The 54,196-nt window shown below is 73.9% G+C and carries 49 protein-coding genes and 2 pseudogenes (1 of these 51 only partly in view); 30 read left to right on the plus strand and 21 right to left on the minus strand.

The features are described 5' to 3' along the window. Window positions 1–209, plus strand: partial view of a TetR/AcrR family transcriptional regulator gene (locus tag ABT026_RS21400; RefSeq protein WP_351116407.1) — the 3' portion only. Its footprint begins 496 nt before the window's first position; only the last 209 of its 705 coding nucleotides appear in the window; its start codon lies beyond the left edge, outside the window; the stop codon is at window positions 207–209. Window positions 210–265: 56 nt separating this feature from the next. Here the strand turns inward: ABT026_RS21400 and ABT026_RS21405 are convergent, their stop codons facing one another. The 5 genes from ABT026_RS21405 to ABT026_RS21425 form a co-directional block, all read right to left on the minus strand. Further along, entirely contained in the window at window positions 266–1,879 is a 1,614-nt protein-coding gene (locus ABT026_RS21405; RefSeq protein WP_351116409.1) for an FAD-dependent oxidoreductase, read from the minus strand. A 98-nt stretch (window positions 1,880–1,977) separates the two neighbouring features. Continuing rightward, window positions 1,978–2,946 (minus strand): AurF N-oxygenase family protein, encoded by a 969-nt coding sequence (locus tag ABT026_RS21410; protein WP_351116411.1) that lies wholly within the window; start codon window positions 2,944–2,946, stop codon window positions 1,978–1,980. Window positions 2,947–3,127: 181 nt separating this feature from the next. Next, the gene (locus ABT026_RS21415; protein WP_351116412.1) at window positions 3,128–4,618 is read right to left on the minus strand and encodes a flavin-containing monooxygenase; all 1,491 of its coding nucleotides are present in this window, start codon (window positions 4,616–4,618) and stop codon (window positions 3,128–3,130) included. Window positions 4,619–4,850: 232 nt separating this feature from the next. After that, complete coding sequence (locus tag ABT026_RS21420) at window positions 4,851–5,726, minus strand: RNA polymerase sigma-70 factor (RefSeq protein WP_351116414.1); 876 nt, start codon at window positions 5,724–5,726, stop codon at window positions 4,851–4,853. Further along, a complete protein-coding gene (locus ABT026_RS21425; protein ID WP_351116416.1) occupies window positions 5,723–6,280 on the minus strand; it encodes a carboxymuconolactone decarboxylase family protein in 558 nt (185 codons plus the stop codon). Before ABT026_RS21425 ends, ABT026_RS21420 begins: the two co-directional genes overlap by 4 nt. A gap of 221 nt (window positions 6,281–6,501) precedes the next feature. Between ABT026_RS21425 and ABT026_RS21430 the strand changes: the two genes are divergently transcribed. Next, window positions 6,502–7,182, plus strand: coding sequence for a DUF429 domain-containing protein (locus tag ABT026_RS21430; RefSeq protein ID WP_351116417.1), 681 nt, complete (start codon window positions 6,502–6,504; stop codon window positions 7,180–7,182). A 44-nt stretch (window positions 7,183–7,226) separates the two neighbouring features. Here ABT026_RS21430 and ABT026_RS21435 read toward each other — a convergent pair whose 3' ends face one another. Continuing rightward, entirely contained in the window at window positions 7,227–8,027 is an 801-nt protein-coding gene (locus tag ABT026_RS21435; RefSeq protein WP_351116419.1) for a phosphotransferase, read from the minus strand. Window positions 8,028–8,597: 570 nt separating this feature from the next. Here ABT026_RS21435 and ABT026_RS21440 point away from each other — a divergent pair. Both ABT026_RS21440 and ABT026_RS21445 read left to right on the plus strand, forming a co-directional pair. Further along, window positions 8,598–9,344: a dienelactone hydrolase family protein gene (locus ABT026_RS21440; protein WP_351116420.1), complete on the plus strand. Its 747-nt coding sequence runs from the start codon at window positions 8,598–8,600 to the stop codon at window positions 9,342–9,344. A gap of 161 nt (window positions 9,345–9,505) precedes the next feature. Further along, window positions 9,506–10,282: an EF-hand domain-containing protein gene (locus ABT026_RS21445; protein ID WP_351116422.1), complete on the plus strand. Its 777-nt coding sequence runs from the start codon at window positions 9,506–9,508 to the stop codon at window positions 10,280–10,282. Window positions 10,283–10,366: 84 nt separating this feature from the next. Here the strand turns inward: ABT026_RS21445 and ABT026_RS21450 are convergent, their stop codons facing one another. From ABT026_RS21450 to ABT026_RS21465, 4 genes are all read right to left on the minus strand, one after another. Then, on the minus strand, window positions 10,367–11,425 hold the full coding sequence (locus ABT026_RS21450) for a polysaccharide deacetylase family protein (RefSeq protein ID WP_351116424.1): 1,059 nt from the start codon (window positions 11,423–11,425) through the stop codon (window positions 10,367–10,369). A 335-nt stretch (window positions 11,426–11,760) separates the two neighbouring features. Beyond that, window positions 11,761–12,627: a sugar phosphate isomerase/epimerase family protein gene (locus ABT026_RS21455; protein WP_351116425.1), complete on the minus strand. Its 867-nt coding sequence runs from the start codon at window positions 12,625–12,627 to the stop codon at window positions 11,761–11,763. Then, a complete protein-coding gene (locus ABT026_RS21460) occupies window positions 12,624–13,799 on the minus strand; it encodes a dihydrodipicolinate synthase family protein (protein ID WP_351116427.1) in 1,176 nt (391 codons plus the stop codon). The genes ABT026_RS21455 and ABT026_RS21460 overlap by 4 nt, the downstream gene beginning before the upstream one ends. After that, a complete protein-coding gene (locus ABT026_RS21465; RefSeq protein WP_351116428.1) occupies window positions 13,796–14,959 on the minus strand; it encodes a Gfo/Idh/MocA family protein in 1,164 nt (387 codons plus the stop codon). The genes ABT026_RS21460 and ABT026_RS21465 overlap by 4 nt, the downstream gene beginning before the upstream one ends. Window positions 14,960–15,526: 567 nt before the next feature. Between ABT026_RS21465 and ABT026_RS21470 the strand changes: the two genes are divergently transcribed. Then, on the plus strand, window positions 15,527–16,606 hold the full coding sequence (locus ABT026_RS21470) for a LacI family DNA-binding transcriptional regulator (protein ID WP_351116430.1): 1,080 nt from the start codon (window positions 15,527–15,529) through the stop codon (window positions 16,604–16,606). 81 nt (window positions 16,607–16,687) lie between these two features. Here ABT026_RS21470 and ABT026_RS21475 read toward each other — a convergent pair whose 3' ends face one another. Beyond that, on the minus strand, window positions 16,688–17,506 hold the full coding sequence (locus ABT026_RS21475) for an NAD-dependent epimerase/dehydratase family protein (protein WP_351116431.1): 819 nt from the start codon (window positions 17,504–17,506) through the stop codon (window positions 16,688–16,690). A gap of 270 nt (window positions 17,507–17,776) precedes the next feature. On the opposite strand from ABT026_RS21475, the gene ABT026_RS21480 reads away from it, so the two are divergent. Then, on the plus strand, window positions 17,777–18,724 hold the full coding sequence (locus tag ABT026_RS21480) for a 5-dehydro-4-deoxyglucarate dehydratase (RefSeq protein ID WP_351116433.1): 948 nt from the start codon (window positions 17,777–17,779) through the stop codon (window positions 18,722–18,724). Continuing rightward, on the plus strand, window positions 18,721–19,923 hold the full coding sequence (locus ABT026_RS21485; protein WP_351116434.1) for a hypothetical protein: 1,203 nt from the start codon (window positions 18,721–18,723) through the stop codon (window positions 19,921–19,923). The genes ABT026_RS21480 and ABT026_RS21485 overlap by 4 nt, the downstream gene beginning before the upstream one ends. A 360-nt stretch (window positions 19,924–20,283) precedes the next feature. On the opposite strand, the gene ABT026_RS21490 is transcribed toward ABT026_RS21485, so the two are convergent. Beyond that, window positions 20,284–20,589 carry a hypothetical protein gene (locus ABT026_RS21490; RefSeq protein WP_351116435.1) on the minus strand — a complete coding sequence of 102 codons (306 nt, stop codon included), beginning with the start codon at window positions 20,587–20,589 and terminating at the stop codon, window positions 20,284–20,286. 161 nt (window positions 20,590–20,750) lie between these two features. On the opposite strand from ABT026_RS21490, the gene ABT026_RS21495 reads away from it, so the two are divergent. The 10 genes from ABT026_RS21495 (at window position 20,751) to ABT026_RS21540 (ending at window position 33,083) form a co-directional block, all read left to right on the plus strand. Then, window positions 20,751–21,401, plus strand: coding sequence for a GntR family transcriptional regulator (locus ABT026_RS21495; RefSeq protein ID WP_351116437.1), 651 nt, complete (start codon window positions 20,751–20,753; stop codon window positions 21,399–21,401). A 68-nt stretch (window positions 21,402–21,469) separates the two neighbouring features. Continuing rightward, on the plus strand, window positions 21,470–22,381 hold the full coding sequence (locus tag ABT026_RS21500) for a dihydrodipicolinate synthase family protein (RefSeq protein ID WP_351116438.1): 912 nt from the start codon (window positions 21,470–21,472) through the stop codon (window positions 22,379–22,381). Then, entirely contained in the window at window positions 22,378–24,207 is a 1,830-nt protein-coding gene (gene araD, locus ABT026_RS21505; RefSeq protein ID WP_351116439.1) for an L-arabinonate dehydratase, read from the plus strand. Before ABT026_RS21500 ends, araD begins: the two co-directional genes overlap by 4 nt. A gap of 212 nt (window positions 24,208–24,419) precedes the next feature. Beyond that, window positions 24,420–25,385 (plus strand): carbohydrate ABC transporter permease, encoded by a 966-nt coding sequence (locus ABT026_RS21510; RefSeq protein WP_351116441.1) that lies wholly within the window; start codon window positions 24,420–24,422, stop codon window positions 25,383–25,385. Beyond that, on the plus strand, window positions 25,382–26,293 hold the full coding sequence (locus tag ABT026_RS21515; RefSeq protein WP_351116442.1) for a carbohydrate ABC transporter permease: 912 nt from the start codon (window positions 25,382–25,384) through the stop codon (window positions 26,291–26,293). Before ABT026_RS21510 ends, ABT026_RS21515 begins: the two co-directional genes overlap by 4 nt. A 102-nt stretch (window positions 26,294–26,395) precedes the next feature. Continuing rightward, window positions 26,396–27,583, plus strand: a complete 1,188-nt coding sequence (locus ABT026_RS21520) for a Gfo/Idh/MocA family protein (protein WP_351116444.1) — start codon at window positions 26,396–26,398, stop codon at window positions 27,581–27,583. Further along, window positions 27,580–28,452 carry a DUF6807 domain-containing protein gene (locus ABT026_RS21525; RefSeq protein WP_351116445.1) on the plus strand — a complete coding sequence of 291 codons (873 nt, stop codon included), beginning with the start codon at window positions 27,580–27,582 and terminating at the stop codon, window positions 28,450–28,452. Before ABT026_RS21520 ends, ABT026_RS21525 begins: the two co-directional genes overlap by 4 nt. After that, window positions 28,449–30,041, plus strand: a complete 1,593-nt coding sequence (locus ABT026_RS21530) for a glycoside hydrolase family 43 protein (RefSeq protein ID WP_351116447.1) — start codon at window positions 28,449–28,451, stop codon at window positions 30,039–30,041. The genes ABT026_RS21525 and ABT026_RS21530 overlap by 4 nt, the downstream gene beginning before the upstream one ends. A 143-nt stretch (window positions 30,042–30,184) precedes the next feature. Continuing rightward, entirely contained in the window at window positions 30,185–31,519 is a 1,335-nt protein-coding gene (locus tag ABT026_RS21535) for an ABC transporter substrate-binding protein (RefSeq protein ID WP_351116449.1), read from the plus strand. Between the two features lie 187 nt (window positions 31,520–31,706). Next, the gene (locus ABT026_RS21540) at window positions 31,707–33,083 is read left to right on the plus strand and encodes a pectate lyase family protein (protein ID WP_502968024.1); all 1,377 of its coding nucleotides are present in this window, start codon (window positions 31,707–31,709) and stop codon (window positions 33,081–33,083) included. A gap of 198 nt (window positions 33,084–33,281) precedes the next feature. Here ABT026_RS21540 and ABT026_RS21545 read toward each other — a convergent pair whose 3' ends face one another. Beyond that, window positions 33,282–34,052, minus strand: coding sequence for an IclR family transcriptional regulator (locus tag ABT026_RS21545; RefSeq protein WP_351116452.1), 771 nt, complete (start codon window positions 34,050–34,052; stop codon window positions 33,282–33,284). 143 nt (window positions 34,053–34,195) lie between these two features. Between ABT026_RS21545 and ABT026_RS21550 the strand changes: the two are divergent. After that, a pseudogene (locus tag ABT026_RS21550) lies at window positions 34,196–35,719 on the plus strand (aldehyde dehydrogenase (NADP(+))); the annotation flags it as partial. Window positions 35,720–35,985: 266 nt separating this feature from the next. Here the strand turns inward: ABT026_RS21550 and ABT026_RS21555 are convergent. Next, window positions 35,986–37,548, minus strand: coding sequence for a sodium:solute symporter family protein (locus ABT026_RS21555; protein ID WP_351116454.1), 1,563 nt, complete (start codon window positions 37,546–37,548; stop codon window positions 35,986–35,988). A gap of 268 nt (window positions 37,549–37,816) precedes the next feature. On the opposite strand from ABT026_RS21555, the gene ABT026_RS21560 reads away from it, so the two are divergent. The 4 genes and pseudogenes from ABT026_RS21560 to ABT026_RS21575 all read left to right on the plus strand — a co-directional run bounded on the left by ABT026_RS21560 (window position 37,817) and on the right by ABT026_RS21575 (window position 40,987). Next, window positions 37,817–38,356: a barstar family protein gene (locus ABT026_RS21560; RefSeq protein ID WP_351116455.1), complete on the plus strand. Its 540-nt coding sequence runs from the start codon at window positions 37,817–37,819 to the stop codon at window positions 38,354–38,356. A gap of 95 nt (window positions 38,357–38,451) precedes the next feature. Beyond that, window positions 38,452–38,955: a pyridoxamine 5'-phosphate oxidase family protein gene (locus tag ABT026_RS21565; protein ID WP_351116456.1), complete on the plus strand. Its 504-nt coding sequence runs from the start codon at window positions 38,452–38,454 to the stop codon at window positions 38,953–38,955. 5 nt (window positions 38,956–38,960) lie between these two features. Continuing rightward, complete coding sequence (locus ABT026_RS21570; protein WP_351116458.1) at window positions 38,961–39,893, plus strand: alpha/beta hydrolase; 933 nt, start codon at window positions 38,961–38,963, stop codon at window positions 39,891–39,893. A gap of 51 nt (window positions 39,894–39,944) precedes the next feature. Further along, window positions 39,945–40,987 (plus strand): annotated as a pseudogene (locus tag ABT026_RS21575) (SDR family NAD(P)-dependent oxidoreductase). Here the strand turns inward: ABT026_RS21575 and ABT026_RS21580 are convergent. Both ABT026_RS21580 and ABT026_RS21585 read right to left on the minus strand, forming a co-directional pair. After that, window positions 40,963–41,748, minus strand: coding sequence for an aminoglycoside adenylyltransferase domain-containing protein (locus tag ABT026_RS21580; RefSeq protein WP_351116459.1), 786 nt, complete (start codon window positions 41,746–41,748; stop codon window positions 40,963–40,965). The pseudogene ABT026_RS21575 and the gene ABT026_RS21580 sit on opposite strands and share 25 nt — an antisense overlap. Window positions 41,749–41,936: 188 nt before the next feature. Continuing rightward, window positions 41,937–42,188: a hypothetical protein gene (locus ABT026_RS21585; RefSeq protein WP_351116462.1), complete on the minus strand. Its 252-nt coding sequence runs from the start codon at window positions 42,186–42,188 to the stop codon at window positions 41,937–41,939. Between the two features lie 118 nt (window positions 42,189–42,306). Here ABT026_RS21585 and ABT026_RS21590 point away from each other — a divergent pair, with 118 nt between their 5' ends. Genes ABT026_RS21590 through ABT026_RS21610 form a run of 5 tightly spaced genes read left to right on the plus strand, consistent with a single transcriptional unit; the run spans window position 42,307 to window position 45,414 of the window. Next, on the plus strand, window positions 42,307–42,561 hold the full coding sequence (locus ABT026_RS21590) for a DUF6332 family protein (RefSeq protein ID WP_351116463.1): 255 nt from the start codon (window positions 42,307–42,309) through the stop codon (window positions 42,559–42,561). Between the two features lie 53 nt (window positions 42,562–42,614). After that, the gene (locus ABT026_RS21595) at window positions 42,615–43,172 is read left to right on the plus strand and encodes a dihydrofolate reductase family protein (protein ID WP_351116465.1); all 558 of its coding nucleotides are present in this window, start codon (window positions 42,615–42,617) and stop codon (window positions 43,170–43,172) included. A 52-nt stretch (window positions 43,173–43,224) separates the two neighbouring features. Further along, on the plus strand, window positions 43,225–43,743 hold the full coding sequence (locus ABT026_RS21600; RefSeq protein ID WP_351116466.1) for an SRPBCC family protein: 519 nt from the start codon (window positions 43,225–43,227) through the stop codon (window positions 43,741–43,743). Between the two features lie 55 nt (window positions 43,744–43,798). Beyond that, window positions 43,799–44,743: an aldo/keto reductase gene (locus ABT026_RS21605; protein ID WP_351116468.1), complete on the plus strand. Its 945-nt coding sequence runs from the start codon at window positions 43,799–43,801 to the stop codon at window positions 44,741–44,743. After that, window positions 44,740–45,414, plus strand: coding sequence for an acetoacetate decarboxylase family protein (locus ABT026_RS21610; RefSeq protein ID WP_351116469.1), 675 nt, complete (start codon window positions 44,740–44,742; stop codon window positions 45,412–45,414). The genes ABT026_RS21605 and ABT026_RS21610 overlap by 4 nt, the downstream gene beginning before the upstream one ends. On the opposite strand, the gene ABT026_RS21615 is transcribed toward ABT026_RS21610, so the two are convergent. Continuing rightward, the gene (locus ABT026_RS21615; protein WP_351116471.1) at window positions 45,368–46,354 is read right to left on the minus strand and encodes a helix-turn-helix transcriptional regulator; all 987 of its coding nucleotides are present in this window, start codon (window positions 46,352–46,354) and stop codon (window positions 45,368–45,370) included. The two genes, ABT026_RS21610 and ABT026_RS21615, sit on opposite strands and share 47 nt — an antisense overlap. 150 nt (window positions 46,355–46,504) lie before the next feature. On the opposite strand from ABT026_RS21615, the gene ABT026_RS21620 reads away from it, so the two are divergent. Next, a complete protein-coding gene (locus tag ABT026_RS21620) occupies window positions 46,505–47,059 on the plus strand; it encodes a DinB family protein (RefSeq protein ID WP_351116473.1) in 555 nt (184 codons plus the stop codon). A gap of 29 nt (window positions 47,060–47,088) precedes the next feature. Here ABT026_RS21620 and ABT026_RS21625 read toward each other — a convergent pair whose 3' ends face one another. Next, a complete protein-coding gene (locus ABT026_RS21625) occupies window positions 47,089–47,703 on the minus strand; it encodes an RBBP9/YdeN family alpha/beta hydrolase (RefSeq protein WP_351116474.1) in 615 nt (204 codons plus the stop codon). A gap of 226 nt (window positions 47,704–47,929) precedes the next feature. Here ABT026_RS21625 and ABT026_RS21630 point away from each other — a divergent pair, with 226 nt between their 5' ends. Next, window positions 47,930–48,550: a DinB family protein gene (locus ABT026_RS21630; RefSeq protein ID WP_351116475.1), complete on the plus strand. Its 621-nt coding sequence runs from the start codon at window positions 47,930–47,932 to the stop codon at window positions 48,548–48,550. Here ABT026_RS21630 and ABT026_RS21635 read toward each other — a convergent pair. From ABT026_RS21635 to ABT026_RS21645, 3 genes are all read right to left on the minus strand, one after another. Beyond that, window positions 48,522–48,914 carry a VOC family protein gene (locus ABT026_RS21635; RefSeq protein WP_351116477.1) on the minus strand — a complete coding sequence of 131 codons (393 nt, stop codon included), beginning with the start codon at window positions 48,912–48,914 and terminating at the stop codon, window positions 48,522–48,524. The two genes, ABT026_RS21630 and ABT026_RS21635, sit on opposite strands and share 29 nt — an antisense overlap. A gap of 149 nt (window positions 48,915–49,063) precedes the next feature. Next, window positions 49,064–50,479 (minus strand): FAD-dependent monooxygenase, encoded by a 1,416-nt coding sequence (locus ABT026_RS21640; RefSeq protein WP_351116478.1) that lies wholly within the window; start codon window positions 50,477–50,479, stop codon window positions 49,064–49,066. Window positions 50,480–50,518: 39 nt separating this feature from the next. Then, on the minus strand, window positions 50,519–51,508 hold the full coding sequence (locus tag ABT026_RS21645; protein ID WP_351116479.1) for a polyprenyl synthetase family protein: 990 nt from the start codon (window positions 51,506–51,508) through the stop codon (window positions 50,519–50,521). Window positions 51,509–51,746: 238 nt separating this feature from the next. Between ABT026_RS21645 and cyc2 the strand changes: the two genes are divergently transcribed. Further along, window positions 51,747–54,080, plus strand: coding sequence for a germacradienol/geosmin synthase Cyc2 (cyc2, locus tag ABT026_RS21650; protein WP_351116481.1), 2,334 nt, complete (start codon window positions 51,747–51,749; stop codon window positions 54,078–54,080). The last annotated feature ends 116 nt before the right edge of the window (window positions 54,081–54,196 follow it).

Consider the following 54,196-nt stretch of genomic DNA (forward strand, 5'->3'; position numbering starts at 1 on the left):
TCGCGGTCGGGATCGTGGGCTTCGTGGACTCCGCGGTCAACCATTGGAAGCGCGACCCCGAGCCCGAGCAGTCGGAGGACGAGCTGCGCGCGATGCTCTGCCGGTCGGTCTGGGCGATCCTGGACTCGACGCTGCGGAGCCTGGGCGTGGAGCTGTCGCCGCAGCAGCGTGTGTCGGACCTCGAGCGGCTCCCGGCCACCCACGGCTGACCGGGCCGACTCCGCCGGCCGGGGCCGGCCGGCGGAGAAGGAACGGCCGCGTGCAGTCAGGCGGTCATGGTCACGGCCGCGACGCCCGTCGCCGCGCGCCGCAGGGACGCGGTGTCGGTGAACTTCACCCGGGGCCGGCCCTGGGCCTCCCCCTCCGCGCGCTCCGCGCGGTCGATCGCCCGCCAGGCCGCCAGGTCCAGGGCGTCCGGCGGCACGGGCGCGCCCGGCGCCGGCGGGGTGAGGCGGCCCGCGGCGAAGTCGTCGAGGAGCGACTCGACCGTCTCGTGGGCGCAGGTCTTGTTCGTGCCGATGAAGCCGGTCGGGCCGCGCTTGATCCAGCCCGCGACGTAGACCCCGAGCTCGACCCGGCCCGCCCGGTGCGGGACGGTCGCGCTGTCCTCGTCGAACGGCAGACCGGGGACGGGCCTGGCGCGGTAGCCGACGGCGCGCAGGACCAGGCCGGTCTCCAGGGTCTCGGTCTCCCCGGTGGGCCGGGCCCGGACGGTGCCGTCGTCGTCGGTGTGCAGCGTCGTCGAGGTGATCTCCAGGGCCCGCACCCGGCCCTCGCCGGTGATCCGCACCGGGCCGGCCAGGAAGCGCAGCACGATGCGGCGGCGGCCCTCGACCGGTGTGCGGGCGGCCAGCTCGGACAGCAGACGGGTCTTCTCGTCGGTGTCGGGCGCCAGATCGTCGGGCCAGCCCTCGACGCTCACGTCGACATCCTCGAGGGCGGACAGCGCGATGAGTTCGGGCACGGTGAACGCGGCCTGGGCGGGCCCGCGCCGGCCGAGGAGGACGACCTCGCGGATCCTGCTGTCCCGGAGCGCCGCGAGCGCGTGGTCGGAGATGTCGGTCCGGGCCAGGGCCTCGGGGTCGGCGGTGAGGATGCGGGCGACGTCGAGGGAGACGTTGCCGTTGCCGACGACGACCGCGCGTTCGGTGTCGAGACGGTGGTCGTCGCGTGCGTGGTCGGGGTGGCCGTTGTACCAGGCGACGAAGTCCGTGGCGGAGACGCTGCCGGGCAGGTCCTCGCCCTCGATGCCCAAGCGCCTGTCGGTCGCGGCGCCGACCGCGTAGATCACCGCGTGGTGGGCGCGCAGCAGGTCGGCGTGGGCGAGGTCGGTGCCGATCTCCACCCCGAGGCGGTAGCTGAAGCCGGGCTGGGACTCGATGGTCCGGAAGAGCTCGGTGACCTGCTTGGTGTCCTGGTGGTCCGGCGCGACACCGGCCCGCGCGAGACCGTACGGGGTGGGGAGCCGGTCGTGGACGGTCACGCGGACACCCGGGTGGCGCAGGAGTTCGTCGGCGGCGAACAGGCCGGCCGGACCGGCGCCCACGACGGCCACGGACAACTCGCCCGCCGGGAGGGTTCGTTGCCGGGGGACGACGTACATGGGCGCGCGGTCGGCGTGCGGATTCTCCTTGTAGTAGGAGGCGTTCAGCTCGACGAACGGCAACTCCGCGTCTCCGAGCGCGGTGTGCGGCTTGAGCGCGTCCACCGGGCAGGCGGTCGTGCAGGCGCCGCAGTCCACACAGGTGCGCGGATCGACGTACAGCATCTCGGCGGTCGCGAAGCCGGGCTCGCCCGGTGCGGGGTGGATGCAGTTGACCGGGCAGGCCAGGACGCACGAGGCGTCGGCGCAGCAGGATCGGGTGACGACGTACGGCACGGCGGGCGGGTCTCCGTTCGGGCGTTCAGGGGGAGGCGGTGCGGGCGCGGCGACGGGGCGGAGGTCGCCCCGGGGTGGGGCCGGCGGCCCGGACCGGCCTAGTCGGTGAGCGGGGCCGGCTCGCCGCGGAAGCGGGCCGGGCGGCCGTCGATGCGCAGGGCCCGCCACAGCGGGCGGGAGACCTTGTTCATCAGGCCCAGCTCCTCGGCGAGCATCCGCACGTCGGAGAAGAGCTCCCGGAGCATCTTCCGTCCGGCCTCGGACTTCCAGAAGACGTCCCTGATCACCCAGTCCGGGATGCCGGCCAGTGCGGCGGACTTCTTGTCGGGGATCATGATGACGTCGCACAGGACGCGCATGATCACCGGGAAGAGGACCGAGAGGGCGCCGCGACGGGCCTTGCCGAAGCGCGGGACGCGCAGCCGCAGGAACTCGTGGGCGAAGGAGATGTGCCGGGCCTCCTCGGCGATGTGGATCTGCATGATCCGCTGCGGGAGGGGGTGCACCGGCTCCCCGCTACGGAGGGCGCCCTTCTGCAGGTGGTCGATGGGCTCCTCGCCGGCCAGGATGCCGGTGAAGAACGCCTCGGGGTACAGGGAGCCGAGCAGCGGCAGGACCCGGCTGAGCCGGCGGAACCAGCGCTTGCCGCCCGCGGTGTCCACGCCGGTGCGGTTGACCAGCTCCTGGAACATCTGCGTGTGGTGGGTCTCCTCGGTGATCTCGTGCGTGAGATACCGGAACTCCTCGTTCTGGTTGCCCAGTTGGTAGACGTAGTCCAGTGCCCCGCGCATGAGCAGGTTCTCGAACTGCATCCCGACCTTGGCGATGACCGCCCAGCGCCAGATCCCGATGCGGATCTGGGTCTCCAGCGGCTGCTCCCGGTACCAGGGGTGGGCGCCCAGGGCGTCCGCGGAGGTGAGCACCCAGCGGGGGTCGCCCGCGTCCACGGCGAACTCGGGGTCGTCCCAGTCGATGTCGGTGAACGGATTGAAGTTGACGTTGACGGACCCCTCGGACAAGGTCCGCAGGCGCTCGTCGTAGGCCTTCCTGGTCAGGTTCGCGGTCATCTTCGTCCCTCGGTTGTCGGCCGGGCTGCCCCGGAGGCGGGGCGGGTGGGGGATGCGGGGGGTCGTCGGTGCGGTGGTGCGAGGTGCTGCCGGGTGCGGTGGTGCGAGGTGCGGTCGTGCGAGGTGCTGCCGGGTGCGGTGGTGCGAGGGCTGCCGGGTGGGCTGCCATGCCGCCGGGTGGTCAGGCGGCGCGGGCCGCTTCCCGGGCGCCCGCCTTCTCGAAGCGCAGCGGCGCGTCGTCCATCGGGGCGTCCCGGAGCATGGCGCGGTCGCGGTAGTAGTTGTTCCACAGCCGCCACGGGGCGCGGGTGCCCTGGCGCGGCATGACCGCGTCGGCGCGGGTGATGTAGCCGCTGGTCAGGGCCTCGCCCATGACGGAGAACTCCGAACGGTCGCCGTCGGAGGCCACCGGGCTGGCGATGTCGTGCCCGTGCCGGCGCATGTGGGCCAGCAGGCGGGCGGTCCAGTCGGCCGCGAGGTCCGCCTTCAGCGTCCAGGAGGCGTTGGTGTAGCCGATGACGAGGGACATGTTGGGTACCCCCTCGAGCATGACGGCCTTGTAGAGGACACGGTTCCTGACGTCCACCGGGACGCCGTCGACGGTCACGTCCATGCCGCCCATGAGGCGGACGTTCAGGCCCGTCGCGGTGACGACGATGTCGGCCCGGAGTTCCTCACCGGACTTCAGGCGGATGCCGTCGGCGGTGAAGGTGTCGATGTGGTCGGTGGCGACGGACGCCTTGCCGCTCCTGAGCACCTTGAACAGGTCGCCGCCGGGGACGACGCACAGCCGCTGGTCCCAGGGGTTGTACGCGGGGCTGAAGTGACGCATGTCGACGCCCTTGCCGGCCTGGGCCCGGACAAGACCGAGCAGCGCCTTGCGGGCCAGGCGGGGGAACCTGCGGCAGAAGGCGTAACTCCCGCGCTGCAAGGCGATGTTGCGGGCCCGGACGGCCTTGTACGTCAGCCCGGCGGGGGCGCGCAGCTTCTGCAGGACCGCGGTCAGCGGGTCCACCTCGGGCAGGGCCAGGACGTAGGTGGGGGAGCGCTGGAGCATGGTGACGCTCGCGGCGGTGTCGGCCATCGCGGGCAGCAGCGTGATGGCGGTGGCGCCGGAGCCGATGACGACCACGTGCTTGCCGCTGTGGTCGAGGTCCTCCGGCCACTGCTGGGGGTGGACGAGGGCGCCCCGGTAGTCGGCCTCGCCGGGGAACTCGGGGCGGTAGGGCTGGTCGTAGTCGTAGTAGCCGGTCGCGCCGACGAGATAGCCGGCGCTGTACGACTCGCGTTCCCCGGTGGCCTCGTCCTCCACCTCGACGCTCCAACGTCCCGTGTCACGCGAGAAGTCGGCGCTGATCGCGCGGCGGCCGAAGCGGATGCGCTCCACGATGCCGGCGTCGGCCGCGGCGTCCTCGACGTACTGCCGGATCCGCGCGCCGTCGGCCAGGATGCGGGCGTCGCGCCACGGGCGGAAGCCGAAACCGAAGGTGGGCATGTCGGAGTCCGACCGGATCCCGGGGTACCGGAAGAGGTCCCACGTCCCGCCGACGCGGGCGCGGCGCTCCAGCACGAGGAGCGAGCTGTCGGGGTTGTCGCGCAGGACGTGGTGTGCGGCGCTGATGCCGGATATGCCGGCGCCGACGACCAGGACGTCGACGTGCTGCTGCTCCATCGTGGGGGCCTCGCTCTCGCTCGGGAGCCCTGGGGGGACAGGGCGGACAGGCAACGCCGCTGGAGGCGTCGGCGGTTGACCGGGCGCGCGGCTCTGCGGCTCTCGTACGCGGTACTCGCAATTTACCTGCGACGCGCTGTTTCAGATACCGCTGGTAACGTGATGGAGGTCACATTGCGCGAGTGGTCGTGGACCGGGGGAGAGGCTGGGCGATGTGTTTCCGGGCGCGGGGTCAGGCCTGGCCCGGGAGCCGGACGTGTGCGAGCTTGTCGGGGTTGCGGACGAGCCGGATCGCGCTGACGGCGCCGTCCTCGGCCAGCTCGCAGCAGGCGACGAGGTCCGGGCGGTCGCCCGAGCTGATGAGCAGCGCCGGGCTGCCGTTGACCAGCACCGGGTGCACGCCGGGGTCGGGGAGAGGCTTGGCCATGACCGCCGTCAGCCAGCGCGCGACCTTGTCCGCGCCGTGCAGCGGACGCAGCGCGGCGCGGACCTTTCCGCCGCCGTCGGACCAGGCGGTCACGTCGGGGGCCAGCATGGCCATCACCCGGTTGACGTCTCCGCCGAGGCAGGCGGCGAGGAACTCGTCGGTGACCTTGCGCCGCAGCTCGGCGGGCGCGTCGTAACGGGGCCGGCGGTCCCGCACGTGGCCGCGGGCCCGGCTGCCGACCTGGCGGACCGAGGCCTCGCTGCGCTCCAGCATCCCGGCGATCTCGCGGTACCCGAAGCCGAACACCTCCTTGAGGACGAACACCGCCCGCTCGAGGGGCGACAGCGTCTCCAGCACCACCAGCATCGCCAGCGAGACCGCCTCCGCCCGCTCGACCCCGCCACCGGCGTCTTCCGGCGCGGTCACCAGCGGTTCGGGCAGCCAGGGGCCCACGTACGACTCACGCCGGGCGGCGGCCGACCGCGCGCGCGTGATGCAGAGGTTGGTGACGATCCGGCAGAGGTAGGCGCGCGGCTGCTCGACCGTGCCGGTGTCGACGCCGCTCCACCGCAGCCAGGCGTCCTGCAGGACGTCCTCTGCGTCGGCGACGCTGCTCAGCATCCGGTAGGCGATGCCGAACAGCGTCGGCCGGTGTTCCTGGAAGGTCTCCAACGCCGTCACGTGCGCGACGGTACCGCGCACCGGTCCGCGAAGCCCTGACCGGTGAGGCCGAAGGCGCTGTTCATCCGGGAGCGCAGGTTCTCCACCGCGACCATCGCGGTGAGCTCGACGAACGCCGGCTCGCCGAGCCGCTCGAGCAGCCGGGCCGCCAGCTCGTCGGTCACGGCCGGGGGAGTCGCCGACATCGCCTCGGCGTACTCCAGGACATCCTGCTCCGCCTCCGTGAACACCCCGGGGTGCTCGCGCCAGGACGGCACGGCGTGCAGCTTGGCGCTCGGCAGCCCTTCGTCGCGCGCCTCCCAGTACCCGAAGTCGGTGCACCAGGAGCAGCCGATCAAGTGGGAGGAGGCCATCACGGCGAGGATCTTCAGCTGCGGGTCGAGCTTGTTCCACCTGGCGAGCGACAGCTCGAGCCGGATGTCGGTCAGCGTCACCCGGCGGTGGTGGGCCATCGCCCGGACGGGGTCGAGGACCTCGCCGTAGGTGCGCCGGGAGTACCACTCGCTGATCCGGTACAGCAGGGTGCGTGGCGGGTCGAGCGAGATGCGGGCCATGGTGATCGCCTCCGGGTCGGGAAGGTGCCTTCACCCGGGAGGACCAGGCAGCCCGCCCGTATGTGACATCCGGACCTCCGGGCATCCGGACCTTCAGGCATCCGGGCATCCGGACATCCGGCGGACGCGGCCCGTGCCGCCCCACCCGGACCGGGTGACTGCTACGTTGCGGCACGGCACGGCACGGCACGGCACGGCTTGGTGGCGAGGGGGGAGGGGCGATGGACGTCCTCGGGGTCGACGCCTGCGGCAAGCAGGGATGGGTGGGCGTCACGCTCACCGACGGCGCGTACGCGGGCACCCTGGTCGACCTCCGCCTGGAGAGACTGGTCGAGCGCGCGGGCGAGGTGGCCGCCGTCGCGGTGGACATGCCGCTGGGCCTGGTCGAGAAGGGCTGGCGCGCCGCGGACCTCGCGGCCAGGGCGCTGCTCGGGCCGCGGCGCGCCAGCCTGTTCCTCGCCGCGCCGAGGACGGCGTGGCAGGAGCAGCACTACACCGCGGCCGCCGACCGCTGCCAGGAGCTCACCGGCAACCGCCTCACCCAGCAGGCGTGGGCGCTGAAGCCGAAGCTCCTGGAGGCGCGGGAGTGCTGGCTGCGGGACGAGCGGCTGCACGAGGTCCACCCCGAACTGTCCTTCCGCGCGCTGGCCGACGGGGTGCCGCTCGCCCACACCAAGAAGACCTGGCGCGGCCAGAACCAGCGGCGCGCCCTGCTGGCCGAGGCCGGCCTGGTGCTCCCGGACACGATCGGCGAGGCGGACCGCGTCCCCGTCGACGACGTGCTCGACGCCACGGCGGCGGCCTGGTCGGCACACCGCGTCGCCCTCGGGACGGCCCGGCGGCTGCCGGAGACCCCGGAACGCGACGCGGAGGGACCCCGCCCGGTCGAGATCCGCTACTGACGGGACCCGGGGGTCGCCTCCGTCAGGGGCCCGAGAGGGCCCGGTCAGCGCAGCAACGCGGTCGTGAACGTCTCGCGGTGGTTGGACAGCCAGGCATGGAGGCGGTCCCAGCGCTCCCAGCCGCCGCGCTCCGCCAGCGCTTCGACGAAGACCCGGTCACCATCGGCCACGCGGCGGGCCACGAAGGTCCGGCAGACATCCGTGGCCTGCTCGACGACGGCGGGCAGCTCGGCTCGCTCCCGCGGGGAGAGGCCGTAGCCGTCGGCGAGGACCCGAAGCCGTGCGGGCGCGTCCAGGCCGCGGGGGTAGTACGCGGCCGCCGACGTGGGATCGAGCATCGGCACCCAGTACCGGGCGGTCATCGCGAGGTCCCAGAGCGGGCGGCCCGGAGCGGCCATGTCGAAGTCGATCAGCGCGGCCGCACGGCCCTCCCGGAGGACGACGTTCTCCGGGCACACGTCGTTGTGGCACAACACCGTTCCGCCCTCCGGGTCGGCCAGGTCGTGGGGCCACTCGGCACGGGGGTCGACCCCGACGGCCGCGCCGGCCTCGTGCAGGCGCCGCACCAGGGCGCCCACCGAGGCAAGGACGGTCCTCGACATCGCCCGTTCCGGGAACGGTGGCAGGGCCACGTCGCCGGGGAGGAAGGTCAACTGCTCGCGGCCGTCGGCGGTGAGGGCGACGGGGGTCGGCGCGGCGTCGAAGCCGTGGTCCTTCAGCGCGCGGAGATACGCGTGCAGGGCGGGTGCGTTGCGCGGCGCGGGGCGGTCGACCACCGTGTCACGGCGGAAGACAGCCCCGGCGTTCGCCATTCCGCCGACCAGCGCCTCGTCCTCGGCCGTCATGGCGGTCAGGCTACCCGGCGCGGACCACTTCCCGGGTGGTCCGGTCGCCGCGGAGGTGGCGCATCGTGACGGCAGGCGCGGCGGTCTGCCCGGCCGGGCGTCGCGCGTGCGGTCCGCTCCGCGACGAGGTGCGGCCGACGGTCCGTGCCGTCGGCCGCCCGGTGGACCGTCAGCCGAAGAGGCCGTCGATCACCCCTTCGACCGCCTCCTCGACGATCTCCTCGGCCGTCTCCTCCACGATCTCCTCGACGAAGTCCCCGAAGATGTCGTCCATGAACTGTCCCCTCTGTCGGCGTGACGGTGCCCGTCGCCGTTCGAGTCGGCCACGGGCCCGGGCATCCTCTCAACTGCGCCTGCCTGCGCGCCAGTTCACAATGGATCTTCTTCGGGACGGAAACGGGTTGGCGTGGGCCGGCGGGCGGTTGCTACCCTCGCGGAGGCCGTGCGAGAGAACGAGGAGGTGGTACCCGTGAACGCTGTATCGACATGGGTGCTCCCCTCCGGGGTCACGGCCGGGCGATAGGTCGTCCGGGAGCGCCGTTTCCACGAGCACTCCCGAAAGGCACGACCGTGCGCTTCACTTCCGAACAGCACCTCGACGACGGCGTCATCGAGCGTGAATTCACCCTCGGCGAGATTCCCGGCACCCTGTGGACGCCCGGCGCCGCGTCCGGCTCCGCGCCTGCCCCGCTGGTCCTGATGGCCCACAACAACGGCCTGCCCAAGGCCGATGCCCGGCTGGTGGCCCGGGCCCGGTACACGGCGGCGCGCGGGTACGCGGTGGCGAGTATCGACGCCGCCGGGTGCGGTGACCGTCCCCGCACAGCCGCCCAGGACCAGGCCCGCGCCGAGCTGCGGAGGGCGATGCAGGCCGGCGAGCCGGTCGACGAGATCTTCGAATCCTTCATCGGCCCGCTGGTCGAGACCGCGGCGCCCGAATGGCGGACCGCGCTCGACGCTCTCCTCGAGCTGCCGGGCGTCACCGGCCCGGTCGGGTACTCCGGCGGATGGGCCGCCCTCGGCATCCGGCTGGCGGTGACCGAGCCGCGCATCGCGGCCGCGGGCTTCTTCGCCGGGGGCTACGTGCCCCGCGCCCAGCGTGAGGAGGCCCGCCAGGTCACCGTCCCGCTGCTGTTCCTGCTGCAGTGGGACGACGAGGGCAACCCCCGGCAGCGGGCCCTCGACCTGTTCGACGCCTTCGGCAGCAAGGAGAAGACGCTGCACGCGAACCTCGGGGGCCACACCGGCACCCCGTGGTTCGAGCTGGAGGACGGCTGCCGGTTCTTCGACCGGCACCTGAGGCAGCAACGGTCCTGACGTAGGACCGCGAGCCGGTCGCGCGCGACGCCACCGTCCCCGGCGGCGACCGGCTCGGCCCCCCCTTCCGGCCCGGCTCCGCCGGGCTTGGCCGGGCCCAGCCCGGTCCGGACCGACGTAAGTCGCTGTCGGGGACGGTGCTGTGCCTCTAGGGTTCCGCCATGCGACCCGACGGCGAGGAGCACCTCCGTACGACCGCCGGCACGGGGCCGGCTCCGCTCCGGCGGATCGGTGTACCGCGCTCGCGCCGTGCCCTGGTCGTGGGTGCGGTGCTGGTGGTGGCCTCGGAGGCCGTGCTGCTGGGCGGCCCCCGGCCCGGTGACCACCCGCCGTCGCGGGTCTGCTGGGACGGGCTGGCCCTGCACGCCGACGTGGACGCGGACGGCCGGGAGGACCGGGTGGTCGACGGCGGGGCGGACGGAAGGGCCGCCGTCCTCTTCACCGAGGGCGACAGCGATCGGGACACACCGGTCACCGTGGACGAGGCCCGCGGCTTCTGGCAGAAGCTCAGGGGCGCGCTGCGCAAGGGCATGGCGACCCGCGGGGCGTTCGGCGACTTCGACGGCGACGGCTACCTCGACCTGGCGCTCTTCTACAGCCAACGGGACGCCGGCGACTCCACGAACAGCGTCATGCCCGCGCACGAGGTGCGCTACGGACCCCTGGCCCGTGACCTGAGCGGTAGCCGCACCCGCCCGGTCCGCATGCCGTACGACTCCTTCGTGGAGGGGGTGCGCACGGCCGACGGCGACCATGACGGCCGTGCCGAACTGCACGTGTTCCAGTCCCGCGGCGACGGGGCGCGCTCCGAGTACGTGGGGCGTCAGCGTGACGGCGGTGTGAGCGTGAGCCGTCAGGAGGTCGCGGCGTGGGGGAGCGGCGAGTGGCGGTCGCTGCCCTGGACGGGCCTGGCGGACTTCGGGATGTGCGCGGGCTGACCCCGTCCGGGCCTCGGGCGGGCGACACCGCACGGCCGGGCGGCGCGGTGACCGGGGTCACCGCGCCGCCCGGACCGGCGCCGGTCAGCTCGTGGTGCAGGAGACCGTCGGCCAGGTGCTGCTGCCGTTCTTCATGATCGTCATGCCCCAGTTGTTGCCGCTGCCGTTGGGGGTGGCCACCAGGGTCTGCGCGTCGGGGTAGGTGGCGTTGACGTTCCAGGTGGTGGCGACCCTCTGCGGGGACGGGACCCGCACGGTCACCTTCCACGTGTTCGAGCCGGAGACCGCGACGTTGAGGTTGTACCGGTCGCTCCAGGAGGAGCCGGCCGAGAGCGTCGCGGTGCAGCTGCCGCTCGGGGGAGGCGTGGTGCCGCCGCCGGGGGGCGGGGTCGTGCCGCCGCCCGACCCGTCGGGTGCCACGGCGCGGCCCGTCGACGGGGAGATCATGCCGGAGCACAGCCCCTTGCTCGACAGGGTCTGCGCGATCCGCGGGATGGCCGCGAGGGTGTTGGCCGGCCAGTCGTGCATCAGGATGACCTGCCCGTTGGTCAGCCGGCCGGCCGCCTGGACGATGGCGTCCGTGCTCGCGTTGTTCCAGTCCTGCGAGTCGACGTCCCACAGGACCTCGGTCAGGCCGTACTTGGCCTCCACCGACTTGAGGGTCGCGTTGGTTTCGCCGTAGGGCGGCCGGAACAGCTTCGGGGTGCCGCCGCCGGCGTTGGCGATCGCCTGCTGGGTCCGCGAGATCTGCGAGTCCATGTCCGACTGGGACAACTGGGTCATGTGGGGGTGGTCCCAGCTGTGGTTGGCGACCCACATGCCGGCGTCGACCTGGGCGCGGACCTGCGAGCTGTAGGAGGTCGCGTACTGGCCCTGGTTGAACATCGTGGCCCGTAAGCCGTTCTGCTTCAGGGCGTTGAGGAGTTGGGACGTCTGGTTGGACGGCCCGTCGTCGAAGGTGAGGCCGACGTAGCCGTTGCAGGCGGCCGCCCGCTCGGGGGCCGCCTGGGAGGGGCCGGCGGCGAGCGTGGTGGTGGCCGCCGCGGCCAGGGCGAGGGCGACGAGCGAGCCCGCCGCGGAGCGGAGCCGCGACGTGGAGGGCCGTGACCTGGGACTGCTTGCGGGAACACGAACGAGACGCATGGGGGTTGTCCCTTTCTCCGTGGGGGAGGGCAGCCGGGACCTGTGGCCCGGCGCGGAGGAGCGGCCCGGCAAGGGCGCCGCACTCGCCGCGCCGCACCGGACCACCGACAGTGTGAACCGTCGCGCGCCGGGATTGTCAACGCTTTCGGCGTGGGATTCGAAAGCTTCGGATCGTTCAAGTGGCCTTGTCCGCAACAACGTTGCTGGTGAGAGCGCCGGGTGCGGCGTGCTGTCGGCGTGAAGTCGGAAAGGATGGCCGTATGCGGCGCCGGCCGGGAAGAATTGGCTCGAATGTTTCGAACCGATCGGGCGCCGCATCCGTGCCGCCCCTCCGGTCAGAGCACGTGGGCCGCGTACCGCTCCACCACCTCCGTGAGCACCTCGGCGCCGTCCCGCGCCCACAGGCCCTCGTTGAAGATCTCCACCTCGATCGGCCCGGCGTAGCCGGCGGCGTCGACCAGCTCGCGCAGGCCGCGCATGTCCACGCTGCCGTCGCCGAGTTGGCCGCGGCCGAGCAGCACGCCGGCGGGCAGCGGGGTCACCCAGTCGGCGACCTGGAAGGCGGCGATCCGGCCGCCGTCCGGACCGGCCGCTCCCGCCCGCCGGATCCGTTCGGCGACCGTGTCGTCCCACCAGACGTGGTACGCGTCGACGACCACGCCCACCTCCTCGACGGGGAAGCGCTCGGCGAGGTCCAGGGCCTGGCCGAGGGTGGAGACCACGCAGCGGTCCGAGGCGAACATCGGGTGCAGCGGCTCGACCGCCAGGCGCACCCCGCGTTCGCGGGCGTAGGGGGCCAGTTCGCCCAGCGCGTCCGCGACGCGCTCGCGTGCCCCGCGCAGGTCGCGGTCCCCGTCGGGCAGTCCGCCCGAGACCAGCACCAGGGTGGACGTCGCGAGAGCGGCCGCCTCGTCGATCGCCGCCCGGTTGTCGTCCAGGGCGGCGGCGCGCGCGCCCGGGTCGGTCGCGGTGAGGAAGCCGCCGCGGCACAGGCTGGTGACGGTCAGTCCCGCCTCCCTCACCAGCCGCGCCGCCCGCTGCACGCCGTACTCCTGGACGGGGGCGCGCCACAGGCCGACCCGCGTCACGCCCGCCCTGCGGCAGCCCTCCGCCAGTTCGGGCAGGGACCACTGCTTGACGGTCTCCTGGTTGAGGCTGAACCGGGAGAGGGCGGCGTCCGTGTTCGTACCCGGGGCGGTCATCGGTCCACCCCGTACACCGCGAGGAGGTTCCGCATGCGGGTCTCGGCGAGCGCAGGGTCGGGGAACAGGCCCAGCCGGTCCGCGAGTTCGTACGCGCGGGCCAGGTGCGGGAGCGAGCGGGCCGACTGCAGCCCGCCGACCATCGTGAAGTGGTCCTGGTGACCCGAGAGCCAGGCCAGGAACACCACGCCCGTCTTGTAGAACCGGGTGGGCGGGGCGAACAGGTGCCGGGCCAGCTCCACCGTCGGGTCGAGGAGGGCCCGGAAGCCCGCCGCGTCACCGGTGTCCAGGATCCGCACCGCCCGCGCGGCCAGCGGCGCCAGCGGGTCGAAGACGCCGAGCAGCGCGTGGCTGAAGCCCCGTTCGTCGCCCGCGATCAGCTCCGGGTAGTGGAAGTCGTCGCCGGTGTAGCAGCACACCCCCTCCGGCAGCCGCCGCCGCAGCGCGACCTCCCGGCCGGCGTCCAGCAGGGAGACCTTGACGCCGTCGACCTTGTCCGGGTGGGCGGCGACCACCTCCAGGAAGGCCTCGGTGGCCCCGTCCAGGTCGTCGCCGCCCGACCAGTAGCCCTCCAGCGCCGGGTCGAACATCGGGCCCAGCCAGTGCAGCACCACCGGTTCCGACGCCTGCCGCAGCAGCGCCTCGTACACCTCCAGGTAGTCGTCCGGACCCTTCGCCACGGCGGCCAGCGCCCGCGACGCCATCAGGACCGCCTGCGCCCCCGCCTCCTCGACGACCGCCAGCTGCTCCTCGTACGCGGCCCGCACGTCGGCGAGGCCGAGGCGAGGCGACGCGCCGGGGGCGGCGAGCTGGTCGGTGCCCACGCCGCAGGCGACGTGCCCGCCGACCGCCCGCGCCTCGGCGGCGCTGCGGCGGATCAGCTCCCGGGCGCCCGCCCAGTCCAGGCCCATGCCGCGCTGCGCGGTGTCCATGGCCTCGGCGACGCCCAGGCCGTGCGCCCACAGGTGGCGGCGGAAGGCGAGGGTGGCGTCCCAGTCGACGGCGGCCGGGCCGTCCGGAGTGGTGTCGGCGTAGGGGTCGGCGACCACGTGGGCCGCCGCGAGGACGGTGCGGGAGAGCAGTGGTGGGCCGTCGGCCGAGAGGTCCGTGGGCGCGGTGCGGGGCGTGTAAGGGGTGGTCCCGCCGTCCGGGCGGGGCAGCATGATCGTCACAGGGTCAGCTCCGGAACGTCGAGGCGGCGGCCCTCGGCCGAGGACCGCAGGCCGAGTTCGGCGAGCTGCACGCCGCGCGCGCCCGCCAGCAGGTCCCAGGCGTACGGCTCGTCGAGGACCACGTGGCGCAGGAACAGCTCCCACTGGGCCTTGAAGCCGTTCTCGAACGCGGCCCCCGGCGGCAGGTTGTCCGGCACCTCCTGCCACTGGTCGCGGAAGGACTCGGTGACCGGCAGGTCCGGGTTCCACACCGGCTTGGGCGTGGCGGAGCGGTGCTGGACGCGGCAGCCGCGCAGCCCCGCGACGGCGGAGCCGTGCGTGCCGTCGACCTGGAACTCGACCAGCTCGTCGCGGTGGACCCGCACCGCCCAGGAGGAGTTGATCTGGGCGACGGCCCCGCCCGCCAGCTGGAAGACGCCGTACGCGGCGTCGTCGGCGGTCGCCGGGTAGGGCTTGCCGCTCTCGTCCCAGCGCCGCGGGAGGTGCGTGGTGGCGAGGGCCTGTACCGAGGTGACCCGGCCGAACAGCTCGTGCAGCACGTACTCCCAGTGCGGGAACATGTCGGAGACGATCCCGCCGCCGTCCTCGGCACGGTAGTTCCAGCTCGGGCGCTGCGCCTGCTGCCAGTCGCCCTCGAAGACCCAGTAGCCGAACTCCCCACGGACCGACAGGATCTCGCCGAAGAAGCCGCCGTCGACGAGCCGCTTCAGCTTCAGCAGGCCCGGCAGGAAGATCTTGTCCTGGACGACGCCGTGCCGGACTCCGGCGTCGCGCGCCAGCCGGGCCAGTTCCAGCGCTCCCTCCAGCGAGGTGGCGGTGGGCTTCTCCACGTACAGGTGCTTGCCGGCGGCGACGGCCCGGCGGACGGCGTCGACGCGGGCGGTGGTGACCTGCGCGTCGAAGTAGACGTCGACGGTCGGGTCGGCGAGGACGGCGTCGAGGTCGGTGGACCACTCGGTCAGGCCGTGCCGGTCGGCGATCTCGCGCAGCGCGTGCTCCCGGCGGCCGACCAGGACCGGCTCGGGCCACAGCACCGTGCCGTCGCCGAGGGGGAGGCCGCCCTGCTCGCGCAGGGCGAGGATCGAGCGGACCAGGTGCTGGCGGTATCCCATCCGCCCGGTGACGCCGTTCATCGCGATGCGCACCGTTCTGCGTGTCATGTGCTCTCCTCCGTTGTCGGGCGGGCCCGTTGCGGGACCGGCGGTTCACGTCACCGGGGCGCCGGTCCGCCGGCGGACCCGTGCGGCGGGGCGCCGGGGGCCGAGGTTCCCCGGGCGGCCTGCCGACCGATGGCCGGTGTGCCGTGCCCCGGAGTGCTGAGGGCCGGGTGACCTGACCGCCGGAGCCCGGGGTGCCGAGCGGCCCGAGCAGCCTCGGGTGGCTCTGCGGTGGCCGGCCACCGGGCCCGTGGTGCTGGGGGCCGGTGACCGGGACGGCCGGGGCCGCCGTTCGTGGGCCGCCCGTGCCGAGCCGCCCGGCGCGGGTTGCGGGAACGCGTGGGGCCGGTGACGGGCACCACGGAAAGCGCGCCGTAGAAAGCGCTTTCTACGACGTACGCTAGCGACCGCGCGCGGCCACGTACAGACCGTCGCGGTCACCTGGCTCGGATCGGGCGCCTCGCGCCGCGCCCGGGGCGGCGAGGATGGGACCATCGCGGGGAGCCGGGCGGGGCGGCGCGCCGGCCCGCTCCTCGTCGTCCCCCACGACCCGCCGCCTGGAGGGCCCCCATGTCAGTGACCCTGTCGGACGTGGCGAACCGCGCCAAGGTCTCGCCCGCCACGGTCTCCCGCGTGCTCAACGGCAACTACCCCGTGGCTGCCGCGACCAGGGAACGCGTGCTGCGCGCGGTGGACGAGCTGGACTACGTGCTCAACGGCCCGGCGAGCGCCCTGGCGGCCTCCACCTCGGACCTCGTCGGCATCCTCGTCAACGACATCGCCGACCCGTTCTTCGGCATCATGGCCTCGGCCGCCCAGGCCGAGATGGGGTGCCGGGACGGCGACGGAACCGGCCGGGCGGGCGGCGAGAAACTCGCCGTCGTCTGCAACACCGGCGGCGCCCCGGACCGCGAACTGACCTACCTCACCCTCCTCCAACGCCAGCGCGCCGCGGCCGTCGTGCTCACCGGCGACACCGTCGACGACCCGGCCCACGGGGCGGCGGTCGCGGCGAAACTGGCACGGCTGGCGGAGGCGGGGACCCGCGTCGTGCTGTGCGGCCGGCCGCCGCTGACCACCCACCCCGACGCCGTCCTCGCCGCGCTCCCGTTCGACAACCGGGGCGGCGGCCGGGCCCTCACCGCGCACCTGCTGGAGCTCGGCCACCGGCGCATCGGCTACGCCGCGGGTCCGGCCGAGCGCACCACCACGCGCCACCGGCTGGAAGGACACCGCGAGGCGCTGGCCGCAGCGGGCCTCGGCGGCGACCCAGCCGGTCGGGGGCTCACCGTGCACGGTCCCTACGGCCGGCGGACCGGCTACGAGGCCGCGCGGGAACTGCTGCGACGCGAGCCCGGCCTGACGGCGGTCGTCGCGGCCAACGACACGGTGGCCCTCGGCGTCTGCGCCGCCCTGCGCGAGGCGGGACTACGGGTGCCGGAGGACGTCTCGGTGGCCGGCTTCGACGACCTGCCGTTCAGCGCGGACGCCGTGCCCGCCCTGACGACCGTGCGGCTGCCGCTTCAGGAGGCGGGTGCGCGGGCGGGGCGGCTGGCGCTGGGAACGGAGAAGCCACCGCCAGGGAGGGTGGCCGAGGTCGCCGCCGAACTCGTCGTCCGCGCCTCGACGGGGGCGCCCCGCACGGGGTGACGGAACGCCGCGCGACGGGCCCGAGGCCGGGGTGGGGCGGCGCGGCGCTCGCGGGGCGCGGGCGGTGTCGCGCGGCGCGGGTCAGTGCGGCCAGATCGGCGGGTTGGTGGTGAAGTGCCCGCCGAGCAGGCCCTGTTCGGGCCTGGAGCGGTCGAGCTCGCCCTGCTCGGCGATGAGCTTCGCCGCGTACGGCTCGGAGTCGTCCCGCGGCTCGTACCCGAGCGCCCGCGCCGAGGAGAGGTCCCACCACAGACGGGTGTTGGCGGAACTCCCGTAGACGACGGTGTGGCCGACGTCCTCGGCGGTCAGCGCCGCGTGGAAGAGCCGCGCGGCGTCGGCCGGGCTCATCCAGATCGACAGCATCCGCACCGTCGTGGGCTCGGGGAAGCAGGAGCCGATGCGGACGGACACCGTCTCCAGACCGTGCCGGTCCCAGTAGAGCTGTGCCAGGTCCTCGTCGAACGCCTTGGAGAGACCGTAGAAGGTGTCGGGGCGGCGCGGGGTGTCCACCGGGATCAGCGGTTCGCCCTCTGCCGGGGCGGGGGTGTAGCCGACGGCGTGGTTGCTGGAGGCGAGGACGACGCGCCCGACGCCCTGCTCGCGGACCGCCTCGTAGAGGTGGTAGGTGCCCTCGATGTTGGCGCGCAGGATCTTCTCGAAGGACGCCTCCAGCGAGATGCCCGCGAGGTGGAGGACGGCGTCCACGCCGCGCACCGCCTCGCGCAGCGCCGCCCGGTCGGCCAGGTCCGCGGTGATCACCTCCTCGGTGTCCCGCGCCCGCTCCACGGGCATGACGTCGAACAGTCGCAGGCTGTACCCGTAGGAGGGAAGCAACTCCCGCATCAGGGTGCCGAGTCCGCCCGCCGCGCCGGTGAGCAGGAGGGTGCGGGGAGCGGGCATGGCGTTTCTCCTCGGGTCTGGCGGACGGGAGCGGACGGTGCGTGGCTCGGATCGGATCCGCATCCGTGGACGGTGTTCAGGTTCGTGCGCACGCTAAGGAGGTGTCCGACGCGGCGTCAAGTGTGCGTTTACGCGTCTTGACCGGGATTGGCGGCTGCCCTAGCGTGACCAGCGTTCAGAAATGTAAACGACAGTCAGATCTGTGACCACCCGCACGTGCGCGCTTCACCTGCACACCGGCGCGTCGCCGTCCGCAGTCCAGGGAGTCCCGTGACCACGACCTCACCCCCGCTCAGCGCCCGGCTCGACGGCGTGCTGTTCTTCCCCGTCACCGCGTACGGGCCCGACGGGTCCGTCGACACCGACGCGTTGCGCGCGCACGTGCGCGACGGCATCGACGCCGGCGCCGCGGCCGTCTTCGCGTGCTGCGGCACCGGCGAGTTCCACGCCCTGACGCTGGAGGAGTTCCGGCTCTGCGTCGCCGCGGCCGTCGCCGAGGCGGCGGGGCGGGTGCCGGTCTTCGCGGGCGCCGGTTACGGCACCGCGCTCGCCGTCCAGTACGCCCGCGCCGCCGAGGAGGCGGGCGCCGACGGACTGCTCGCCATGCCCCCCTACCTGGTCGTCGCGGACCAGGAGGGGCTGTTGGCGCACTACACCGCCCTCGCGGACTCCACCGGCCTCGACGTCATCGTCTACCAGCGTGACAACGCGGTGTTCGCCCCGCAGACGGTGGCCCGGCTGGCCCGCCACCCGCGGATCGTCGGCCTGAAGGACGGCCTCGGCGACCTCGACCTCGTGCAGCGGATCGTCAGCGCCGTACGCACCGAACTGCCCGGCTCCGACTTCCTGTACTTCAACGGGCTTCCCACGGCCGAGCTCACCGCGCTCGCCTACCGGGGCGTCGGCGTCACGCTCTACTCCTCCGCGGCCTTCTGCTTCGCCCCGGAGATCGCCGTCGCCTTCCACCGGGCGCTCACCACCGGCGACGACGCGACCGCCGACCGCCTCATCGACGGCTTCTACCGTCCCCTGGTCGAACTGCGCTCCCGGGGACGCGGCTACGCCGTCTCCCTCGTCAAGGCGGGCGTGCGGCTGCGCGGCGGGAAGGTCGGCGAGGTGCGTCCGCCGCTGAGCGAACCGGCCGCCGAACACGTCGAGGAACTCGGTCGCATCGTCGAGCGCGGGTACGCGCTGCTGCCCGAAGGGGGTGCGGCGTGAGGGCCTCCGCCTTCCTGTACCCCTGGGACGTCGTCGGCGACCCGAAGGCCGCCGCCCGCACCGCCGCGATCGGCGTGCGGCAGGTGACACTCGCCTCCGCCTACCACTCCACGCGCGCGGTGACGCCCCGGCATCCCGCCCACCGGATCGTCACCGCCGAGCACGCCGCGGTGCTCTACCCGCCCGACGCCGGGCGCTGGGAGGGCCGTGAACTGCGGCCCTACCCGGCGGGCGACTGGGCGCCGGCCGGGAAGGACCCCTTCGGGCAGGCCGCCGCGGCGCTCGCCGACGCCGGCCTGGAGGTGCACAGTTGGGTGGTGCTCGCCCACAACTCGCGGCTGGGGGCCGAGCATCCGGACATCGGCGTGGTCAACGCCTACGGGGACCGCTACCCGTGGGCCCCGTGCATCGCCCGGCCCGCGGTGCGTGAGTACCTCGCCTCCCTCGCCGCCGAGGCGGCCGTCCGTCCCGGTGCGGCGGGCACCGAACTGGAGTCCTGCGGCTGGTACGGCTTCGCGCACCTGCACGCCCACGACAAGGTGGGCGGGGTGGTGCTCGGCGACGCGACCCAGTACCTGATGTCGCTGTGCTTCTGCCCCGACTGCCGTGACGGGTACGCCGGCCAGGGGTGGGACGCCCGTGAACTGGCGGCGCACGTACGGCGCGCGCTGGAACCCGTGTGGGCGGTGGGCGGTTCGCAGGCCACCGGGTGGCCGGCCGTGGAGAGACTGCTCGGCTCCGGCCCCGCCGCGGCCACCCTCGCCTGGCGCGTCCAGGCCGCGCGCGCCCTGCAGGAGGCCACCGTCGAGGCGGTGCGGGCCGCCGCGCCGCCCGGCTTCCGGGTCCTGCTGCACGCCGACCCGGCGCCGTACCGCTGCGGGGCCAACGCGGGGGTCGACGCGGGGCACGTGCTGGGTCTCGCGGACGGTGTCGTCCTGCCCTGCACGGGGATGGCCGCGGCCCGCGAAGCGGTCCTCGGGCCCTTCGGACCTCACCGGCGAGAGGGCGCCGTGCTGGCGGCCAACTTCACGGTGGTCTCCGGTATGGGCGGCAGCCCGGGCACGCTCGCCGCGGACGCCGCCCACGCGGCCTCGCTGGGCGCCACGGAACTGCGCCTCTACCACGCGGGCCTCGCCTCCGACCCGGACCTGCGGGTCGTCACGGAACAGCTCGCCGAACTCGGCCGACCCGACGCGTAACTCGCCGGCGCCCCCGGCCCGAGGGCGCCGGCCCCCGCCGCTCGGGGCGCTTTGCCGTGCCTGAGCTCAGCTGTCGGGCCTGAACCCGACTGCCGCGCACGAGCCCGTTTGCCGTGCCTGAGCCGGGCGCCGTTCCTGAGTCCGATCGCCGCCATTGAATACGACCGCCGTCCCGGAGCCCGGCGGCCGCCCCTGGACCCAAGTGCCGTGAGCCCGGCCGCCGCCCGGCCCTCACGCGGCTGTCCGGCCCCGCGCGCCCTCACGCGGCCGGAGCGCCGTCGCCGCCTGCCGCGGGCCCGACGAGGCCGGCCCGCATCGCACACCTCCGGTGCCCGTGGCGACCCGCCACGGGCACCGGGGTCACCGCCGGCCGGCCAGGCGGTCGCGCACGACGGCGTCGCAGTCCTCGGCGCCGGACTCGGCCCGCGTGAAGTTCTGCACGTCCACCACCCGGCCCTCCTGCCCGGCCTCGGCCAGTGTCCTCTCGACGTCCGCGACGTACGCGGCGCACTCGGCGCTGACAGGTCCCCCGGGCTCCCGCGAGGCGGGCGCCGGGACCGGTGCCGGGGAGGCTTCGAGCGCGAGGGTGACGACAAGACTCGCCCCGCACAGGACCGCCCACACGGCGACCAGGACGCGGTGGTTCTTCCAGGCCGGCGGGTGCATCCCGACATCCTACGGGCACCCCGTGCGGCACAACTCCCTCCGGAAACACGGGATTTCCTCGTCCGAAGCGTTGACGGAACACAGCCACGGCCCTAGCTTCGTCGCGTCGTACTTCGTACGTCATATATGAGACGCGATACGTCGGATACGAAAGAGAGCCCATGGCCTTCGCCGCCCCCGCTCCCATCCCCTCGCGCACCCAGTACGTGCTGGACGCGATCAAGCACGGCATCCTGACCGGGCAGCTCGTGCCCGGTCAGGCGCTGGTGGAGGCCGAGCTCGCCGCACGGTTCGGGGTGTCCAAGACGCCGGTGCGCGAGGCGCTCAAGACGCTGGCCGGCACCGGGCTCGTGGTGATGAGCCAGTACAAGGGCGTCACCGTGCGCGAGGTGGACGCGGCCATGGCCCACCAGGTGTACGACGTCCGCCTGCTGCTCGAGCCGGAGGCGCTGCGGCGCACCATCGCCCGCCAGGCGTCCCTGGATGTCGCGGCGGACGCGCTGGTGCGGGCCGACGAGGCCGAGGACAACGCCCAACGCAGCCTCGCCAACCGGGAGTTCCACCGCGCCCTGTACGTGCCCTGCGGCAACCCGCTGCTCGCCCGGATGCTCGACGAGGTCCGCGACCAGGCCGCGCTCGTCTCCGCGGTGGTGTGGGGCGCCATCCCCTCCTGGGAGCGGGAGGCCGCCGAGCACCGGGAGATCCTGCGGCTGGCCCGGGCCGGCGACGCGGACGGCGCGGCCCGCGCCCTGCACGACCACATCGCCTCCTTCGTCCACCGGGCCTTCCCCGATGAGGAGGCCGCCATGTGACAGAACCCGGTCGGGCCCAGCAGACGCAGGTGCACGGACATCGTCACGGAGAAGAAAGGGCGGCCTCGATGGCGCACGCGGACCACACTCCTCTCAGGGCAGCACTGGCCGACGTCGTCGCGATCCCCGCGACGCCGTTCGACGCCGACGGCGGTCTCGACCTCGCCGCGCACCGGGTGCTGCTGCGCCGCCTGCTGGACGCGGGCGTGCGCACCCTCACCCCGAACGGCAACACCGGGGAGTTCTACACGCTGACCCCCCAGGAGCGGCGCACCGTCACCGAGGTGACGGTGGAGGAGGCGGGGGACCGGGCGACGATCGTCGTCGGCGTCGGCCACGACGTGCCGGCCGCCGTGGCCGCCGCCGTCCACGCCCGGGAGGCCGGAGCGCGGATGGTCATGGTCCATCAGCCCGTCCACCCCTACGTCTCGCGCGAGGGCTGGATCGCCTATCACCGCGCGGTCGCCGAGGCCGTGCCGGAACTGGGCGTCGTCCCCTACATCCGCAACCCGCACCTGGACGGCGGGGCCCTCGCCGAACTGGGCGCGCGCTGCCCCAACGTGGTCGGCGTGAAGTACGCGGTGCCGGACGCCGCGCACTTCGCCGCCTTCGCCCGCGACGCGGGCCTGGAGCGCTTCGTGTGGGTGGCCGGCCTCGCCGAGCTGTACGCGCCGGCCTACTGGTCCGGCGGGGCCACCGGATTCACCTCGGGGCTGGTCAACGTCGCCCCCGAGCTGTCCCTCGCGATGCTGGACGCCCTGCGCGGCGGTGACCTGCCGGCCGCCATGGAGGTGTGGGAGAGGGTCCGGCCGTTCGAGGAACTGCGCGCCGACCGGCAGTCCGCGGACAACGTGAGCGTCGTCAAGGAGGCCCTCGCCGCGCTGGGCCTGTGCCGGCGCGACGTCCGCCCGCCCAGCCACGAGATCACCGAGGAGCGCCGCGCCGCGGTGGCCGCCCTGCTGAAGGGGTGGGGGATATGACCGACCACACCGCCGCCCCGCACGCCGCCGCCCCGAGTCCCGACGCCCCGCATCCTGACGCCCCGCGCCCCGAGGCGCCGAGCCCCGCCACCCGGCGTCCGGAGGATCTGCGCAGCCACCGCTGGTACGGCGACTCCGTCTCCGCGGGCTCGTCGGGTCTGCGTACCTTCAGTCACCGCGCCCGCACCCGCCAGCTCGGGTACCTGCCCGAGGAGCACCTCGGCAAGCCCGTCGTCGCGGTCCTCAACACCTGGTCCGACATCAACCCCTGCCACGTCCACCTTCGCGAACGCGCCCAGGCGGTCAAGCGCGGGGTGTGGCAGGCGGGCGGCTTCCCGCTGGAGTTCCCGGTCTCCACGCTCTCGGAGACCTTCCAGAAGCCGACCCCCATGCTCTACCGCAACCTCCTCGCCATGGAGACCGAGGAACTGCTGCGCTCCTACCCGGTGGACGGGGCCGTGCTCCTCGGCGGCTGCGACAAGACCACGCCCGCCCTGCTGATGGGCGCCGCCAGCGCCGGCCTGCCCGCCGTGTTCGTGCCGGCCGGACCCATGCTGCCGGGCCACTGGCGCAAGGAGGTCCTCGGCAGCGGCACCGACATGTGGAAGTACTGGGACCAGCGGCGCGCCGGTGAGATCGGCGACGGCGAACTCTCCGAGCTGGAGAACGGACTGGCCCGCTCGCCCGGCCACTGCATGACCATGGGCACCGCCTCCACCCTCACCGCAGCCGCCGAGGTGCTCGGCATGACGATGCCCGGCGCCTCGTCCATCCCCGCCGTGGACTCGGGCCACGAGCGGATGGCCGCGGCCGCCGGCGCCCGCATCGTCGGCATGGTGTGGCAGGACGTCACCCCGTCGAAGATCCTCACCCGGGAGGCGTACGAGGACGCGGTGGCCACCGTCCTCGCGCTCGGCGGCTCCACCAACGCCGTCATCCACCTGATCGCCATGGCCGGCCGCTCCGGCGTCACCCTCACCCTCGACGACTTCGACCGCATCGCCCGCACCGTGCCGGTCCTCGCCAACCTGCGGCCCGGCGGCGCGTACCTCATGGAGGACTTCCACTTCGCGGGCGGCCTGCCCGGCTTCCTCTCGCGCCTCACCGACGTCCTCCACCTGGACCGGCCCACCGCCGCCCACCCCACACTGCGCGCCCAGCTCGAAGGCGCCCTCGTCCACGACGACGAGGTCATCCGCCCGCGCGAGCGGCCGCTGGCCGACGAGGGCGGCGTCGCCGTCCTGCGCGGCAACCTCTGCCCCGACGGCGCGGTGATCAAGCACATCGCCGCCGAGCCCCACCTGCTGCGGCACACCGGCCCGGCCGTCGTCTTCGACGACTACCGCACCATGCAGCGCACCATCGACGACCCCGCGCTCGGCATCACCGCCGACCACGTCCTGGTGCTGCGCAACGCGGGACCGCAGGGCGGGCCCGGCATGCCGGAGTACGGGATGCTGCCCATCCCCGAGTACCTCCTCAAGGAGGGCGTGCGGGACATGGTGCGGATCTCCGACGCCCGGATGAGCGGCACCAGTTACGGCGCCTGCGTGCTGCACGTGGCGCCCGAGTCGCACGTCGGCGGCCCGCTGGCCCTGGTGCGCACCGGCGACCTGATCACCCTCGACGTCCCGGCCCGCGCCCTGCGCCTGGAGGTCGACGAGGCCGAACTGGAGCGCCGCCGCGCCGCCTGGACGGCTCCCGCGCAGCGGTGGGAACGCGGCTACGGCGCGCTGTACCAGGAACAGATCACCCAGGCCGACACCGGCTGCGACTTCGCCTTCCTCGCCCGCCCGGGCAAGGTGCCCGAACCCTACGCCGGCTGAACCGCCGCCGGCCGGCCGTGCCCCGCGCCCCGGCCGGCGGCGCACCACCACCACCACCCACCGCGTCCGCCTCCGCGCCCGGACCGGCGCACGCCGTGGAGCAAGCGCTTTCTGCCGACCTCGTCGGCCCACCCCGCCGCCCTCCGGACCCCGGAGCGGGCCCGGCTCCCCGTACGACACGCACCACCGTGAACGAAACGGAGACAGAGGTCATGGCCCCAGCAGCCCCCGCCGCCACCGCGGCGAAGACACCGGGCAGGACGTCCCGGGGCGCGCCCGGACGACGACGCGGGAACGGCACCAGCACCCCGCGCCGCCTTCCCTACCTGCTGATCGCCCCCGCCGGGCTGCTCATGCTGGGCTTCATCGCGTACCCGGTGCTCAGCGTCTTCTACTACAGCCTCCAGCACTACAACGTCACCAAGCCCTGGCGCGACGGCTTCGCCGGCTTCGACAACTTCACCCGGATCCTCACCGACGACCCGCTCTTCCGCGACTCCCTGGTGTTCAGCGCCCAATGGGTCGTCACCGAGGTCTCGCTCCAGCTGGTCCTCGGCCTGGCGCTGGCCCTGCTGGTCAACCAGACCTTCGTCGGACGCGCCCTGGCCCGCGCCATGGTCTTCTCCCCGTGGGCCGTCTCCGGGGTGCTGACCACCACCATCTGGATGCTGCTCTACAACCCCTCGACCGGGGTGAGCCGCTACCTGGCGGACGCCGGGATCGGCGCCTACGGCACCTCCGTGCTGTCCGACACCGACACCGTCTTCTGGGCCGTGGTCGTCACCGAACTCTGGCGCGGGGTCCCCTTCTTCGCGATCCTCATCCTCGCCGACCTGCAGTCCGTGCCCAAGGACCTGTATGAGGCGGCGTCGGTCGACGGCGCCGGCCGGCTGCGGCAGTTCGTGCACATCACGCTGCCGCACCTGAAGGACGCCATCATCCTCTCCACGCTGCTGCGTGCCGTGTGGGAGTTCAACAACGTCGACCTCCTCTACACCCTGACCGGCGGCGGCCCCGCGGGCGTCACCACCACGCTCCCGCTGTACGTCGCCAACACGGGCATCGAGGGCCACGACTTCGGGTACGCCTCCGCGTTGACCACCGTGGCCTTCGTGATCCTCCTGTTCTGCTCCATCCTCTACCTGCGTCTGAGCAAGTTCGGAGGCGACTCCCGGTGACCGCCGCACTCGCCGAGACGGGCGACCGCCGCACGGCACCCCCGGCCGGCACCCCCGCGATCCCGCACACCCCGCGCCGCACGCGCCGCCACCGCGCCTTCGACGAGGCGCCGCGCTGGCAGATCTACCTGCCGCTCGGGCTCTACCTGCTCTTCACCCTGGTGCCGTTCTACTGGATGCTGCTCTTCGCGCTGCGGCCCGCCGGATCCACCTCGCTGGTGCCCTGGCCGATCACCTTCGAGCACTTCGAGAAGGTCTGGAACGAGCGCAGCTTCGGCGTCTTCTTCCAGAACAGCATGCTGGTCGGCGTGGCCACCCTGGTCACCACCACCGTGATCGCCCTGTCCGGCGGCTACGCGCTGGCCCGGTTCGACTTCCGGGTGAAGAACGCCTTCATGCTGGCACTGCTGTGCTCGCAGTTCATCCCGGGCGCGCTCATGCTGGTCCCGCTCTTCGAGATCTTCCGCAACCTGCGGATGATCAACTCGCTGGAGAGCGTGATCATCGCCGAGACGGTCTTCCAGCTCCCGCTGTCCATCATCCTGATCAGCGGCTTCATCAAGAACGTGCCGGTCTCCCTGGAGGAGGCCGCCTGGGTCGACGGCTGCTCACGACTGCGGGCCTTCCGCGCCGTCGTCCTGCCGCTGCTGCGGCCGGGGCTGATCGCGGTCGGCTCCTTCGCCTTCGTGCACAGCTGGAACCACTTCCTGTTTGCCCTGATGTTCCTCAGCGAGCAGGACAAGCAGACCATCCCGGTCGGCCTCAACACCCTGATCGGCGCGGACAGCGTGGACCTCGGAGCGCTCGCCGCCGGCGGAGTGATCGCCGCCGTCCCCGTCGTCATCGTCTTCGCCTTCATCCAGAAGTGGCTGATCACAGGCTTCAGCGCGGGCGCCGTCAAGGGCTGACCCGCCGCCACCCGCCCCTCGTCGCCCACTGAGCCGCCCGCTCCGCTTCCCCGACCTTCCTTCTTCCCCCCGTCCGTGCGTACTCCCGAGGAGGCCCGCACCATGAGCGCCCCGCACCCGACCCCGCCGCCGCTGCCCCTGGTGCTCGCCGGCGCGCGCGGCCACGGCCGCCGGCACCTGGACAACATCCGCCGCCTGGAGGGCGCCGGAAGGGCACGGCTGGCCGGAGTCTGCGACCTCACCCCACTCACCGACGCCGAGCTGGCCGGCTTCGCCTCCCGGCCCGAGCAGTCGGCCGACTTCGCCGCTCTCCTGGAGACCACCGGCGCCCGCGTCGCCGTCGTCTGCACCCCCCTGCAGACGCACGCCGAGCTCGCCACCACGGCCGCCGCGCGCGGGGTGCACCTCCTGCTGGAGAAGCCGCCCGCCGCCTCCTGGGCCGCCCACCGGCGGGTCCAGGACGCGGTGCGCGCGGCCGGCACCGTCTGCCAGATCGGCTTCCAGACCCTCGGCTCGCACGCCGTGCCCGCCGTCCGCGAGCTGATCTCCGCCGGCGCGATCGGCCGGGTCAGGGGGATCTCCGCGGCCGGGGCCTGGGTCCGCGACACCGCCTACTGGGGCCGCGCCCCCTGGGCCGGCCGGCGCCGTCTCGGCCCCGTCGACGTCGTCGACGGCGTGCTCACCAACCCGCTGGCCCACGCAGTCTCCACCGCCCTCGCCCTCGCGGACGCCGAACGCGCCGAGGACGTCACCGGCATCGAGACGGAACTGCTGCGCGCCAACGACATCGAGGCCGACGACACCTCCTGCGTCCGCGTCACCACCACGCACGGGACGGACGTCGTCGTCGCCGCGACGCTGTGCGCGGAGCGGGCCGGCGAACCGTACGTCCTCGTCCACGGCGAGAGCGGCCGGATCACCTTCTGGTACAAGGAGGACCGGGTGCTCCTCCAGCGCGCCGGACACGGTCCCGAGGAGCACGTCCACGGCCGCACCGACCTGCTGGAGAACCTCCTCGACCACCTCGCGGACGGCACGGAGCTGCTCGCCCCGCCCGCCCGCTCCGGCGCCTTCATGCGCGTCCTGGAGGCGGTCCGCACCGCCCCCGACCCCCGCCCGCTGCCGCCCCACGCCTGGCGCACCGCGCACGACACCCCCGCGCCACGGCGGGTGGTGCCCGGCGTCGACGGCCTGGTCGCCGCCTGCGCCGACACCCTGCGCCTGTTCTCCGAGACCGGCGCCGAACCCTGGGCGGCGCCGGCCGCCTCCGCCGGAACGAGGACCTCATGACCGTGCCCCGGGACGCCTCCGCCGTGGAGGTCCTCGCCGACCTGCGCTGCGCCGGGCGGAGGGTCGCCCGCTACGCCGTCCGCCCCGACCTGGACCCGCGGCTCTCGCCCCGCCCCTACCTCCACCCGGTGACCACCCTCGCCGGCGTCGTCGTCACCGAGGAACTGCCCGCCGACCACCTCCACCACCTCGGCGCGGGCGTGGCCGTGCCCGACGTCGACGGCCACAGCTTCTGGGGCGGCCGCACCTTCGTCCGCGACCGCGGCCCGGTGCTGCTCGACAACCACGGCGTCCAGCGCCACACGGGCTGGCACCGCAAGCAGGACGGCCGCATCGAGGAGGACCTCGTCTGGGAGGCGGGCGGCGCCGCGCTGCTGCGTGAGCGGCGCAGCGTCACGGCCACCGCCCTCACCGACCGCGCCTGGGCGCTCGGCCTGACCTTCGCGCTCACCCCGGCGGGCGAGCCCGTCACCATCGGCAGCCCCGCCACCAACGGCCGCCCCGGCGCGGGCTACGGGGGCTTCTTCTGGCGCGCCCCCAAGGAGGCCGGCGCCCCCGCCGTCCTCACCCCGGACGCCGACGGCGAGGAGGCCGTCCACGGCCGGAGCGCCGACTGGCTCGCCCTCGCCGGAGACGGCTGGACCCTGGTCCTCGCCGGCGCCGACGAGGACACCCGCCGTGACCCCTGGTTCGTGCGGACCGCCGAGTACCCGGGCGTCGGCTCGTCCCTCGCCTGGTCGCACCCGGTCACCCTCGGGGCCGGGCAGACCCTCGTACGCCGGGTGGCCGTCGTCGTCGCCGACGGCCGCCTCGACCGGGACGCGGCCGGCGACCTCGCGAAGCGCGCGAAGGAGGCGGTCACGCCGTGAACGCCCCCTCCACGAACCGGCCGTGGACCGCCGACCTCGGCGACGGCACCTACCGCAACCCGGTCCTGAACGCCGACTGGTCCGACCCCGACGTGATCCGCGTCGGCGACGACTACCACCTCACCGCCTCCAGCTTCGGCCGCGCCCCCGGCCTGCCCCTGCTGCACTCCCGCGACCTGGTCAACTGGACCCTCGTCGGGCACGCCCTCGACAGGCTCACGCCGCACGAGGACTTCGCCGTGCCCCGCCCGGACCGCGGCGTGTGGGCCCCGGCGCTGCGGCACCACGCGGGCCGCTTCTGGATCTTCTGGGGCGACCCCGACCAGGGCGTCCTCCAGATCAACGCGCCACGGATCGACGGCCCTTGGACCACCCCGCACCTGATGAAGCCGGGCAAGGGGCTGATCGACGCCTGCCCGCTGTGGGACGAGGAGACCGGCGAGGCCTATCTGGTGCACGGCTGGGCCAGGACCCGCGCCGGGGTGAAGAACCGTCTCACCGGCCACCGGATGAGCCCCGACGGACTCACCCTCCTCGACGAGGGCGCGCTCCTCGTCGACGGCGACCTGCTGCCCGGCTGGTTCACCCTGGAAGGCCCCAAGCTCTACCGCCACGACGGCTGGTTCTGGATCCTCGCCCCCGCCGGGTCGGTGGAGACCGGCTGGCAGGGCGCCTTCCGCGCGCGGTCCTTCCACGGCCCGTACGAGGAGAAGGTCGTCCTGGAGCAGGGCGGCACCGACGTCAACGGCCCCCACCAGGGCGGCTGGGTGCGCACCCCGCAGGGGGAGGACTGGTTCCTGCACTTCCAGTCCCGCGGCGCGCACGGCAGGGTCGTCCACCTCCAGCCGATGCGCTGGACCACCGACGAACAGGGGCTGCCCTGGCCGGTGCTGGGCGACGACGGCACGCCCGTCGCCGTCCACCGCAAGCCGCAGGCGCCGCCGCAGCCGGTGGCCGCGCCCGCCACCGACGACGACTTCGCGGGCGGCAGGTTCGGTCTCCAGTGGCAGTGGGCGGCCGACCCCGGGGAGGGGTGGACGACCCCGCACGGCGGCGACGGGCTGCGGCTGACCTGCGTCCGCACCGGCCGGGTCGACGACCTGCGTTCGCTGGGCCACCTGCTGACCCAGCGGATGCCCGCGGAGACCTTCACCGCAGAGGTGGACCTCCGCCTCGATGGGGTGGCGACGGGCGCCCGGGCCGGCCTCGCGGTCGTCGGGGACGCCTACGCCTGGATCGGGCTGGAGCGTGCCGCCGACGGCACGGTCCGCCTCGTCCACCGGTTCGCCGAGGACACCGCTTCCCGGGAGCGGGACGCGGCGCGCGCCCGGGACGCGCCCGGTGGAAGGGCCCGGCTGCGCGTCGAGGTGTCCCCGGGCGCCCGGTGCCGCTTCCTCGCCGACACCGGCGACGGCACCGGACTCCAGGCCTCGGGCCAGGTGTTCGCCGCCGCGTCCTGGGGCTGGACCGGGGCCCTGCTCGCCCTGTTCGCCGCCGCGCCACCGGGGACCGACGCGGCGGGCACCGGCGACGTGGGGACCGGCGCTGCGGGCACCGGAAGCTTCACCCGCTACCGCACCACCGCCTGACCCCACCGGTACCGGGGCGCGACCCGGCACCGGCCGCACGAATCCGCACCGACCGGCGGAGCCGAGCACCACCACCGGGCATCGCACCACGCACCGCATCACCGCATCACTGAGGAACCCCTCCCACGAGAGAAGAGCCGACCATGCGAGCGACGAACCACCGGAACCGGAGAACGACCGCAGCCGTGGCGCTGGCCGCGGTGTTCGCCCTGACCGCCACCGCCTGCGGCGACGACGGCAGCGCGGACGGCGGCGACGAGGGCTCCGGCAAGGGCACGATCACCTTCTGGGACAACAACGGCGGTGTCCGCACCCCCGTCTGGGAGAAGATCATCGCCGAGTTCGAGAAGAAGAACCCGGACATCGACGTCAAGTACGTGCCGATTCCCATCACCGACGTGCAGTCGAAGTACGACACGGCCATCGCCGGCGGTGGCCTGCCCGACGTCGGCGGCGTCGGCACCGCGTACCTGGCCAACATGGTCGCTCAGGACGCCCTGGAGCCGGTCGGCGACCGGCTCCAGGGGAGCGCGCTGAAGGGCAAGCTCTCCGAGCAGATGGCCGAGAGCGTCCGGTCGGCCGGCGGACGCGGCGACGAGATGTACTCCGTGCCGACCAGCGCCAACCAGGGCACCCTCTGGTACCGCACCGACCTGTTCGAGGCGGCCGGCGCCGAACCGCCCACCAGCTGGGACCGGTTCTACGAGGCCGCCGAGAAGCTCACCGACGCGAAGAAGAACAAGTTCGGCTTCACCATCCGCGGCGGCGCCGGCTCGGTCGCCCAGGCGCTCGACATGATGTACGCCCAGTCCGGCATCGACACCTTCTGGAACGGCGACAAGACCACCGTCAACGACCCGAAGAACGTCGAGGCGCTCGAGAAGTACATCGGCCTCTACAAGAAGGCGACGCCCGAGGCCGACCTCAACAACGACTTCGCCAAGATGGTCGCCCAGTTCGGCCAGGGCGACATCGGCATGCTGCAGCACAACCTCGGCTCCTACGGCGACCACGTGAAGGCGTTCGGCAAGGACAAGGTCGAGGGCATCCCGCTGCCCCCGTCCGCCGAGGGCAGCCCGCGCACCATCGTCTCCAACCCGGTCGACGGGCTCGGCCTGTTCAAGAGCAGCAAGAACAAGACGGCCGCCTGGAAGTTCATCGAGTTCGCCGCGTCCCACGAGATGAACAGCCTCTGGAACCAGGAGGCCGGCTCCATCCCCGCCAACACCGAGGCGTCCGGCGACACCTGGGTCAACGAGGTGAAGCCGGTCAAGGCGGCCATGGAGTCCCTCAACGACCCCGGCACCAAGGTCGTCCAGCTGCCGTACTACCTGCCCGACTGGAACAACATCAGCAAGGCCGACACCGAGCCGGACTTCCAGAAGCTGCTGCTCGGTGAGATCAGCGCGAAGGAGTTCACGGACAAGCTCGCCGGCCTGCTCAACGACGCCCAGGCGGAGTGGAAGCAGCAGCAGTGACAGCGCGGCGGCGGCGGGGCGTGACCTCACCCCCGCCCCGCCACCGCTCCTGCCACCGCCGGCGCCGCCCCTCGCGCCCGGGCGCGGGCACCACCCCCGCGCCCGGTGCCCGGGCCTCCACCCGGCGCACCCCCACCGGCCGAACGGACCACCACACCTCGCTCAACTCCCCTCCTCAGGAGCCGCAATGCGCAGTCAGTCACGTCCAGCACGTCCAGCACGTCCAGCACGTCCAGCACGTCCCGCACGCCTCGCCAGAGCGGCCGTCGTCGGTTGCACCGCGCTGACCCTGGCCGTGACGTCGGCGGGGACCGCCGGCGCCGCGCCGGGCGACCCCGCCCGCCAAGCCCTCCCGCAGCACGACGGCTGGGCTGCCGCCGACGGCGGCACCACCGGCGGGGCCGCCGCCCGCCGCGCGCACGTGTACACCGTCGACACCTGGGCCGAACTCAAGGCCGCCGTCGGCAACGGGGACGCCACCCCCAGGATCATCCGGGTCGCGGGCACGCTCGACGCCAACAGCGACGCCTCGGGCAGGCCGCTGAGCTGCGCCGACTACGCGACGGACGGTTACTCCCTGGAGGGCTACCTCGCCGCCTACGACCCCGCCACCTGGGGGAAGGCCGACCCCTCGGGGCCGCAGGAGGAGGCGCGCCTGGCCTCCGCGGCGCGCCAGGCCGCGCAGATCCGGCTGAACCTCGGGTCGAACACCACCCTCGTGGGCGTCGGCGACCACGCCAGGCTGCTGGGCGCCAACGTCCAGGTGCGCGACGTGGACAACGTGATCGTCCGCAACCTCACCTTCGAGGACACCTTCGACTGCTTCCCCCAGTGGGACCCCACCGACGGGGCCGAGGGCAACTGGAACTCCGAGTACGACAGCCTGGTGGTGTACGGCTCCACCCACGTGTGGGCCGACCACAACACCTTCACCGACGGCCGCCGGCCCGACGCCGCCCAACCCCGCTACTACGGGCGGGAGTTCCAGCAGCACGACGGCCAGCTCGACGTGGTGCGCGGCGCCGACCTGGTCACCGTCTCCTGGAACGTCTTCGCGGACCACAGCAAGACCATCCTGATCGGCAACAGCGACAGCGCGACCGCCACCGACCAGGGGAAGCTGCGCGTCACCCTGCACCACAACCTGTTCCGGGACACCGGGGAGCGCACCCCGCGTGTGCGGTTCGGCCAGGTCGACGTCTACAACAACCACCACCTGGTCAAGGACCCGGCGGTCTTCGGCTACGCCTACGGCGTGGGCAAGGAGTCGGCGATCCACGCGGAGAAGAACCACTTCACCCTCCCCGCGTCCGTCCCGGCCGGCGCGATCCTGCACAAGTGGAGCGAGGCGCCGATCACGGCGGAGGACAACTTCGTCAACGGCGCGGAGGTCGACCTGATCGCGCGGTACAACGCCGAGCACCCGGACGCCGTCCTGCGGCGCGACGCGGGCTGGAGCCCGGAACTGCGCGCCCGGGTCGACGAGACCGGTGACGTGCCGGGGTTCGTCGCCCGGTGGGCCGGGGCGGGGCAGCTCGACGAGTGCGAGCCGCACGAACTCTGACGCCGCCCCTGATCCCGCGTGGGCTCCGTGCACCCGCGGTCCCCGGGCGGCCCGAGGTCATGGGGCCCCGTGGGCTACGCAGCACGCCCCGGGGGGTTCCGCGCCGCCCACCCGGGGGCTGCGCGCCACGCGCCCGGGTGCTTCGCGTCAGGCCCCCGGAGGGAGGGCTCCGCGCAATGCCCCCGGGCGCGTCGGAGTTCAGAGCCGGCGGGTGGCCAGGGTGAGCCGGTCGCGGGCGTCGAACAGGGCGTCCACGATCGACTGCTCGTGGGAGCCGGTGAGCCGGGCCACCGGCACCGAGCAGCTGATCGCGTCGCGGGCCGGGGTGCGCTGGGGGACCGCCACACCGAAGCAGCGCAGCCCCAGCGTGTTCTCCTCCCGGTCCACCGCGAACCCCCGCTCGCGCACCTGGTGCAGTTCCTCGATCAGCTGCTCCCGGTCGGTGATGGTGTGCTCGGTCAGCGCGGGCAGCGTCTGCGGCAGCAGCTCGCGCACCTGCTCGTCGGTGCGGGTGGCCAGCAGCGCCTTGCCGAGCGAGGTGGAGTGCGCCGGCAGGCGGCGGCCGACCCGGGTGAAGGGCCGCAGGTAGTGCTGGGACTGACGGGTGGCCAGGTACACCACGTTGGTGCCGTCGAGCCGGGCGAGGTGGATGGTCTCCGTGGTGTCGTCGGAGAGCCGGTCCAGGGTCGGCCGCGCCGCCGCCACCACCTCGTCCCCGTCGATGTACGAGGTACCGACCAGCAGCGCCCGCACCCCGATCCCGTAGCGCGTGCCGGTCGCGTCCGTCTCCACCCAGCCCAGCTCCACCAGGGTGCGCAGCAGCATGTACAGGCTGGACTTCGGGTACCCGACCGCCTCCTGCACCGCCGCGAGGCTGTGCATGCCGGGGAGCTGGGCGAAGTACTCCAGCAACTCCACGGTCCGCACCGCGGACTTGACCTGTGCGCCACCCGTCTCGGCAGTCGACATGCCTCTTGACCCCTTCGAAAGCCCGCAAATAGAGTTCCTGACATTCATACACAGGAACGTCGTTCAGAATAGCGAACGCACACCGGTCGGCCCCGGTCGTCGCGGCGGACCGGCACACCGGCAGGAACCGGAGGACCCCCACCGTGACCGCAGCACCAGTCTGGAGCGTCGATCCCCGAACCGGGAAGCGCCGGGAGCAGGTCGCCCAGGAGGCCGCGCCCGAGGACGTGGACCGCGCCGTACGCGCCGCCCACGGCGCCCGCGCGGCCCTGGCCGAACGCCCGGTGCGCGCCGCCCTGCTGCGCACCGCCGCCCGCCTGCTGGACGAGGCGCAGGACGAGGTGGTTGCGACGGCCGACGCGGAGACCGCCCTCGGCGCGCCCCGCCTCACCGGCGAACTGGCGCGTACGACGGCACAGTTGCGCGCCTTCGCCGACATCGTCGAGGAGGGCGGCTTCCTCGACGTGCACATCGACCACGCCGACGCCACCCGCACCCCGCCGTGGCCCGACCTGCGGCGCTGGAAGGTGCCGCTGGGCGTCGTCGCCGTCTACAGCGCGAGCAACTTCCCGCTCGCCTTCTCGGTGCCCGGCGGCGACACCGCGAGCGCCCTCGCCGCGGGCTGCCCCGTCGTCGTCAAGGCCCACCCGGACCACCCGGCCACCTCCGAGCTGTGCGCCTCGCTGCTGCGCCGGGCCGCCGCCCAGGAGGGTCTGCCGGAGGACGTCGTCGTCCTCGTCCACGGCTTCGACGCCGGCGTCGCGCTCGTCGGGCACCCGCTGGTCGCCGCCGCCGGTTTCACCGGCTCGGTGCGCGGCGGCAGGGCGCTGTACGACGCCGCGGCCGCCCGGCCAACCCCCATCCCCTTCCACGGCGAACTCGGCAGCCTCAACCCGGTCCTGGTCACCGAGGCGGCAGCGGCCGAGCGGGGTGAGGAGATCGGGTCCGGGCTCGCCGCGTCGATGACCCTGGGCACGGGCCAGTTCTGCACCAAGCCGGGCTTCGCACTGATCCCCGAGGGAGCGGCGGGCGACGGCCTGGTCAAGGCGCTCACCGAGGCGGTCGCCGGCGCCCGGGGCGGCGTGATGCTCGACCACCGGATGCGCGAGGCGTTCCTCGCCGGGGCCGCCGAGCGGGCCGCGCTCCCCGACGTCGAGGCGCCGGTGGCCCCCGGCCCGGACGGCGACCACGGCGTCGCGGCGGGCTTCCTGACCGTCCCGGCGAGCCGGCTGGCCTCGGGGAACACCCACGAGGCCCTTCTGGAGGAGTGCTTCGGCCCGGTCACCGTCGTCGCCCGCTACGGGAGCGAGGACGAGGCGATCACCGTCCTGCGTGCCCTGCCCGGGAACCTCACCGCGACCCTCCATCTCGGCGCCGACGAGGCGGCCGGCGCGGACGGCCGGGGCGCCGCCCTGCTCGCGCTGCTCACACCGCTGGCCGGCCGCGTCCTGGTCGACGGCTGGCCCACCGGCGTCGCCGTCGCCCCCGCCCAGCAGCACGGCGGCCCCTACCCGGCCACCACCTCCACCTCCTCCTCGGTCGGCGGCACGGCGATCGAGCGCTGGCTGCGACCGGTCACCTACCAGTCCACGCCGCAGGCGCTGCTTCCCCCGGAACTCCACGACGACAACCCGCTGGGCCTGCCGCGCCGGGTGAACGGCCGCCCCGAGACGGGCAGTTCGCACCCCGTGCCCCGCGCCGACGCCGACCCCGGCCGTGACGCGACCGCCGACGGCGCCTCGGGGGCCTGACGGCTGCCCCCGCCCTTCCTGTGACCACCACCCGCGGCCCGGCTCCCGTACGGAGCCGGGCCGTCGGCCGTCCTGCGACGGGACCGCGGCGGCGGTACCCCGGACGCGGCGCGCCGCCGGCCGCCCCCGTGAAGGGACGGCCGACGGCGCGGGTGGATGGAGCGGCGGCGCGGAGGAACGGGTCAGCGGGTGACGACCGTGTCGGCGACCGCCTCGCCGTCGGACGCGGGCGGCTCGCCCTCGAACTTCGCCTCCAGGGCCAGGCGTTCGGCCTCGGTCGGGTCGCTGTTCAGGGAGTCGATCAGCGCGTCGCGCGCCGCGCTGCCCTGCGGACGGACGAACCCGACGACCACGTACAGGGTCAGCGAGGTGAGCACCGGCAGACCGACGTTCATGGTCTGCGTGGCGTCCTCCACGCCCCAGTACAGGAAGGCCCACACCGACAGGCCGCCCGCCCAGGAGGTGATCGCGGCGACCGGTCCATGCCGCCGGAACCACGGAAGCAGACCGAGCATCAGCGGGATGGAGATCGGCCCCATCGTGGCGGCGACGATGCTCACCACCACCGTCATGATGAAGCCCTTCGGGTCGGCGAACAGCGCGAAGGTCATACTGACCGTCACGAACGCGACCGTGGTGATCCGGGCGAACGTCAGCTGCCCCGCCTGGGTGAAGCGCCGCACCCGCGGCACCAGCACCGGCGCGAGGTCACGGGTGATCACGGCCGTGATGACGTTGGAGTCGGAGGCCACCATGGCCATCGTGTGCGAGAAGAACCCGGCGAGCAGCAGTCCGATCACGCCGGTCGGCAGCAGCGCCTGGGCGAGCATGATGTAGGACTGCTCGCCGTTCTCGATGCCGGGCACCACCAGCGGGGCCGCGATCATCGGCACGAAGAGGATGAACGGCCACACGATCCACAGCGCGCTGGAGAGCAGCGCCGACCGCCTGGCCCGGGAGCCCGACGGCGCCGCCATGTAGCGCTGCGCCAGGTTCCACATGCCGCCGTTGTACTCGAAGGTCTTGACCAGCAGGAACGCCATGATCAGCCCGGAGGTGACCGGCCCGGCGACCGGATCGCCGTGCCCCTTCGGCAGGTCGCCCCACATCGTCCAGAGGGTGGCGACACCGTCCAGGTGCGCGAAGAGCGCGAAGAGCATCGCGAAGCCGGCCACCGCCTGGATGACGAACTGCCCGAAGTCGGTGAGGACGTCGGCCCACAGTCCGCCGAAGGCCATGTAGAACATGGTGCAGACGCCGGTCAGCGTGATGCCCCAGCCCAGCGGGATGTCCGCGAACCCCTGCAGCAGCACGGCGATGGCGACCCACTTGGCGGCGATGTCCACCACCTTCAGGGCGGCGCCGCTGTACGCGAGGACCTGCTGGGTGGGGAGGTTGTAGCGGACGGCGAGGTAGGCCAGAGGCGAGTTGACGCCGTGCTTGGCGCGCAGCCGGTTCCAGCGCGCGGCGAAGACGAAGGCGCCGATGCCGATGCCCACGCCGATGGTGAGCGGCCACCAGAAGTAGACGGTGACGCCGTAGTCGTACGCGACCGCCGCGAAGGTGACGAACATGATCGCGCTGTAGCCGGACATGTGGTGCGAGATCCCGGAGAGCCACCACGGTATGCGGCCACGGGCCGTGAAGAAGTCGGCGATCGTGTGGATGCGTTTCCTCGACCACAGGCCGATGCCGACCATCACGAAGAAGTACGCGCCCAGTACGACCCAGTCCAGTGCGGCCATCTCGGCTCCTCGCGTTCATGGACATGAATGGGGGACATGCTCTTGAATGGGTGACGTCACCGTAGGAGCGTCGTGATGGAGCGTCAATACGAAGCGCAGCGCGACTTTCCGCGAGTCCTGACGGCGTGGCGTCGAGCGCCGCGTTCAGCAGCCTGAACGCGCCACCGGCGCCCGCGCCCGCGTGCCGGGTCGCACCGTTGACGCGGACCCGGTACGGGTAGTCCCATGGCACGCGGGCGTTGCCCGTCGCCGAGTGGGAGTGGGACCCGTGTTCGATCTGTGCAGGCCGCAGGCTCCCTGGGTGGTCTTCGGCCCGAGGGACGCCGCCGAGATCGAGCAGCAGGTGGCGGCGTTCGAGGCCGCCGGAGGGAGGTCCCACCACCTCCACGCCCGGGACCTCGCCGATATGGTGAGTACCTGTGACGCCTTTGCCGCAGCCCTTGGGTTCCCCGGCTACTTCGGCCGCGACTGGGACGCGCTGGTCGACTGTCTTGACGACCTCCACGCGCACGAGACCGGCGGCGTGGGCATCGTCGTCGTCGTGCACGGCGCCGACGTCCTCCTCGAGGCGAAGGACCTCAGGGTCCTCGTGTCGGTCCTCTGCCAGGCGGCGGACCGCGCCGGCAAGGACGTCGACCCCGACGGTTGTTCCCGGGAGCGCCCGGTGGTGACCGAGCACTTCGTCTTCCTGCTGGACGAGGTGAGGGCCGAGGAGTTCGCCGAACGGATCGAGGACCCGGACCTGGTGGTCGGGACCGTCGACGACTTCCTCACCGTGACCTTGAACCTCGCGGTGTGGCGTCCGTGACGCGAGGGGCAGGCAGACCTAGGTCCGACGGCCGAGGCGGCTGCCGGTCCCCGGCCCGGGGCGGAGGACCGCGGACGGTGGCTAGCGTGACGGGCATGAAGACGGTGGAGCCGCCCCGCGGCATGGAGCGACGCACGCGTGACGTCCTCGCGCGGTTCGCGGAGGAGACGGTCGTGTGGGTGGCGACCGCGGACGCCCACGGGGCGCCGTACCTGGTGCCGCTGTGGTTCGTCCGCCACGACGGCTGCTTCTGGCTCGCCACCCGGCCGGCCACGCCGACCGCCCGCAACGTCGGCGCGGTCGGGCGCGTGAGGATGGCGCTGGGGGACACGCTGGACGTGGTCCTGGTGGACGGGGACGCCGAGGTGCTCATCTCCTCGCAGGCGCCCGGAGCGGCGGCGGACGCGTTCACCGCCAGGACAGGCTGGGACCCGCGGAAGGACTCCAGGGAGTACGTGTGGCTCCGGGTGCGGCCACGGTCGGTCGAGGCCCGCAACGGGGAGCACGAGATGCGCGGGCGCTGGGTGATGCGGGACGGCGTGTGGGCGGTGGACGCGGGGAGGACCGCTGTACCGGAGGCGGGGCCGCCCGTACCGTGACCGGCATGAGGCCGGAGCAGCTGCACCCCGCGATCAGGAACCGCGTCCGCTTCCTTCCGAGCATCCCCGCCGGCCCCCTCGGACGCCGGATAGGAAGGGCGGTGCGGGCGCGCCTGCCGGAGGCACGGCTGCCCGAGGGCGTGCTGGCGGGGACGGTCGGAGGCCTGCCCGGCGGACCCCTGCGGCTGTACACGCCCGCGCCGGGCCGGCCGCGCACCGGGGCCGCCGTGCTGTGGATCCACGGCGGCGGTCTGGTCAGCGGCGCGACCGTGCAGGACCACCGCTGGGCGGGCCGGCTGTGCGACGCGCTCGGCGTGGTCGTGGTGTCCGCCGAGTACCGCCTCGCCCCCGAACACCCCTGCCCCGTGGCCCTCGACGACTGCCACGCGGTGTGGGAGTGGCTGCTGCGGCACGCCGACGGCCTGGGCGTCGACACCGCCCGCCTCGCGGTGGGCGGCCGGAGCGCGGGCGGCGGACTGGCCGCGGCACTGGCGCAGCGGCTCCACGACGAGGGCGGCGTCGAACCGGCCGCCCAGTGGCTGTTCTGCCCCATGCTCGACGACCGGACCGCCGCCGACCGCACCCTCGACGCGGTCCGCCACCCGGTGTGGGACAACCGCAGCAACCGCGAGGGCTGGGCCTCCTACCTCGGCGCGGAACCCGGCGGCGCCGAGACCCCGCGCTACGCGGTGCCCGCCCGGCGCGAGGACCTCACCGGGCTCCCGCCGGCCTGGATCGGCGTCGGGGACGCCGACCTCTTCCACCAGGAGTCCCGCGACTACGCCGCACGCCTCGACGCGTGCGGCGTCGACACGGTGCTCGACGTGATGCCGGGGGCCCCGCACGGCGTCGAGACGCTCGCCGGCGAGGTGCCCTGGGTGCGCGCGTACGTCCGGCGGGCCCAGGACTGGCTGGCCGGGCGGGTCACCGTGAACTGACCGCGCGTCGAGGGTGGGGAACCCCTGACCTGCGCGGATCGTTGGGCGGACGTGAACGCATCGTCCTCGGCCGCCCCGGGCCGACAGCTCGCAGGCCCGCCCGTCGCCGTCGTCACCGGAGGGGCCCGAGGTCTCGGCTTCGCCCTCGCCGAGCGGTTCGCCGCCGTCGGCCACCGGGTGGTCGTGGGCGACCTGGAGGGCGAGGCGCTCCGCGCGGCCGCCGCCCGGCTCGGCGACGACCACCTGGCCGTCGCGGCCGACGTCACCCGGCCCGAGGACACCGCCCGCCTCGCCGAGGCCGCCGTCGAGCGCTACGGGCGGCTGGACGTCTGGGTCAACAACGCCGGAGTCCTCGCCGACGGCCCGCTGGCCGAGCAGGACCCGGGCCTCGCCGCCGCCATGAGCCGCGTCAACCTCGACGGAACCGCCAACGGCTGCCGGGCGGCGCTGGGCATGATGCTGCCGGCCGGCCGGGGCCGCATCGTCAACGTCTCCAGCCTCACCGCCCTCAAGCCGCTGGCGGCCTGGCGCACTACAGCGCCACCAAGGCCGCCGTGGCCGCCCTCTCCGCCGCCCTCCACCGGGAGGTGAAGGGCAGCGGGGTGCGGGTGACCGCGGTGCTGCCGCACCTGCTGGACACCCCGGCCGGCTCCGGCCTGCGCGCCCGCCCCACGGCCGCGCTGGCGCCCGAGCGGGTCGCCGACCTGGTGGTGCGGCTGGTCACGCGGGGCAGCCGACGGCAGTCGGTGTGCGTGCCCTGGTGGGCCGGACCGGCGCTGCGTCCCGCCGCGTCCTTGCCGGGCGTGCTGCGGGACCTGCTCGACGACCTGATGCGGCTCGACGAGATCGCGCTGGGCCGCGACACCCGCCGCCGGGCGCGCTACACCGAGGAGTTGCGCGCCCGGTACGGCGGGGGAGCGGCCCGCCCGGGCCCGGCGGAGCGGCCCGCGGCCACGGCGGTACAGCCGACCGCCGCGGGACAACCGGCCGCCGCGGACCAGTCCGCCGTCGTGGATCGGTCCGCCGCCGCGGACCAGTCCGCCGTCGTGGACGGGTCGGCCGCCGCGGATCAGCCGGCGAAGGACTCCGCGTAGGAGGCGAAGGCGTACGACGCCTCCAGGGAACCCGGCCGCGGCGGGTCGGCCGGGTCCCAGCCGCGGCCACGGTCCTCCAGCACCTGCGTGAGCAACGGCCGCCATTCAGGCGCGAGTTCGGCCGCGCTCCAGGTCAGCGCGCCCGGCTTGGACGCCACCTCGCCGGTGCTCAGCGAGTACAGCATCCGGCAGTACGTCGTCACCGTGTACCGCTGGGTCCAGGCCAGGTCGAAGGGCGCCCAGGTCCGGATGGCGTCCAGCAGTCCCGGCAGTCCGGCCCGCGCCTCGGCGCGCACCGCCCCGGGCGGGACCTCGTCGACCACCTCGGCGACCGCGGGGCCGGCCAGGGTGATGCCGTGGTGACGCAGGATCCACCGGGCGTGCGCGCTGTTGCAGTGGGTGTCCCAGGTCAGCTCCCGGTGACCGTGGTCGTTGAACAGCCACGGCGTGCCGAGACCCGTGACGTCGCGCAGGGAGGCGGTGTCGGCGTAGGAGCCCTCCAGATGCCGCGTCCAGTGGCCGGGGCGCAGCGGAATGCCGTCGTGGAGCCGGCGCAACGCCGACTCCGTGGCGCCGGACGGCAGGCGCGTGGTGGCGACGACGAAGTCGCAGTCGCTGTGCCGGTCCCCGGCGCCGAGGGCGAACGAGCCCTGCACGTAGGCGCCGACGAAGGTGTCGCCGAGGATGTCGCGGACCGAGCGGGTCAGGTCGCCGAGGAGCGCGTCGAGCTCCTCGAAGGGGGTGAAGCGGGTGGGGTGCATGCGGAGGTCTCCGTGCCCGTGTGAGTGCCGATGGACGGTTCGCGGGCGCGGCGGAAACAGGAGGCGTCACCCGGTCCGGGTGACGGACCGGGGCCGGATCGCCGCGCTCAGAGCGCGCGGCGGGTGCGGTACGCGGCGAAGCAGCAGGAAGCCATGCGTGCAGGGTAACTCCCCGCACCCCGCCGGGGTCAGCGGCGGCGCCGTCCGCGACCGGGACCGTCCGGCGACGGGCGGGGCGGCGTGCGCTCCGTCTGCACCCGCACCTCCTGGTAGGCCTCGTGGGAGGTGACCCGGAACGCCTCCTCCCAGGACGCGAGCGCGGCGGAGGCCGCGGCCCCGGCGGTGCCCCTTCGACGCACCCGGCGGGCCAGCCAGGCGAAGGCGGCGACAGCGACGGCCAGGCCGCCGAGCACCAGCAGGGGAGGCAGGAGAACGTTCATACGACAGTGAGCCTAGTCAGTCGTTCCCCCGGACGGTCGAGCTGTTCGTTCGAGTCAGCGGTCAGCGGCCACCTGCCGGCGTGGGGCGGGGACTTGACCGTGCTGTGAGACTTGCAGCATGGACATGGGGCGGGAGTCGCGGTGGGAGAAGGACGCGATGACGGTGGAGATCGTCTTCGCCCTGGTGACGGCCGGCGTACTGGCCGGGGCGATTCTCGCCGCCGCCTGGGTTCTCGCCCCGGCCCTCGGCCTCTCCGGTGCGGCGGAGAGCCGCGTGAGGACCGTGGGCGCACTGCTCGGAGCTGTGGCCGGAGCGTGGCGCCTGGTACGGGTGCTGCTCCGGTTCGACAAGCAGCGCCGCATGGGCCGCTGACCACGGCCTCGGTGGCCGGCCTCGGGCCCACCCACACCACCCGAAGGAGAACCGTGGCAAAGCTCATCTACTCGATGATCACCTCGCTCGACGGTTACGCCGAGGCGGCGGAAGGAAGCCTCGGTGTCGGGGCGGACGATCCGGAGGTGCACACCTTCGTCAACGACGTCTTCCGCCCCGTCGGCACGTACCTCTACGGCCGGCGGATGTACGAGACGATGGTCTACTGGGAGACCGCGCACACCGAGCCCGACCTGCCGCCGCACATCCTGCAGTACGCCCGCGACTGGCAGGCCGCGGAGAAGGTCGTGTACTCCACGACGTTGGAGTCGGTGTCCAGTGCGAGGACCAGGATCGAGCGGACCTTCGACCCGGACGCGGTGCGCGAGCTCAAGGCCGCGGCCGAGCACGACCTGACCGTGGACGGTCCGAACCTCGCGGCCCAGGCGATCAGGGCGGGCCTGGTGGACGAGTACCACCTCTTCATCACCACCAGCGTGGTCGGCGGCGGCAAGCGGTTCTTTCCCGACGGCGTGCGCCTCGATCTCGAACTGGTCGAGGAACGTACCTTCGCGAGCGGACTGATCTACGCGCGCTACCGGACCCGCTGAGCCGCGAAGGCGGACGCCCCGCCTGCCCGCGACGTCGGACGCCCCACGCGGGGTGCCGCGCCTGGGCGGTGGCCCCTACCGTGGAAGCCGGACGGCCGGTCCGGGCGAAGGCGAAGGGGAGAGCGATGGGGCCTCAGGTCATCGAGCACACCGAGCACACCACGGCCGCCCCGCGCGTCGTGCACGCGCTGCTGCGGGACGGGACGGGGCGGGGTGGCCCGGGTGGTCGCCGCTGGACTCGTTCACCCTCGAGTCCCCGGCGCCGGGCGGTGGCGAGGGCGTCGGCGCGGTGCGGGTCTTCCGGACCGGGCGGCACGTCTCGCGGGAGCGGATCGTGGTCAGCGAGCCGGACCGGCACTTCGCCTACGTGCTGCTCTCCGGGCTCCCGCTGCGGGACTACCGGGCGGACGTCGTGCTGACCCCCGGCGCGGACGGGGGCACGGAGATCCGGTGGCGGTCGGTCTTCCGGGCGAAGGTGCCGGGGACCGGGTGGATCTACCGGTGGGCGCTGGGCCGGTTCGTGAAGGACGTCGTGAGAGGGCTGGCCCGGCACGCGGCGGCCACCGGCTGACCGCCCCGGCGGCGGGCGGGCCACGGCGGGAGCCGCTCTGTGCGATCATCCGCCGATGACCTCCCTGCCCCCGCACCCCGTCACCGCCGAGGCGTCCGGAACCTGGACCCTCGGTGACCTGCCCGTGCGCCGGATCGGCTTCGGCGCGATGCGGTTGCCCCAGACCGGGACCGCCCTGATACCCGACGCCGTCCCCCGCGACCGCGGCGCGGCGATCACCGTGCTGCGCCGCGCGGTCGACCTCGGCGTCAACCACATCGACACCGCCGACTTCTACTTCTCCCCGCTCCGTTCGGCCAACGAGCTCATCAACAGCGCGCTCGGCGGCCCTTATCCGAGCGACCTGGTGATCGCGACCAAGGTCGGGCCGCGACGCGCCGCCGACGGCACCTGGGCGGCCGCCGCCTCGCCGTCGGAGCTGCGGGGCCAGGTCGAGGAGAACCTGCGCCAGCTCGGGCGCGACCACCTGGACCTGGTGTACCTGCGGATGATGGGCCCGGGCTCGGCGGCCGACCACTTCGGCGCGCTCGCCGAGCTGCGCGAGGCGGGCCTGATCCGCCACCTGGGGCTCTCCAGCATCCGGCGGGAGCATCTCGACGAGGCCCGGCAGATCGCGCCCGTGGTGAGCGTCCAGAACCCGTACGGTCTCGGATACAACACCCACCAGGCGGTGTTGGCGGCCCGCTGCGGTGAACTGGGCATCGCCTTCGTGCCGTTCTACAGCCTCGCCGGCACGGCCAAGGAGGACGGACGCGGCGACGGCGAGCTGCCGGAGGTCTCCGCGGTCGCCCGCGCGCACCAGGCCACCCCCGCCCAGGTCCGCATCGCCTGGACCCTCGCCCAGGGACCGCAGATGCTGACCATCACCGGCACCGGCGACCCGGACCATCTGGCCGCCAACGTGGCGGCGGGATCGCTCCGCCTGTCGGACGAGGAACTCGCCTCCCTCGACCGGGCCCACCACCACGCCGACACGCGGCCGGGCACCATGGGGGGATGAGCGAAACCGAACCCTTCCCGCCCGAACCGTGGGACCTGCGGGGCCGGATGCACGTCGGTCTCCGGCAGGTCCGTCCGAGCAGGCTGCCGAAGTGGCCGCTGCCCGAAGGGGTGCGCCCGCTGGACGTGGGCGGACGCCGCCTCCTGCTGACCTTCTGCGTCGACTACTCGCCCGAAGGGACCCTCGCCTACCGGGAGTTGCTGGTGGCGCTAGCCGTCCGGCAGGGGCGGCGGATCGGGTGCACGGCGGTGGCGGTGTGGGTGGACAGCGAGCAGTCCAAGGCCGGTGGCCGCACCCTGTGGGGCATCCCCAAGGAGATCGGGCACTTCACCTGGGAGCCCGGGGCTGGCCCGCCTGGCACGGAGCACGTGACGCTCCGGGCCCCGGGGACGGGCGAGGTCCGCGCCGCGTTCCGGCCGGGGCGGACGCTGCCCGACCGGCTGCCCGTCCGGCTGCCCATCCGCACCCGGCTCCTTCAGGAGGTGGACGGGGAGGTGCTGGCCGTCCCCGCCCACCTCACCGGCAGGCCCGCGCCGGCCAGGACGTCCTTCCGCCCCGACCCCGCAGGGGAGCTCGCCTTCCTGGGCGAGGGCCGCCCCCTGCTGTCGTTCACCCTGGAGGACTTCAGGTTCCGGGTCGGGTTCCGGCCCCCGCGCGAGCGGCTCGGCTGAGGCGGGCGCCCCACTCGCGTGCCTTCTCCACCATCTCGGGCGGGCCGACGACCTGGAAGTCCGTCCCCGCCATGCCCACGGCCGTCACCGCCCAGTTCAGGTCGTCCGTGGTCATCTCCACCCGGCAGCGGGCGCCGTCCAGCGCCTCCACCCGGCACCAGCGGCCGATCCGCTGCCGGACGACGTCCGCCGGGGCGTCGACCAGCACCTCCACCCGGTGCGGGCGCGGCAGGTTCTCCAGCCCCGCCCTGACGAAGGCCGCGGCGTCGGCGGCGGGAAGCTCCCTGGGGCGGAACCGGTCACCGGTCGCCTCCGGGGAGCTGAGCCGGTCGAGCCGGAAACTGCGCCAGTCCGCCCGGTCCAGGTCGTAGGCGACCAGGTACCAGCGGCCCCCCAGCGGCACCAGACGGTGCGGCTCGGCATGACGCTCGGTGCGGGTGCCGTCGGCGGCGCGGTAGCCGAACAGGAGCCGCTCCTCGTTCCGGCAGGCCAGCGCCACCGTGGTCAGCGCCGAGGGATCCACCGCGGGGCCCTCGCCGTCGCCCCACCGGACCGGAACCGTCACCTTGTGCAGCGCCTCCACCCGGCGACGCAGACGGGCAGGCATCACCCGGACCACCTTCGCCAGCACCCGCACGGACGACTCGGCCATCCCCTCCACCGCGTTCTGCGCCGCCGCCTGGAGACCCAGGACGAGGGCCACCGCCTCCTCGTCGTCGATCACCAGCGGCGGCAACGCGGCCCCGGCCGCCAGCTGGTAGCCGCCGTCCACCCCGCGGTTCGCCTCCACCGGGTAGCCCAGCTCGCGGAGCCTGTCGACGTCACGGCGCAGCGTCCGCGCGGAGACGCCCAGCCGGTCGGCCAGCTCGGTCCCCGGCCAGTAGCGGTGGGTCTGCAGCAAGGAGAGCAGCCGCAGGGTGCGTGCACTGGTGTTCGCCATGTCATCCAGTGTGGCGGCGATTGCGGACAGAATCCGGCCGCAATGCGATCTAGCGTGGATCTTGTCCTGGGACGACGAGGACGGGAACGAGGGGGACGCCGCCGTGCGGCACCCGTTCCCTTGAGCACGACGAACGAAGGCGATACCGAGATGAGCGTCGAAGAAATGATCACGTCTGCAGACACCGTGGGAACCCTCGACGGCGAGCGCGCCGACATCCTGGAGATGCTGGTCCGCCACCGCGAGTTCCTGCGCATGACCGTGCGTGACATCACCGACGAGCAGGCCCGCCTGCGGCCCACCGTGAGCGAACTGAGCCTCGGCGGGCTGATCAAGCACGTGGCCTCGGTGGAGACGGCCTGGGTGGACTTCATCCTCGAAGGACCCTCCGCGCTGGGCGACTTCGAGAACATGACGGAGGCCGACTGGGAGAAGCGGGCCGCGGACTTCCGGATGCTTCCCGACGAGACGCTGGCCGGGCTGCTCGAGGCCTATGACCGGGTGGCGGCCCGGACCGACGGCCTGGTGGCCACGCTGCCCGACCTGGACGCGAGCCGGCCGCTGCCCAGGGCCCCCTGGTTCGAGGGTGACCGCAGCTGGTCCGCCCGGCGGGTCCTGCTCCACATCGTCGCGGAGACCTCCCAGCACGCCGGGCACGCCGACATCATCCGCGAGACTCTGGACGGCGCGAAGACGATGGGCTGATCCGACGGTCCGGCCGGCTCACGGGTCGCTCAACGGGTCGCGCCCACCGGGGAGTCGGCGGGACCGGGGGAGAGGCACCAGTCGAGGAGGGCGGACCACGGGCCGTAGCCGGAGTCCGGGTTGAGGTGGGCGGTGCCGGGCAGGACGTCCGCCGGCACCGCCGACGGGCGGGCGTAGGCCGCGTCCGCGCCCTCCACGCAGTACGGGTCGTCGTCGGCGCAGACCACCCGGGTGTGCCGGGCCGCGGCGCCCAGCTGGGCGGGGGTGACCTGCGGCGCGGTGAACGCGGTGATCTCGGGGGCGTCGCGCAGGAAGGCGGGCCCGGGCGGTGCGATCAGCAGGACCCGGTCCACGGGATCGCGCACCAGGCCGCGGTCGACGGCGTGCAGCCAGGTGCAGCAGGCGAGGCTGTGGCACAGGACGGTGCGGCGCCGCGCGCGCAGCGAGGCCAGGTGCCTCTCGTACTCCGCCAGCCAGACGTCCAGGCTCGGCTCGTCGGGGTCGGGCAGCTGGGGGTACACCACCTCGTGCCCCAGACCGGTGAGCCGGTCGGCCAGCCAGTGCTGCCAGTGGTCGGCCGGCCGGCGGTTCTGCCAGCCGTGCAGGATGAGGAAGCCCTGCTCGGGCGTGCTGTCGTCGCTCATCGCACCATGATCGGCCGCGGCCGGACGAGGCGTCCAGCGCGGTCCGGCAGACGAACGGCCCCCACGTGGCCCCCGCGCCCCCGGCCCCTACGTCGCGCCCGCGCCCCCTCCGCGGCCCACGCGTGGCCGACGCGCGGCCGACGAATCACCGGACGGAAGAGGCACGCCGGGCGGGCCCGGGGCGCGGCACCCGGGACGCGGCCGCCCGTCGCCCTACGGTGGAGGAATGTCCATCGACTGGAACCACGAGCTGGTCGAGCAGCTCGACCGGCACTGGCGTCACCAGCTGCGGCCGCGACTGTCCGGCCTCACCGACGACGAGTACTTCTGGGAACCGGTGGGAGGCTGCTGGAGCGTGCGTCCGCAGGGCACGAGCACCGCTCCGCTCGCGGTGGGCGGCGGCGCGTTCACCATCGACTACGCCCACCCCGAGCCCGACCCGCCGCCGGTGACCACCATCGCCTGGCGGCTGGGTCACATGGTGGTCGGCGTGCTGGGCCTGCGGGTCGCCGCGCACTTCGGCGGACCGGTCGTGGAGTACACGGCCTTCCCCTGGGCCGGCACCGCCGACCAGGCCCTCGCCCAGCTCGACGAGGCGTACGCGGCGTGGACGGCCGGCGTGCGGCGCCTGGGCGAGGAAGGGCTCGCCCGCCGCTGCGGCCCCGCCGAACACGACTTCGCCGAGTACCCGATGGCGTCGCTCGTCCTGCACATCCACCGCGAGATGATCCACCACGGGGCGGAGGTCGCGCTGCTGCGCGACCTCCACCGCTCCCTCGGCCCGGGCGGCGCCCTCCTCGGTCCGGACCGCCGCGCGGTCAGGGCCGGGCGTACGGACGGGTCATGATCTCCATGTTGTGGCCGTCCGGGTCGGCGAAGTACGCGCCGCGTCCGCCGAAGAGCCGGTTGACCCGGCCCGGCTCGGTGTGACGCGGGTCGGCGAAGTAGGTGACGCCCAGGGCCTCCAGGCGGTCCACCATCGCGTCGAACCGCTCCTCGGGGACCAGGAACGCGTAGTGCTGGCCCTGGATCGGCTCGTCGCGCTTCTCGTAGTAGTCGAGCGTGACGCCGTTGCCGAGGTCGACCGGGAGGAAGGGGCCGAAGGGGGCCCCGACCCGCAGGCCGAGGACGGCGGCGAGGAACTCGGCGGACAGTTCGCGGTCCCTGGCGTGGACGACGACGTGGTCGAGCTGTACTGCGGTGACGGACATACGGGTGACGCTCCAGTGTCGGTTCCGGAAGGTGAGGGTGCGGGGGTCCGGAACCGGGGGCGGGCCGCGGGCCCGCGCCGGCGTCACGCCGAGGCCGGGCGCCTCACTCGTGTGTGGCCCGTGGCCGACCCGGCAGTCATGGCGGCAGTCTAGACCGAGGGCGTCCGCTCCCCGGCGCTCACCGGAAGTCCCGCCGCCCGCAGTTCGGCCTCGCTCAGCGGCGGGCCGTCCAGCAGGGGCTTGCGGCGGCCGAGGAGGAGCAGGGCGAGCATGTCCGGCCGCATCAGCCGGGTGGCCGGACGCTCCATGCTCATGACGTCGAGCAGGATGCGCAGCGCCCGCGGATTGCGGGCTCCGGCGTCGACGGCACGGTCCACGTAGGCGGCCAGCAGCCGCTCCGCACGGCTCGGCGGCCGGTCGGCGGCGCCCGGGTAGAACACGTCCTGCCCGACCGCCAGGTTCCACGCGTTCTCCACCGGCCGCGCCGCCGCCCGCTGGACCCGCCGGGCGGTCAGCGGGTCGGTCAGGTCGTGCCGGCGCAGCACCTCGCGCAGCGCGACGACGCTCTGCGCGGCGGCGCTCACCCCGTGGCCGTACACCGGGTTGTAGCCGGCGATCGCGTCGCCCAGCACGACGAAACCGGCCGGCAGACGCCTCGCCCGCTCGTAGTAGCGGCGCCGGTTGGCGGTGCTGCGGGTGGTGACCACCGGTCCCAACGGCTCGGCGTCGGCGATCAGTTCACCGATCACCGGATGCGGGAGGGAGCGTGCGAACGGAACGAAGGCGTCGGGGTCGGCGGTCGGGCGCCCGTCACGGCTGCCGGCCAGGGTGACCAGCCAGCGGCCGCCCTCGATCGGGTTGAGGATGCCGCCCCGCCCCACCGGGGCGTGCGGGTCCGCCTGGACGTTGACGACCGGGAAGCGCTCCGCCCCCGCCGGGGCACGGTAGAGGCGGCTGGCGTAGCCCATGCCCGAGTCGACGGTGCGCTCCGGCACCGGAGGCAGGCCCAGTTCCGCCAGCCAGACCGGGGCGCGGCCCGCACGTCCGCTCGCGTCCACCACCAGGTCGGCGGTCAGCCGCTCGCGCGCCCCGCCCTCACCGGCCATCACGTCGACGCCGACGACCCGGTCGGGCGCGCCCGCGAGCCCGACCGCCTCGACGCCGGTCCGCAGCGTCACCCGGGCGTCGCGCAGCACCCGGGCGCGGACCACGGCGTCCAGCAGGTCCCGGCCGCACACCACGTTGGTGTGCCGGGAATGGGTGAAGCGGCGGAACCACTGCCCCGAGGGGGCCTTGGAGACCAGGTCCGTCATGATCCGGGCGCGCCAGGCGCCCCTCGCCGTCAACTCCTCTACCAGACCCGGCAGCAGCGACTCCATGGCCTTCACGCCGCCGGACCACAGCACGTGCGCGTGCCGGGCCTGCGGCAGGCCCCGGCGCGGCTCGGGTCCCTCGGGAAGCCGGTCGCGTTCGACGACGGTGACGTCGGCGTACTCGGCCAGGACGGCGGCGGCCAGCATTCCGGTGATGCTGCCGCCGACGACGACGGCGGTGCGGCGGGACATGGGCGGACTCTTTCGCGGGGGACGGGAGCGGGGACGCGATCAGCGGGCGGGGACCGGGGCGGGCAGGGACGGACTCGCGGCCTGGTCGACGAGGTCGTGGAGGCAGGACGCGTAGGGCTCCCGCCCGGCGAGGCGGCCGAGGAGCTGGTGGGCGAGGACACGGTGCCGTTCCACGTCCTGCCGGAAGAGCCCCTGCGCCTCGTCGCGCAGCAGCATCCCGAGGAGCTCCTCACGGGCCCGGGGGGACGTCCGGGCCGCCCGGCGGAGCAGGCCGAGCCGGGCGGCGTCCGCGAGGGAGGCCGACTCGGCGGCGCAGGCCAGCAGGTGGGTCGCGGTGCCGTTGGCCAGGTCCTCGTTGCGGCCGGAGGCGATGTCCTCCTGGTCGTTGAAGAACTGCCAGAGGATTCCGAGGAGGTCGCCGAACTCGCGCCACGCGGTCGTGCGTTCGGCCGACGCGCCGGCGAGCAGCGCCGCCATGCCGGTGATCATCGCGAAGGGGGCGCCGGACTTGCCGCGGTAGGCGGCCAGCACCGCCTCGCGGCGCGGCGCGATCCCCGAGGCGCCCCGCAGGTCGGCGAGCTGGCCGTCCACCGCGGCAAGTCCGCAGGAGACCAACTCGGCGGCCAGGGGCCGCTGCAAGGGGCCGGGCACGCGCGGGGAGCCGAGCAGGCGCAGCGGGAGCAGTGTGCCGACGGCCAGGGTGGAGAGCGACGTCTCGGGGCCGGACGCGCCCTCCCCGGCGGCCCTCTCCCCGTCCGCGACGTCGTCCATGCGGCAGGCGGCCGTCCACCACAGCAGGTGCACCGCCGCCAGCGGGAGCGCGGGCTCCGGATCCCCGGTCTCCGCACCGTGGACCGCCAGGGGAAGGACCGACAAGGGGTACCGCATCGGCTGCCGGTCCAGCAGTTCCTCGCAGGCGGTCCTCAACAGCCCGCCGGGTGGGCCGGCCGCCTCGAGTGCGGCGGTCACCTCGGCCTCGATGGCCTCGGCGTGAGCGGCGTGCAGGTCCTGGTAGGTCAAGGAGGGCACTGCTGTTCCCCCGTAAGCCACTGGGTCTGGAGTGGAACACGATTCGAACATCGTTGATCCGTGCGAGGCCAGAGCAAGATTCGGCCAGGGCGTCCGATTGACGCCGGGCGGGAGGCCGCCGCGCCTCCGTGACAGCACCGCGGCGGCCGGGAGTTCCCGTTCGCCCCGGTTTCACGCGAAGGTGTGGAGCCGGGTCGGGCGGCGGATGGCAGGGCGTGGGCCGGGGCAGGACCCGGCCATGACGCAGCCGTTCGAACTCCCGCAGTTCTACATGCCGTATCCCGCGCGGCTGAACCCGCACCTCGACGAGGCCCGCGCCCACTCCACGGCGTGGGCCCGGGACATGGGGATGCTGGAGGGATCCGGCGTCTGGGAGCAGTCCGACCTCGACGCGCACGACTACGGCCTGCTGTGCGCCTACACCCACCCCGACTGCGACGGGCCCGCGCTCTCCCTGATCACCGACTGGTACGTGTGGGTCTTCTTCTTCGACGACCACTTCCTGGAGATGTTCAAACGCGGTCTGGACCGCGCCGGCGGCCGGGCCCACCTGGAGCGGCTCCCGCAGTTCATGCCGCCCGACCTCGCGACCCCCGTGCCCGAGCCGCGGAACCCGGTGGAGGCCGGACTCGCCGACCTGTGGGCGCGCACCGTCCCCGCGATGTCGGAGCACTGGCGCCGCCGTTTCGCCCTGGCCACCGAACACCTGCTGAACGAGTCCCTGTGGGAGCTCTCCAACATCGGCGAGGGCCGGATCGCCAACCCGGTGGAGTACATCGAGATGCGCCGAAAGGTCGGCGGCGCTCCCTGGTCGGCCGGCCTGGTCGAGTACGCCACCGCCGAGGTCCCGCACCGCGTCGCCCGGTCCCGGCCGCTGCGGGTGCTGATGGAGACCTTCTCCGACGGCGTCCACCTGCGCAACGACCTCTTCTCCTACCAGCGCGAGGTCGAGGAGGAGGGCGAACTCAGCAACGGCGTCCTCGTCCTGGAGAACTTCTTCGGCTGCCCGCCGCAGCAGGCCGCCGAGATCGTCAACGACGTCCTCACCTCCCGCCTCCACCAGTTCGAGCACACCGCCCTGACCGAGGTGCCCGCCCTCGCGCTGGAGGCCGGCCTCACCCCCGACGAGGTGGCCGCCGTCGCCGCCTACACGCGCGGCCTCCAGGACTGGCAGTCCGGCGGCCACGAGTGGCACCTGCGCTCCAGCCGCTACATGAACGAAGGCGCGCTCGCCGCCCGCACCGACCCGCTCCGCGGCCCGACGGGGCCGGGCGCCTCCGCCGCCGACGTGCGTGCGCTGCTCGCCGGGGCCGGGGCCGCGCGGCTGCGGAACCACACCCACGTGCCGTTCCAGCGGGTCGGCCCGGCCCGGATCCCCGACCTGCCGATGCCGTTCGAGCTCACCCTCAGCCCGCACCTGGACGGCGCCCGCCACCGGCTGCGGGACTGGGTGGAGGACATGGGGATCTTCGCCGAGGGGGTGTGGGACGAGGACAAGCTGCGCGCCTACGACCTCCCGCTCTGCGCCGCCGGGATCCACCCCTCGGGCACCCGGGAAGGGCTCGACCTGGCCTCCGCCTGGCTGGCCTGGGGCACCTACGGCGACGACTACTACCCGCTGGTCTTCGGACACCGCCGCGACCTGGCGGCGGCCCGCCTCACCACCGCCCGCCTCTCCGCCTGCATGCCTCTCGAGGGTGAGGCCGCCGGGCCCCCGGCCAACGCCATGGAGCGCGGTCTCGCCGATCTGTGGGCGCGCACCACCGCGGCGATGTCCCCCGAACAGCGGCGGATCCTGCGCAAGGCCGTCGACGACATGACCGAGAGCTGGGTCTGGGAGCTCGCCAACCAGCTCCTGCACCGCGTCCCGGACCCGGTGGACTACCTGGAGATGCGACGGGCCACCTTCGGGGCCGACCTCACGATGAGCCTGTGCCGCCTCGGCCACGGCCCCGCCGTCCCGGCGGAGGTCTACCGCAGCGGGCCCGTCCGGTCCCTGGAGAACGCGGCCGTCGACTACGCCTGCCTGGTCAACGACATCTTCTCGTACCAGAAGGAGATCGAGTTCGAGGGCGAGATCCACAACGCCGTGCTGGTGGTGCAGAACTTCTTCGGCTGCGACTACCCGGACGCCCTCCGCGTCGTCCAGGACCTGACGGCCCGGCGCATGGAGCAGTTCCAGCACGTCGTCGCCCACGAGCTCCCCGCCCTGTACGACGACCTCGCGCTCGGCGTGGAGGCCCGCCGGGCCGTCGACGGTTACGTGGCCGACCTGCGGAACTGGATGGCGGGCATCCTGAACTGGCACCGCGAGGTCGACCGGTACAAGGACGCCTGGCTCTCCCGGCGGGCCCACCGGTTCGTGCCGGGCGCCGTGCCGTCCCCGCCCGGCCTTCCGGGGCCGCACAGCCTTTCCGCCGGGCCCGGGCTTCCGTCGCTGTCCGCGTCCGCGTCCTCGTCCCCGTCCGCCGCGGCGGCCCCCGCCGGCCTTGTGCCGTCCGGTCGGGCGGCCGGAGCCTGGGCGATCCCCGGCGTTCCGGCGCCCGGCGTCGGGGCCGACCCTCGGCAGTGACCCGGTGCAGCGGTGCACGGCCGTGCGGGCGGCGCGGCCCGCGGCAGGCCGGGGGGGTTAGCACAGTTTAAAACGTTTGCGAAAATGTAACCCCGCGCCCGCCTGCGGCGGGGGCC

The sequence above is a fragment of the Streptomyces sp. NPDC002734 genome (genome assembly GCF_040295685.1).
In the GTDB taxonomy this organism is placed as follows: Bacteria; Actinomycetota; Actinomycetes; order Streptomycetales; family Streptomycetaceae; genus Streptomyces.

Bases quoted from the DNA above. Each gene is read 5' to 3' on its own strand.
- ABT026_RS21510 (WP_351116441.1), top strand. From the start codon at position 24,420: ATGGCCCCAGCAGCCCCCGCCGCCACCGCGGCGAAGACACCGGGCAGG.
- ABT026_RS21455 (WP_351116425.1), bottom strand. From the start codon at position 12,627: ATGACCGCCCCGGGTACGAACACGGACGCCGCCCTCTCCCGGTTCAGC.
- ABT026_RS21525 (WP_351116445.1), top strand. From the start codon at position 27,580: ATGACCGTGCCCCGGGACGCCTCCGCCGTGGAGGTCCTCGCCGACCTG.
- ABT026_RS21425 (WP_351116416.1), bottom strand. From the start codon at position 6,280: ATGGCCCGCATCTCGCTCGACCCGCCACGCACCCTGCTGTACCGGATC.
- ABT026_RS21410 (WP_351116411.1), bottom strand. From the start codon at position 2,946: ATGACCGCGAACCTGACCAGGAAGGCCTACGACGAGCGCCTGCGGACC.
- ABT026_RS21640 (WP_351116478.1), bottom strand. From the start codon at position 50,479: ATGTCCCGCCGCACCGCCGTCGTCGTCGGCGGCAGCATCACCGGAATG.
- ABT026_RS21520 (WP_351116444.1), top strand. From the start codon at position 26,396: ATGAGCGCCCCGCACCCGACCCCGCCGCCGCTGCCCCTGGTGCTCGCC.
- ABT026_RS21445 (WP_351116422.1), top strand. From the start codon at position 9,506: ATGCGACCCGACGGCGAGGAGCACCTCCGTACGACCGCCGGCACGGGG.
- ABT026_RS21500 (WP_351116438.1), top strand. From the start codon at position 21,470: ATGGCGCACGCGGACCACACTCCTCTCAGGGCAGCACTGGCCGACGTC.
- ABT026_RS21415 (WP_351116412.1), bottom strand. From the start codon at position 4,618: ATGGAGCAGCAGCACGTCGACGTCCTGGTCGTCGGCGCCGGCATATCC.
- ABT026_RS21470 (WP_351116430.1), top strand. From the start codon at position 15,527: ATGTCAGTGACCCTGTCGGACGTGGCGAACCGCGCCAAGGTCTCGCCC.
- ABT026_RS21475 (WP_351116431.1), bottom strand. From the start codon at position 17,506: ATGCCCGCTCCCCGCACCCTCCTGCTCACCGGCGCGGCGGGCGGACTC.
- ABT026_RS21490 (WP_351116435.1), bottom strand. From the start codon at position 20,589: ATGCACCCGCCGGCCTGGAAGAACCACCGCGTCCTGGTCGCCGTGTGG.
- cyc2 (WP_351116481.1), top strand. From the start codon at position 51,747: ATGACGCAGCCGTTCGAACTCCCGCAGTTCTACATGCCGTATCCCGCG.
- ABT026_RS21535 (WP_351116449.1), top strand. From the start codon at position 30,185: ATGCGAGCGACGAACCACCGGAACCGGAGAACGACCGCAGCCGTGGCG.
- ABT026_RS21545 (WP_351116452.1), bottom strand. From the start codon at position 34,052: ATGTCGACTGCCGAGACGGGTGGCGCACAGGTCAAGTCCGCGGTGCGG.
- araD (WP_351116439.1), top strand. From the start codon at position 22,378: ATGACCGACCACACCGCCGCCCCGCACGCCGCCGCCCCGAGTCCCGAC.
- ABT026_RS21570 (WP_351116458.1), top strand. From the start codon at position 38,961: ATGAGGCCGGAGCAGCTGCACCCCGCGATCAGGAACCGCGTCCGCTTC.
- ABT026_RS21620 (WP_351116473.1), top strand. From the start codon at position 46,505: ATGAGCGTCGAAGAAATGATCACGTCTGCAGACACCGTGGGAACCCTC.
- ABT026_RS21590 (WP_351116463.1), top strand. From the start codon at position 42,307: ATGGACATGGGGCGGGAGTCGCGGTGGGAGAAGGACGCGATGACGGTG.
- ABT026_RS21540 (WP_502968024.1), top strand. From the start codon at position 31,707: ATGCGCAGTCAGTCACGTCCAGCACGTCCAGCACGTCCAGCACGTCCA.
- ABT026_RS21555 (WP_351116454.1), bottom strand. From the start codon at position 37,548: ATGGCCGCACTGGACTGGGTCGTACTGGGCGCGTACTTCTTCGTGATG.
- ABT026_RS21635 (WP_351116477.1), bottom strand. From the start codon at position 48,914: ATGTCCGTCACCGCAGTACAGCTCGACCACGTCGTCGTCCACGCCAGG.
- ABT026_RS21615 (WP_351116471.1), bottom strand. From the start codon at position 46,354: ATGGCGAACACCAGTGCACGCACCCTGCGGCTGCTCTCCTTGCTGCAG.
- ABT026_RS21495 (WP_351116437.1), top strand. From the start codon at position 20,751: ATGGCCTTCGCCGCCCCCGCTCCCATCCCCTCGCGCACCCAGTACGTG.
- ABT026_RS21610 (WP_351116469.1), top strand. From the start codon at position 44,740: ATGAGCGAAACCGAACCCTTCCCGCCCGAACCGTGGGACCTGCGGGGC.
- ABT026_RS21565 (WP_351116456.1), top strand. From the start codon at position 38,452: ATGAAGACGGTGGAGCCGCCCCGCGGCATGGAGCGACGCACGCGTGAC.
- ABT026_RS21430 (WP_351116417.1), top strand. From the start codon at position 6,502: ATGGACGTCCTCGGGGTCGACGCCTGCGGCAAGCAGGGATGGGTGGGC.
- ABT026_RS21450 (WP_351116424.1), bottom strand. From the start codon at position 11,425: ATGCGTCTCGTTCGTGTTCCCGCAAGCAGTCCCAGGTCACGGCCCTCC.
- ABT026_RS21625 (WP_351116474.1), bottom strand. From the start codon at position 47,703: ATGAGCGACGACAGCACGCCCGAGCAGGGCTTCCTCATCCTGCACGGC.
- ABT026_RS21605 (WP_351116468.1), top strand. From the start codon at position 43,799: ATGACCTCCCTGCCCCCGCACCCCGTCACCGCCGAGGCGTCCGGAACC.
- ABT026_RS21585 (WP_351116462.1), bottom strand. From the start codon at position 42,188: ATGAACGTTCTCCTGCCTCCCCTGCTGGTGCTCGGCGGCCTGGCCGTC.
- ABT026_RS21465 (WP_351116428.1), bottom strand. From the start codon at position 14,959: ATGACACGCAGAACGGTGCGCATCGCGATGAACGGCGTCACCGGGCGG.
- ABT026_RS21630 (WP_351116475.1), top strand. From the start codon at position 47,930: ATGTCCATCGACTGGAACCACGAGCTGGTCGAGCAGCTCGACCGGCAC.
- ABT026_RS21435 (WP_351116419.1), bottom strand. From the start codon at position 8,027: ATGACGGCCGAGGACGAGGCGCTGGTCGGCGGAATGGCGAACGCCGGG.
- ABT026_RS21580 (WP_351116459.1), bottom strand. From the start codon at position 41,748: ATGCACCCCACCCGCTTCACCCCCTTCGAGGAGCTCGACGCGCTCCTC.